Raw genomic sequence first — 48,401 nt, forward strand, 5'->3', positions numbered from 1 at the left:
GGCAGCTGATTCGTCCCGAGCAGCTGGTGCTGTTGCCGCCGGTCGACGTCTGCCGTGCCTTCATGACGGCCCGGGAAGAAACGCGCAAGGTGCGTGCGGATCTGATGATTTCCTATCGGCATCCTCAGGCAAAACGTTCCGCTGACTATAGTCTGCGCGGTCTCGATGGCGTGTGTTGCGGCGATGAGGTCTCGGTATCCGCGCTGATCTTCGGTGACCGCGCCATTCAGGTGACGGTGCGCGTCTACAACGGTGAGGACCGTGTCTATCAGGTCGAACCGGTGCAGAGCTACGACGCGTTCGGCCAGTCATTGAACGCCGCCATTGTCGGCGAGGAATACAGGGCCATGCCGCATACCGCTATTGAGCGCGCGGCGGCTGACATGGACGCTCAGGCCTATCCAGGCATGTCGTCGAAAGAGGCCGAGGCCGCGCGCGCCAGGCGCGTTACGCCATTCGAAGGCCGCCTTGACGCGCATTCGTATCTGGCGGATGTCGAGTTGCCGGCCTACCTGCCGCGTCGTGGGACTGCGCATGAGCTTTCCGCACCCAAGATCGAAGTGGCGGCGCTTTCGCTGATCGAGGCCGCGATACGGATCAAGGCGGCTGTCGAGGCGGCGGGCGGCGAATGGTCATCCGAGCGCTTTCGCTGGCTGCAGCAGCGCTATCCCGATGGCGTTTCGCAAGAGAAACTCGACGCGATCGTCGCCGAACTGACCGGCCCGCGCGCGGATCTTCAGCAGCCGCTGCAGGTCGTGCGCGCAGCGGCGGGAGGTCGATGATGCTGATTCTGAAAAACGTCCTGCAACGCGCCGGCCTTAAACAAGGCGAACTTGCAAAACATCTCAATCTCTCGCATGCGGCGGTCGCTCAGATCGTCAATCACGGTGCGTGGCCGCGCAGCCTCGACAACGTCGCACTGCGGATGCGCATTCTCGATTACTTGCGGCACAAGGGCGTACCGGATGCCGATTCCGGCGTTTTCGATGAAGTCGTGAAGCTGGGTAGTCCGCAAAGAATCCTGGCGGATTCGGCGGACTGCCCGGTCCCCCGGCCGCACGGCCATACCGATCTCAACCAGGAGGAATCCATGTTGCTGCGCAAACAGGTTCTCGCACCTGCCACACGGAAACACTTTGGTCTGTTCCGCGATCCGTTCGCGGACGATATCCACTCGCATGAAGACATGTTCGTCAGCCCGGACATCCGATATGTGCGTGAGGCGATGTTTCAGACCGCGAAACATGGTGGGCTGCTGGCGGTCGTGTCGGAATCGGGCGGTGGAAAAACGACGCTGATGCGCGACCTCGAAGACCGGGTGACGCGCGAGAATCACTCGATCATCGTGATCAAGCCGTATGTGCTGGCGATGGAAGACAACGACAAGAAGGGCAAAACGCTGAAGGCGACGCATATCGCCGAGGCGATCATGGCCGCTGTCGCTCCGCTGGAGAAAATCAGGAGCAGCCCCGAAGCGCGCTTCGCGCAATTGCACAAGGCGCTGAAAGAAAGCCATGCAGCGGGTTATCGCCATTGCCTCGTAATCGATGAGGCTCACGCATTGTCGATTGCTACGCTCAAGCATCTGAAGCGGTTTTTCGAACTGGAAATGGGCTTTAAGAAGCTGCTGTCGATCATCCTGATCGGCCAGCCGGAATTGAAGGTCAAACTCTCCGAGCGCAATCAGGATGTCCGTGAAGTCGTGCAGCGATGCGAAATGGTCGAGCTCGTTCCGTTCGATGGCGCCCGCCTGGACGAATACCTGCGATTCAGGTTCGGCCGCCTCGACAAACCGGTCGGCGACGTGATCGACGCCAGTGGCATCGACGCGCTGCGCGCGCGGCTCACGATGACCGGCACGCGGCGCGATCGTGCCGAAACCGTGTCGCTCCTGTACCCGCTGGCGGTCGGCAATCTCATGACCGCCGCGATGAATCTGGCTGCTGGCCTCGGCGTGCCGGTCGTGACAGCGGATGTCATCAGGGGAGTCTGAGATGAGCGCCATCGTGCAGATGAACCTGTCGGCCCCGCGAAAGCGCCTGTCTGATGGCGCACGGGTATTCGATGCGGAATGCGTGTCGCGCCTCACGTTGCTGAACGCTTGTGCGCGGGCGCTGCGTGGGCTGGGCTACCGGGTGCTGTCCGAAGAAATCGCGCCTCGTGATGGCGGCCGGCCGATGATCCGCATTCGTCCGTACACGGAGAAATCGTCCGACCTGTTGCGACAGCTCGCGGGCGGTGTGTCTATCCTGCGGCGAGGCCATCGTCAGTTTGCCTGCGTCATCTGGATGGGCGTACTGGTGACGTGGGAAGTGGCGACATGATCGACATCGATCCAAATTGTACTCGATACCGCGACGGCGAATGCGTACGCGCGACGTTGGGCAATTTCGCTTGCCGTGAGCGTTTCGCGGTGTTCACCCTACTGAGTGTCGATGAACGCGGAGGACATCAATGCATTCGAAAACTGACCGGGGGCCTCAGTTTCGGCCGAGGCTCATTCGTTTGATTCACGTTGCAAAACGGGATTTAAACATGCACGACGACAGCTACCGTAGCGTGCTGAGGCAGATTGGAGGCAAAGCATCTTCCGCCGATCTTACGGTTACGGAACTGGAGAAGGTTCTGGAGCATCTGAAACGCTGCGGATTTAAGGTTCGTTCCAGTAAAGGGGCGTGTCGTCAGGCCGATGACGCTCAATCGAAGATGATCCGTGGTTTGTGGCTCGAGCTGGCGGCGTGCGGCGCTGTGCAGAATCGGGCTGAGGAAGCATTGGCCGCTTTCGTCAAGCGCATGACTGGTGCCGACGCACTCGACTGGCTCAGTTCCGCGCAGGCATCGCGGGTTATCGAACATTTGAAGCGATGGCGGGATCGCATAAAGGAGGCAGTATGAAGACCAAATCGAAACAGCAGAAAAGAAACCTGGAGTTGCTGACCGATCTTGCACAACAGGTAGCGCACATGCTCGTCGAGCTGGCAACTGTCCGGCAAGACGTGGCCGCCATGATTGGAGAAGAGGTCGCCGAACGCATGGCGTTGCATTGGGGCGGCCAGAATCTCTATTTCCCGATGGGCAAGGCTCTGAAGCTGTCCCGGCGAGATCGCCAGATATACGCCGAGTTCAATGGGGAGAATCACAGCGAACTGGCGCGGAAGTTCGGCCTGTCGCTGCAATGGGTCTATGCGATTGTGAAGGCGGTTCGTCAAGAGGAAATCGAGCGACGCCAGAGCAAACTTTTCGATGCGGGCGATGATGTTTGAGTGACGGCGGTCGTCGGTTTGCGGGGTCGCCGTCGTTTTCAAATGCTGGAACGGATTTTCAACGTCCTTGCCAATTGGTAGCATCTCGTCCTGGTCAGGCCTACGGTTATCGCACTTGTCTCTGGTTGTTTATCTCATCTCTGTTCAAGCGACTGTTGCCACTATTTTTGTAGCGTCGTCGCGTCGAGCAGCAAATTCCGAATAGTAGACATTTCCCATACCGCCATTGTCGTGACCCAGTGAGCGCCGGAATCCACCGTGTGGTCTTCTATCTCAAGGATAGGTTCGGGAAAAGAATAGGGTGCCGACTCGAATTGGACAGGCCGGTATTCGAAGTTGACGCCATTTTGATTTCCAGCCAGATCGATATTGGCAATTTGAGGATAAAGCCTGCGAGGAAGCGTACCCAAACACAGATACCGGATATCGCTTCGAACGATATTCTTCAACGACTGAAAGATAAGCTCGTTCGAGAAATGGATGAAACAGTCACGTATGAAGATCATGTCTGAAGACGGCAGAATATCTGCTGCGATGTCAAGTACAACAAACTGCCGGGAGAGCGAGCCGTAGGCTGTGGTGTTGGCGTCAATCATGTCGGGAACGATGTCACCGCCGATGTAATCGATGCCGGCTAGATCGACGGCTTTCATCCAGTTGAAGTCACCACATGGAAGGTCGAGCAGACGAGATACGCCGAGCTTACGCAAAGCGACGGGGAGTCCTTCGGCCAGCTTCTTTGTGAAACGCTGAGCCGACCCATAACCTGATCGGCTTTCTGCGCTCTTCCAGAGATTTTCCTTGTAGACCCTGGTAAAAAATTCGGATCGGTTATTCGGCATCGCTCATCCGTGGCGTTTGGTGGGGTTTCCTGTTCGGTGCGACGAGCCAGGCGGCTGCACAGACGCGCGCGGTCAAGCAATTCGCAGTATCGCAGGGTATCGTGACGACGGTTTCGGCCGTTGCAGGTTGGGTAGGATTACGCCGCGCGACGGGCGTAGATACCCTCGATATCTGACAGTTTGTGATTGCGGGGGATTTTGCCGATCTCGCGCTGGAAACCAAGGTTCAGGAGGTGTCCCTTCACAGTCGCACGTATATCGCGCGGCGTGAAGCGGCGTATATCGAAGTCGCTGCATGTCCGCATTGAGCGAGTGCTCCGGGCGAGACTGACCGTCGCTCAGGGATGACGGATTCGATCGGTAATCCGCGATGAAAAAAAGCCCGCGAGATGGCGGGCTTGAATCCATATTGAGGTAAAACATGGAGGAGACGAGGTGAAGTATAAACCTTGCGTATCCGGAAGGAATGCGACGGGGCGTCGCGATTAGAAGCGTTAGCTATTCCTCTTTCTCAGGCCGCCGCGATCGGATTTGCATGATGCGCTCTGTTTCGGGTCAGTTGACCTTGTGCGCGTTCTGGTCGCGCGTCTTCCCGTCACAGCGTACTGTCCTTTTCATCCCGTGGATCCACCATTTATCGGACCGGACATCTTTCGCGTAGCAGTTCGTTTCCTGGCGTGCGCTACGCATAAGCGGAGTTAACGAACAGCAGCGCCGCCTGGGTTTTGTCCCGGCGGCGTCTTGCATTTGGGTGCGGAGTGTCGTTTCGGAGATAGGGAAAAATTTCAGGTGCCGAAGCGATGACTCACCAGTTCGGCAACCGCTTTGCCGAGGCGGTGGTGCTGTTCGGCCTCGTAGTGAATGCCGTCGGTATCGCTCACTTTGACGATGTCGCCCGCGTCGAGAAACGCCGAACCGAATTTCACGGCGACACGCTCGTAGAGCGGCGCGAGCAGTCGCGATTTGGCTGCACCGCCTGTGAAGATTTCGCCGAGGAAACCCACTTCGTCAATCGGTGCTGGTGCGATCAACAGGACGTGCGGCGTGGCGCCGCCCGGTCCAGCACGGCAGGCGATGAGTGTTTCGAGCAACAACGAGACTGAATTTGCGATATCGGCTGGTGTGACGGAAAACCGCGTTTTGAGATCGTTGGTGCCGAGCATGAGCACGACTACGTCCACTGGTAACTGACTTTCGAGGCATGGACGCAGGTAAGAGAGTCCGTTCTTGTGCTGGCCCTGAATCGGATCGTCGTGGACGGTGGTACGCGCGGGCAGTCCTTCCTCGATGACGCTCCAGGTGTTGCCAAGCGCCGCCTGGAGTACGCCTGGCCAGCGGTCGGCGGGGCCAAAGCGCTCGAACACGCCAGGTAGCGTCAGGGGTTTGGTGCCGTGCGTATTGGAATCGCCGTAGCAGAGCAGGGTGCGGGACGCCATGAGTTCCTCGCTTGCAAGTGAGTTGCCGATCCGAAATCCCGATAGCACGTGGTGGGTACTGCCGGGTGAGGGAATGCCTCCGCAGACTATATGAGATTATTCGACGACTGGTCCAATTGGTCTGTAACGTGCCGCACCTCACTGCGCTTGTCGCACACGGCAGCCGAATGATTCGTTGGGCGAGGCTGCGCGCGCCGTGTTTGCACGGCCTCGTCCGTCATTTCCGATTCCGATGGGCAACCTGACGTGCTGCCCGCGTGGCGGCAGTGCGGCTACGCGTTGCCGATTGGAAATATCTGAATTTTCAACCTGGCGTGGGTGTCGCGGTTACCGCGGCCTGCGTCTTCCAGGAGAGTAGTGGATGTCCGCATTGTTCGAATCGTTCAAGCTCAAAGATGTGTCTTTGCGCAACCGTATCGCGGTGCCGCCGATGTGTCAGTACTCGTCCGTCGACGGTGTCATCAACGACTGGCATCACGTCCATCTCGCGCAGATTGCGCGCGGCGGCGCGGGCCTTTTGATTGCCGAGGCGACTGCGGTGTCGCCCGAGGGACGTATCACGCCGGGCTGCGCCGGTTTGTGGAATGACGCGCAGGCGCAGGCGTTCGCGCCGACCGTGGCCGCGATCAAGGCGGCTGGCGCCGTGCCGGGCATCCAGATCGCGCACGCGGGCCGCAAGGCGAGCGCGAACCGTCCCTGGGAAGGCGACGACCACATTGCCGACGGAGATGCGCGTGGATGGCAGACGATCGCGCCGTCTGCGATTCCGTTCGGCGCCAATCTGCCGAAGGTGCCGAAGGCGATGACGCTCGACGATATCGCCCGCGTGCGCGAGGATTTCGTTGCGGCGGCAAAGCGGGCGCTGGACGCGGGCTTCGAGTGGCTCGAACTGCACTTCGCCCATGGCTATCTCGGGCAGAGCTTTTTCTCGCCACATTCGAATCAACGCGCCGATGCATACGGCGGCAGCCTCGAAAACCGCAGCCGTTTCCTGCTGGAAACACTGGCTGCCGTGCGCAAGGTCTGGCCTGAGCGCCTGCCCCTGACGGCGCGATTCGGCGTGATCGAATACGATGGCCGCGATGAGGAGACGCTTGCCGAATCGATCGAACTTGCGAAGGGTTTCAAGCGTGAAGGGCTCGACATGTTGAGCGTGAGTGTCGGCTTTTCGACGCCGACCGCGCAGATCCCGTGGGCCCCTGCGTTCCTTGCGCCGATCGCGCAGAAGGTGCGCCGCGCCGTCGGCCTGCCCGTCGCTTCCGCCTGGGGTATCGATACGCCGGCGCTGGCCGAACGCTCGGTGGCGTCCGAACAGCTCGACCTCGTGATGGTGGGCCGCGCCCATCTGGCGAACCCGCATTGGCCGTATCACGCGGCGCGCGAACTCGGTGTTCCGCGTGCGGCGTGGACTTTGCCCGCGCCATACGCGCATTGGCTCGATCGCTACAAGGTTGGCTGATGGTTGCCGATCCGCAAATCTTTTGACGATGAGGAACGAACGATGAGCGTGTACCTTTTTGCGAGTCTGACGCCGAAGCCGGAGCACGTGGCCGAACTCGAAGCGGAACTGCGCGGCATGGTTGCGCCGTCTCGCGCTGAAGCGGGCAACCGGCGTTACGATTTGCTGCGGCGTGCTGACGGCGTGCCGGGCTTTCACCTCTACGAGACTTACGTGGACGAGGCGGCGGTGCAGGCCCATCGCGAGAGTGCGCACTATCTGGCCTATCGTGCCAAAGTGGGCGCATGGCTTGCGGAGCCGCCTGACGTGAAGTCGCTTACGGGCGTCGACGTGGCCGCGTAAGCGCATGTAGTATTGCGCAGCCTTTGCGGGCTGTGGAGCCGGGCGGGTATCCCATGCGGAGCCCGCCCGTTTTCATATCGGCAAAAAACGTCGCAGGCCGCTCAGCCGCCTGCCATGTCGAGCACGACGCGGCCTTCGATCTCGCCGCGCTCCATGCGTGCGAACACGTCGTTGATGTTTTCGATCTTGTCCGTGCTGACCGTCGCCTTGACCTTGCCTTCCTGCGCGAACATCAGCGACTCCTCCAGGTCCAGCCGCGTGCCGACGATCGAGCCGCGCACCGTCACGCCGCTCAGCACCATGTCGAAGATCGGTAGCGGAAAGTCGCCTGGCGGCAGGCCGTTCAGCGATACGGTTCCGCCCCGGCGCACCATGCCGAGCGCCTGCGAAAACGCGATCGGCGAGACAGCGGTGACGAGCACCCCGTGCGCGCCGCCGATTTCCTTCTTGAGATAAGCGGCGGGATCGGTCGTTTTTGCGTTAACCGTTACGGTGGCGCCGAGGCGCTTGGCGAGTTCGAGTTTCGCATCGTCAACGTCGACGGCCGCGACGTTCAGGCCCATCGCACGCGCGTACTGAACGGCCATGTGTCCGAGTCCGCCCACACCCGAGATCACGACCCAGTTGCCGGGCCGCGTATCGGTCACCTTCAGTCCTTTGTATACCGTGACGCCCGCGCAGAGTACCGGCGCCACCTCGATGAAATCAATGTTCGACGGCAGCAGGCCTACATAACTCGCGTTGGCCTTCGTATATTGTGCGAAGCCGCCGTTGACCGAGTAGCCGGTGTTCTGCTGCTGCTCGCACAGCGTTTCCCAGCCGCCGAGACAGTGCTCGCAATGGCCGCATGCCGAATAGAGCCAGGGGACGCCGACGCGGTCGCCTTCCTTCACGCGGGTGACGCCGCTGCCGACCCCCACGACATAGCCCACGCCCTCATGCCCAGGAATGAACGGCGGCTGGGGCTTGATCGGCCAGTCTCCATGCGCGGCGTGCAGATCGGTGTGACAGACACCGCAGGCCTCGATTTTCACGAGCAGCTCGCCCGGACCCGGTTCCGGAACGGCGACCTCCTCGAGAACGAGCGGTTGGCCAAAGGCTCGGACAACGGCGGCTTGCATCGTTTTGCTCATGGTCAGGCTCCAGTGCGGCGGGGCGTCCGGATGCGGCGCGCATCCCGGTTATGCCGCGTACCCGCTTCAAGTTTGAAGGAAAGCCGTTCCGTGCGCGATGAATATGCTCACTCGCTGAAATGGGCGTTGCTGGGTGAATCCGGCGCGGTGCGGTGGCGTTTGCGCGCAACGGCCGGGGCCGCACCGCTGTTAACAATGCGGGTGTGTGCGTAGATGCTTTTTTTTCCGCGAAGATGCGCAGGGACGCAAGCAAGGTGCGCTAGCGCGTCAGGAACTGAGCGACCGAGATGTTATTGGGTCCTGTCACCATAATTACAATAAGACATTCTAAACTTACAACTCGATTACTCGCATCGAGCATGTACAGGAGCTCATCTTCCATGTCCGACATTCCCTTCTTGCAACACATGCGATCCCTGCGCTGGTTTGGGATCGTCCTCTTCTGCACGGTCCTCGCCGCGTGTGGCGGCGAGGAAACGCGTCCGCCGACAGGCCAGCCGACACAACCGGGCGGGCCTGATAAGCCGCAGGAAACCAAACCGGATCTGCACTGCGCACCGTAAGCGCCTTTCTGTCCTCATTCGAACATGCATTCCAACATGAACAGCAGACGCAATTTTCTGAAACTCGCGGGCACTAGTGCTACCGCGACAGCCGTACTCGCCAGCTTTCCGCCGTCGATCCGGCGCGCGCTTGCCATCCCGGCGAACAATGCGACGGGCACGATTCGAGATGTCGAGCACGTCGTGATCCTGATGCAGGAAAATCGTTCATTCGATCACTACTTCGGCACGCTCCCGGGCGTACGCGGCTTCGGCGATCGCTTCCCGATCCCGCTTGCCGGTGGCCTGGACGTTTGGCAGCAGACCTATGCACTCAAAGGCTCTGGCCGCGTGGTGCTGCCGTATCACCTCGACAGTACCGCTGGCAACGCACAGCGCGTGAGTGGCACGCCGCATTCGTATCCGGACGCACAAAAGGCTTGGGATTCCGGCCGGATGAACAAGTGGCCAACCCACAAATACACGCAATCGATGGGTTATTACACAGAACAGGAACTGGAGTTCCAGTTCGCTCTCGCGAATGCGTTCACGCTGTGTGATGCCTACCACTGCTCGTTTCACGGTGGCACCAACTCGAATCGCCTGTTTCTCTGGACGGGTAACAACGATCCAACGGGCGCAAACGGCGGTCCGGCTACCAACAACGACGGCGACAGTCTGGTGCCGCCGAATGGCAATAAACTGCAGAACTATACGTGGACCACGTATCCCGAGCGCCTGGAGAAAAAGGGCGTGTCGTGGAAGGTCTATCAAAATCTGCCGAACAACTACACTGACAATCCGCTCGCCGGTTTCGAGGCATATCGCGACGCAAACAAAGCGCGCGGCAACGAGCCCAGCGGTAAGCCCTATCCTGCATGGACGGTGGCGGACGAAGCGGTAAGCCCACTGCTGAAGGGATTCAGCAACACCATGCCCGATGGCGGTTTCCTGCAGTCGCTAAGAGATGATGTCGCGGCCGGCACACTGCCGCAGGTATCGTGGATCGTTGCGCCTGCCACGTATTCGGAACACCCATCGCCGTCGAGTCCGGTGCAGGGGGCGTGGTACACGCAGGAAGTGTTGAATGCGCTCACCGCGAATCCCGCTATCTGGAGCAAGACGGTGTTTATCGTCAATTTCGACGAAAACGACGGCTTTTTCGACCACGTACCGCCGCCGTGCGCGCCGTCCTACGAGACGGTCAACGGCAACCCCGTGCTTCGCGGCAAGTCGACCATCAATACGGCGGGCGAATACCACACGGACAGTAAGCCGTATGGCCCGGGCCCTCGCGTTCCCATGTACGTTGTCTCGCCGTGGAGCCGCGGCGGTTGGGTGAACTCGGAGGTATTCGATCACACGTCCGTGTTGCGTTTCATCGAGCAGCGCTTCGGGGTCGAGGAACCGAACATCAGTGCATTCCGGCGCGCGGTGTGCGGCGACCTCACGTCCGCGTTCGATTTCGTCACGCCAAACGACCGGACGGCGTCGTTGCCGAACAGCGATCGTGCGACCGCGGACACAATCCGCACGGATCAGGAACAGCTCCCGCAGGTGCCGCTACCGTCGGTAGACGCGCAGCGGGCACCGGCTCAGCGCTCCGGCACGCGCCCATCGCGCGCGCTGCCCTACGAATTGCACGTGAGCGGCCGCGAAGATTTGCCCAATCGCGTCATGCGTTTGCTGTTCCGCAACAGCGGCTCGGCAGCAGCCGTGTTTCACGTCTACGACCGTCGGAATCTCGATCGCGTGCCACGCCGCTATGCGATCGAGCCGGGCAAGGATCTGCATGACAGTTGGGACGTGTTCGCTACCGACGACGGTCAATACGACCTGTGGGTGCTTGGCCCGAATGGCTTTCACCGCGCGTTCCGCGGCGACTTGACAGCGAGCGCCGCCGTGGGTGCGAGTGCGCCGGAGATTCGCGTGTGCTACGACGTCGCGAATGACCAGGTGTATGTGACGCTGATGAACACGGGGGCGTCGGCTTGTACGTTCTCCGTGCAGCCGAATGCGTATCGCTCGGACGGCCCATGGACGTTCGAGATTCCGCCCGAAAAAGCGCTCGACCAGCACTGGCCAATCGGGCGGCAAGGCAACTGGTACGACTTCACGGTATCTGTGACGCAAGGCGATTTCATGCGCCGCTTTGCGGGCCGAATGGAAAACGGCAAGGACGGTATTTCGGACCCGGCGATGGGTAAGTAAAGCCGCCTTTCACCAAACGAAGCTGTAGCAGGCGTTTGGTCGTTGCGATGGCTGCCGCGACGATCAAGCGCCTGCCTTGAAGACGTACTCGAACTCAACCGGCAGCGCCTCGATGCGGCGATCACCGCATACGGCAATGGCACCCCAGCTACGAACACGCGCTTTGCCGCGATTCCCGAACAGATCGGCGCAGCGATGCGGATCAACATCCGGAAGTGCGATTTCAATCACGCGTACGCAACACGGTGAATCTACGCACGAACCCGAATTGCTAACGGGGACGCTGCCCCCGCAACGCCAAACTGGTCGCCAAAAACCAAACAATTATCAATGGCGACATGAAGACGTTTTCCGGTTCCGGAAAAGGTCTTTGGCAATTATGATTCGGGGCCGTGCTATAAACTCCGCGTCTCTCCACGTCACTACGAGCAGGCATCGTCCAGGCATAAAAACGTGCGGGAATTGATTTTTTGCCGCATCGTGCGCGAGCCTGCGCGCCGGACTGCGCGCACGCATGGGGCGCTCGCCGCTGATTGACGGCGCGTTGTTCGCGCGTGGCGTCGAGTCGGCCTACGAAGACCTGTGGCAGGCGGCAGCAGATCGCGCCGCGCCGTAAACTAACGGTCCCGCCAGCGGCCCTAGCCGGACGGCTAACCCGTTCGGCCGGCTTGCGGACGCCACGCCCCGCTTCGGGTGGGCGCTCCCGGGCCGCGCCCCCGGCGGGCTGTATAAATGTACAGTAGAATCTGAATCTGTCAGTGTGGAGCACGCCCGGCGACGTCCGGCTGCGCCACGCTCCGAGTTGCCGGGCCGCGCCGCCGCGCGCCGACCGGTTCCTGCCGTGTGATTAGCCGGAATGCCAGCGCAAGTGAGCGAAAACCGAACCATCAGAATCCGTGGTGCTCGTCAGCACAATCTCAAGAACCTCGATCTCGATTTGCACACCGGCGAAATGACGGTCGTGACCGGTCCGTCCGGATCGGGCAAATCGAGCCTCGTCTTCGATACGCTTTACGCCGAAGGCCAGCGACGCTACGTCGAAACGTTCAGTGCCTACGCGCGCCAGTTTCTCGATCGCATGGATCGCCCGCAGGTCGACCGCGTCGACGGCGTGCCGCCCGCCATCGCCATCGACCAGACCAACCCGGTGCGCAGTTCGCGTTCGACGGTTGGAACGATGACCGAGCTGAACGACCATCTGAAGCTGCTCTACGCGCGCGCTGCCGACCTGTTCGATCGCGTCACGGCTCAGCCTGTGCGTCACGACACGCCTGAAACGATCTACTCGGAACTGCGGGCGCGCACTGCGGTGGGCGATCCGCGTCTGGTGGTGACATTCCCGGTCGAACTGCCCGACACGACCACCGACGAAGAAGTCACGCAGTGGCTCTCGGCGAGCGGCTACACGCGGGTGCAGGCGCAGCGCGAAGTGAAGTCGGGCGAGGGCACGCGCAAGGTGCTCGATGTGGTCGCCGACCGCTTCCGTTTGCAGAACGCGGAAAAGAGCCGCGTCGTCGAGGCAATCGAGGCGTCACTCAAGCGTGGTGGCGGACGCGTGAATGTCTACGTGCTCCCGGGCGACGATGCTCAGGCTCAGGCCGAAGCGCAAATCTGGCGTTTTTCAACCGGCCTGCATTGCCCGGACAGCGACATACGCTACGCCGATCCGCAGCCGGCGCTGTTCTCGTTCAACTCGGCCTATGGTGCTTGCGACGCGTGCCGCGGCTTTGGCCGCGTGATCGGCGTGGACTGGGGGCTCGTGATTCCCGATGCGCGCAAGACGCTGCGCGGCGGCGCGATCAAGCCGCTGCAAACGCCTGCGTGGAAGGAGTGCCAGGACGATCTGATGCGCTATGCCGCGAAGGCCGATATTCCGCGCGATACGCCGTGGTCCGAGCTGACGCAGCCGCAGCGCGACTGGGTGCTCAACGGCGCGCCGGACTGGCGTGGCAACTGGCAGACCCAGTGGTACGGCGTCAAGCGCTTCTTCCAGTATCTGGAATCGAAGGCGTACAAGATGCACATTCGTGTGCTGCTTTCGAAGTACCGCAGCTATACGCCATGCGAAACCTGCGGCGGCGCGCGCCTGAAAACGGAGGCGCTGCAGTGGCGCCTCGGTACGCAAGCCAACGCGGACGCAGTGCTTGCACCCGCCGCACGCTTCATGCCGCATGGCGTCGAATGGATGCGCGCGCAACTTGAAGCGTTGCCGGGTCTCACACTGCACGATGTGATGCTGATGCCGATCGAGCGGATACGGCGTTTCTTCGACAATCTCTCGCTTTCTTCCGCATTGCTCGACGATGCGCTGAAGCTGCTGCTGGCCGAAGTCCGCACGCGGCTGAAGTATCTCTGCGACGTGGGGCTCGGCTATCTGACGCTCGACCGCCAAAGCCGCACGCTTTCCGGCGGCGAAGTGCAGCGCATCAACCTGACCACGGCGCTCGGCACGTCGCTCACGAAGACGCTGTTCGTGCTCGACGAACCGAGCATCGGTCTGCATCCGCGCGACCTGAACCGTATCGTCGAGGCCATGCATCGGCTGCGCGACGCAGGCAACACGCTGGTTGTGGTCGAACACGATCCTTCGGTGATGCTGGCTGCCGACCGTCTGATCGACATGGGCCCGGGGCCGGGCGAACGCGGCGGCTCGATCGTCTACGACGGCACGCCCGACGATATCCGTTCGTCCGACACGCTGACCGGCATGTACCTGGGCGGCCATCGCACGGTCGCCGACGCCTCGCACTGGGCGCGTCGCGCCGTCGATGCCGCGACGCGGAGTTTGCTGCTCGAAGGCGCCAGCGAGCACAATCTGCGTGACGTGACGGTGCAGATTCCGCTGCAACGCCTCGTTGTGGTGACCGGCGTTTCGGGTTCCGGCAAATCCACGCTCGTGCAGGACGTGCTCTACCCGGCGCTCGCGCGGCATCTCGGCAAGGCCACCGAATCGCCCGGTGTCTATCGCGCGCTGAGCGGCGCGGAACAGATCAGCGATGCCGTCTTCGTCGACCAGTCGCCGATCGGCAAGACGGCGCGCTCGAATCCGGCGAGCTACGTGGGCGCGTTCGACGAAATCCGCAAGCTGTTCGCCAAGGCGCCGCTCGCGAAACAGCGCGCCTATACGGCGGGCATGTTCAGTTTCAACTCGGGCGAGGGCCGCTGCCCGACATGCGGCGGCTCGGGTTTCGAACACATCGAAATGCAGTTCTTGAGTGACGTGTATCTGCGTTGCCCCGACTGCGACGGCAGCCGCTATCGCGCGGAAGTGCTCGAAGTGAAAATCGAGCGTGCGGGCCGCACGCTTTCGATTGCGGACGTGCTGGATCTCACCGTGAGCGAAGCGGTGCAGTGTTTCAGCGAGGATGCCGAAGTATTGCGTGTGATGCAGCCGATCGTCGACGTCGGCCTTGAATACGTGAAACTCGGGCAGCCGGTGCCGACGCTTTCGGGCGGCGAGGCGCAGCGTCTGAAACTGGCGGGCTATCTGGCCGAGACCGCGCAGTCGCGCGGCAAGGATGCGGCAGTGGGCGGGCGTCTCTTCATGTTCGACGAGCCGACTACCGGCCTGCACTTCGACGACATCGCGAAGCTGATGCGCGCGTTCGGCAAGCTGCTGGCGGGCGGTCATTCGTTGCTCGTCATCGAGCACAACCTCGACGTGATCCGCGCCGCCGACTGGCTGATCGACCTCGGGCCGGAAGGCGGCGACGCTGGCGGCGAAGTGGTGTGCGTCGGCACGCCCGATGACGTCATCGCATGTCCGCAGTCGCACACCGGCGCCGCGCTGGAACGCTACGAGGCGGCGCTCGGCACGGCGGCGAGTGCACTCATTGCGGAAGAGGAAGGCGTTGCACTGCAGTCGGCGCTGCGCGCAGCGGCGGCACGCCGCGAAGTGCAGGGCGAGGACGTGGTGCGCATCGTCAATGCACGCGAACACAACCTCAAGGCGCTCGACGTCGACATTCCGCACGGACGCTTCAATGTCATTACGGGTGTGTCCGGTTCCGGCAAGTCCACGCTCGCATTCGACATCCTTTTCCACGAGGGGCAGCGCCGCTACCTCGAATCGCTCAACGCCTACGCGCGTTCGATCGTGCAGCCTGCAGGGCGCCCCGAAGTGGACGCCGTGTACGGCATTCCGCCGACTGTCGCAATCGAGCAGCGCCTCTCGCGCGGCGGACGCAAGAGCACGGTCGCGACGACCTCCGAAGTGTGGCACTTCCTGCGCCTGCTCTACGTGAAGCTTGGCGTGCAGCACTGCATTCATGACGGCACGCCGGTCACGTCGCAGAGCGTGGATGCGATCGTCGCGCAATTGTTGCGCGAGCATCGAGGTCAGCACGTCGGCTTGCTCGCGCCGCTCGTCGTGAACCGCAAGGGCGTATATACCGATCTCGCGAAATGGGCGAAGGCGCGCGGCAACACGCATCTGCGCGTGGACGGCGAGTTCGTTCCGGTCGCGCCGTGGCCGAAACTGGATCGCTTTCGCGAGCACACCATCGAACTGCCGGTGGGCGATCTTGTGATCGAGCCGGAAAACGAGGTGCAATTGCGCCGCTTGCTCGATGCGACGATCGAGGCAGGCAAGGGCATCGTCCATCTGCTTGCACCGCTCGACGGGCTCGACCAGGTGCTCGGCAACGGTGGCTCGACGTCGCGTGTGGGCACGATCAAGGTTTTGTCGACGCGGCGCGCGTGCCCGGAGTGCGGCACGAGCTATCCCGAACTCGATCCGCGCATGTTCTCGTACAACAGCAAACATGGCTGGTGTACGACCTGCGTGGGAACGGGTCTTGCGCTGACGCGCGAGCAGCGCGCGGCGTACGACGACACGATTGTTGGCGAGGACGGGCGCGGCCGCGAGCAGACGCTGCCGTCTGACGAGCAGGAGCCCGAAGGCGTCGGCGATACGCCGTGCCCCGATTGCAGCGGCACGCGCCTGAATCCGGTTGCGCGTGCCGTGACGTTCGACGCGCATCCGATTGTCGACGTCGCGCAGTGGACAGTGGCCGATACGCGCCGCTGGATCGATACGCTGCAGCTCAATGGGCGCGATGCGCAAATTGCGCGCGACGTCGTGAGCGAGATTCGCAGCCGCCTGCAGTTCCTCGAAGAAGTGGGCCTCGGTTATTTGAGCCTCGACCGCGCCGCACCGAGTCTTTCGGGCGGCGAAGCGCAACGTATCCGCCTCGCGGCGCAACTCGGCAGCAATCTGCAGGGCGTGTGTTATGTGCTCGATGAACCGACTATCGGCCTGCATCCGCGCGATAACCAGATTCTTCTCGACGCGCTGCGCAGTCTCGGCGAAAAGGGCAATACGCTGGTGGTGGTGGAGCACGACGAGGACACGATTCGCCGCGCGGACCATATCATCGATATCGGCCCCGGTGCGGGCAAACGCGGCGGACGCGTAGTGGCGCAGGGCAATGTCGCCGATCTCGCGGCACAGCCTGATTCGCTGACCGGGCGCTATCTCGCACAGCCGATCGTACATCCGATCCAGGCGCGCCGCGAAGTCATTGCAGCGCGCGCGGGACGCGACTCGGTTCCCGCGCAATGGCTCACCGTGCACGGCGGAAAACTGCATAACCTGCGCGACGTCACGGCGCAGATTCCGCTGGGCCGTCTGGTGGCGATCACGGGTGTGAGCGGCTCGGGCAAGTCGACGCTCGCGCGCGATGTGCTGCTCGCGAATCTGCTCGATGCCGTGGGGCGCTCGACGCTCTCGTCGCCCGCCGAGCGGCGTGCACGCAAGGCCGCGCAAACGGGTGCGCCCACGGCGGCCGCGAAGCGCGCCAGCGTGCTCGCGCGCAGTGCGGTGAAGCCGAAGATCGACGTTGCGCACGCGTGGCAAGGATGCGATTCGATCACGGGCTGGGAGAGCATCGATCGCGTGCTGGAAGTCGATCAGACGCCGATTGGCAAGACACCGCGTTCGTGTCCAGCGACCTATATCGGCGTGTGGGATGCGATTCGACGCCTGTTTGCCGATACGCTCGAAGCGCGCGCACGCGGCTATAGCGCATCGCGCTTCTCGTTTAATACGGGCGACGGCCGTTGTCCGGCATGCGAGGGGCAGGGCGTGCGCACGATCGGCATGAGCTTTTTGCCGGACGTGAAAGTGCCGTGCGATGTGTGCCACGGGCAGCGTTTCAATTCGGAAACACTGGCGGTCACGTGGCGTGGCCGCAATATCGGCGAAGTGCTGACGATGGAGATCGACGAGGCTGTCGAATTCTTCGCGCCGATCACGAACATTGCGCACCCGTTGCAGTTGATGAAGGACGTGGGGCTGGGTTACCTGACGCTCGGCCAGCCATCGCCCACGCTTTCGGGCGGCGAGGCGCAGCGTATCAAGCTCGTGACGGAACTGAGCAAGGTGCGCGACGACATCACGCGGCGTGGCCAGAAAGCACCGCATACGCTGTACGTGCTCGACGAACCGACGGTCGGGCTGCACATGGCCGACGTTGCACGGCTGATTCGCGTGCTGCACAGGCTCGCCGATGGCGGCCATAGCGTCGTCGTCATCGAGCATGACCTCGACGTGATTGCCGAAGCCGACTGGATTATCGACCTCGGTCCGGAGGGCGGAGTGGGCGGCGGGACGATCGTGGCTGCGGCAGACCCCGAAGCACTTGTGAAAGTGACGGCGAGCCATACTGGCGCAGCGCTTGCGCCAGTGCTTGCACGGGAACGCCGCGAAGGAGGCGACCCTGACGATGAGGGGCAGTCGCAGGAGCGGCGCGCGGCGGCTTCACGCTGATAGGTGGCACGGGCCACGCCACCGTGGCCCGCGCCACCCTGAAACTGCTTGATCTGTGCGGTAAGCGCACTGTATGATTGCCTCCGCTTGCAGCAAATGGCCGCTCGTTCGCGGTGGCCGATTCTGGCGAGCGGAGCAGTGGAAAACATTTCCCCTCCGATCCGGTCGTGGATTCGATTTCCGGACCACCTCATCAGTGCAGCAAGGCTTCGCAGTTTCGCGAAGCCTTTGTCTTTTCAGGGCAGACGATTCGAATTAAATCGGCGGCTCGTCCCTGACGAAGCGAGAGGAATTACTCAATGTTCGACCTCGATGGAGAGGCGCGCGAACGGCTCATCGTGTGGATTAGACACCGCATGGACGAGTACGGCATTACGCTCGAAGAGCTTGAAACGGCGCTTGCGGAAAGCGCAAGACAACCGAAGTATTGCGATGCCTATGGCAATACCTGGAATGGCCAGGGGGAAATGCCGGCATGGCTCCTGCGTGCCATTCACGCCGGGCAAAATATCGAGCATTTCCGCTGCTGACAGCGCCGTCGCACGGTGCGCCAGCGGGGGCCCGTCATGTGCACGTGGTTACACTGCGTTATGCGTCGTTATGCTGCCTCAGAGGCGAATATCGCCTGTCTTCCGTTTGATATTTTCGTCGGCAAAATCTTAAAATACCTTCGCGCACGATAGAGGCAGATTATTTGCGTGCTGCGCAATTGTGCCTTGCGCGCCGTGCCGATAAAGCGTTGCATGGGCGCCGCCTTCCTGAACGCAACGACTGGCCGTGCCACTGAGCGGCGCGCTAATGCCTGACATTCCGATTCTGCACAAAGCAAGGAGGCTGTAATGGCGGTGCTGGTATTGGGGCTGATTCTCTTCATCGGTGTGCATTCCGTTCGCATGGTTGCGAGACCGTGGCGTGCCGCGCAAATCGAACGATTCGGCACGCACGGCTGGCGCAGCGCGTTTGCTGTGCTCTCGATCGCGGGTATCGCGGTGACCGTCTATGGCTACGGACTTGCGCGCCACAACCCCGTGCTGGTGTGGGCACCGCCTTTCCGGATGGCTCACGTCACCGCGCTCCTCATGGCGATTGCGTTCATCCTGCTCGTTGCCCCCTTTGTGCGCGGCAATCATTTCAAGTCTGTGCTCGGCCACCCATTCCTATGCGGCGTCGCGCTTTGGGCATTCGCGCATTTACTGGCGAACGGGACGCTCAACGACATCGTGCTGTTCGGTGTGTTTCTCGTGTGGGCGCTGCTCGATTTACGCAGCGAACGGCGCCATGATCGCGATGCCGGTGTGGTGTATCCGCAGGGCGTTGTGTCGCGTGACGTGCTGGTCGTCGTGATAGGCCTCGTGGGGTGGGCCGTATTTGCCTTCTGGCTGCATGGACTGCTGATCGGCGTGCGCCCGCTCGGCTGAGTCCTGATAACCAGGAACGCATGCGGTAGGGGGCGACGGCGCGTCCGGCAGCTCGTGCAGATCGCGCCTACGCGGCAGTTTTTTTCGCTTTCGATTTCGTCGAATTCGTTGAATTCGTCGATTTAGCGCGCGTGCGCTTCGTTTCTGGCGGCGCTTCCTGTGCAACGCCGGGTGCTGCCGCGCTCGTGGCCATCCACAAGACTTCCGCGTCTTCCTTACTCGTGGAAATGGCCGCGTGTCCTGTGCGGCTGTCGAAATAGAGGCTGTCGCCAGCATCAAGGTGTGTGGGAGCGTAAAGCTCCGAATGGAGGCACACGCTGCCGCTGATCACGTAGAGAAACTCTTCGCCGTCGTGCCGCCCCCAGTCGTCGAATGCGTCGAGCGAGTGCGCAGTGATGCGAATCCGGAACGGCAGCATCGCCTTGTGAGCCAGATCCGTGGCGAGCAATTCCATCTGATAGCCGCGATAAGCGTGCCGCTGGCCGGCGCCGCGCCGCGTGAGCGCGCGCCGGCCTCCGGCATTGTGCTTCGGTACCGGGCCGAACAGCTCGCCCAGATCGATCTTCAGGCCGACAACGATCTTCTGCAGAACGTCGAAGGTGGGCGACATGAGGCCATTTTCGATTTTCGACAGCGTGGAGCGTGACACGCCGCACAGGCGGCTTGCGCTATCGAGCGTCAAGTCGTGCGCGACTCGCGCGGCGCGAACGCGGCGCCCAAGGTCGATAGTCGGCGAACCGGCGGGTTGGTTGAGCAGGGTGTCCATGACGGGAGCAACGGAAATGCGTGATGGGGACGGTGTTTCCGATCATATCAAACCGCCGACTTTCGGAAACCTCGGCCGTTCGGCTAACGTTTTTTGCCGCAGGGGGATGACCGGGGGACTGGAGTTTGAATGCGAGTGATTTTTTATACTCCTTAGCAAATTCACGACGACACTATCCAGATGTCTATCTGGATCCTGAATTGAACGTTGATGCGTTGCGGTAAGGCTAATTTTGGGGTGGATTCTCGATGCGTCTGAATGTCACGCGATGAATGGGGATAACCGACACGCGATCTATGTCGAATGATAAGGATCACTGCGGGACGTCAATGTACGACGAACGCCTCGAATTGCTTTTGGCCATCTCGCGCAAGACGCTCGGAATCGAAAGCTTCGAGTCGACGGGCAAGGATGCACTCGACGTTCGAATGATGACGGCGGAGGATGTCGGGCGCGCGCTGGAATCGGCCTACGATGCTGGATTGATCGTAGGTTACCGGGTTGCGCGTTCCGAGTGTAGGGAGGGAGCCTGATGTCTGCACGCGCGTCCTTGATCATTGGGGCAAGCGCGGCCTTTCTGTTCGCAAGGGCTGCGCGAAAACGCACGATAAGAGACCTTGGCGCTACATAGGTCATACAAGGAAAAATCTGGCTCTTCGCCGATCTGCGAGATAAGTGCGAGCACGTTCCATCTCGCAGATCGGCAAAGTTTATGGAACCGGTATCGAGCAACTTTTCCCTCAAGCCGTTCGACGTGCCTCTAAATACTGGCTCGGCGTTTCCCCGAGCACTCGGCGAAATGCGGATGAAAATGCGCTAGGACTTGCATAGCCAAGATCCAATGCAACCCGAGTCACCGGTTGGCCCTCGCTCAAACGTTCAATAGCTGCGAGTAAGCAAACCTGTTGACGCCACTCTGCGAAACTCACGCCAGTTTGCTCCCGGAAAAGCCGGGTAAATGTTCGCCGACTCATTCCAACTTCGGTAGCCATTGCGTCAAGCCCGACAGCAATCGATGGCGTATCAAACAGCCGCTGGCACGCGTGTGCGAGACGGGAATCTCGTGGCAGCGGTGCATGGAGGGAGAGGCGCGGCATTGACGCTATCTCCGCGACAAGCAGGTTCATCAGCTTGCCTGCGCGCCCATCGATGTCATACATGGCCGGCAAATCGATGGCATCTTCCAGCAATTGCCTGAGAAGCGCCGAAACGCCGTAAACACCGCAATGAGCTGGTAGTTGCTCGGCCTGAGCTTCTTCCTGTGACACGAAAGCGTTGAGCATCGTAACTGGGCCGCGCATCGTCATTTCGTGGGTCACGCCAGCGGGAACCCAACAGGCTCGCTGCGGTGGCACAAGCCATCGGCCTTCCCGCGTGGTCACGCTGATCGTCCCGCGTGAGGCGAATGCGAACTGTCCCCGTCGATGGGCGTGCACTGGAAACGATAAACCGGGCGTGTAATTGTTCGCCGTCACGACCACGCTACGCGGGATGTCTTCGAAGGGATCTACCAGGGTATCTCGCATGGCCCGATCTCCACAGCAAATGACCCATTGTAGAAAGCGGGCCTCAATCGATCAACTTACGCTGTGCCACATCCGACGTGTGGCGCGGCAATGCAGTCGGCGGCCAGGTACGCGTCACGTCGGATGAAGACCACATCTCACTCACATTGGAGTCGATATGCCCAATACGTTTCATCGTGTGGGGAATGGATCTCATCCCGTTCTCGTTCTACACGGCTGGTTTGGAGATGCGCACTCGTTCGAACCGGTTGAACCCTGGCTGTCTGGTCACGCATTCAGTTACGTGTTCATGGATTATCGCGGTTACGGCGGAATGCGAGAAACGCACGGCGCGTACACGATCGACGAGATTGCTTCAGATGCACTGACGCTTGCTGATGTTCTCGGATTTGATTCGTTCAGCTTGATCGGTCATTCGATGGGTGGCATGGCCATCGAGCGAATTGCAGCACGTGTTCCCGAGCGCGTACGAGCACTCGTTGCTATTGCACCCGTTCCTTGCGGTGGCATTTCCTGCGATTCCACGACGCGGCGTCTACTCGAGGAAGCCGCGGAGCGCCTGGATAACCGGAAAATCATCATCGACCGAAGCACTGGTGGACGGTTGCCGCCGTCCTGGGTCAATTGGAAAGCGACGTACTCGGCAACGCACTCCTCCAAAGAAGCGTTCGCAGCATACTTCCACGCATGGGCCGATACCGATTTCAGCGATGAGATTGCTGGACAGCACCTGGTGAAGGTGTTGGTGGGAGAGCACGATCCAACGTTCAACTTTGGGTTGATGGCCAGGACGTATCTACGACGGTATCCCCGAGCCACGGTTGACGTCTTGCACAACGCTGGCCACTATCCAATGAACGAGACACCGCTTGCTCTTGCCGCAGCTATTGAATCGTTCCTCGTCGACGCTGCCACCGTTTCTGGCTTTTCCTCAAGATCCGCGTAGCTTTTCCCTTAAATCGGTGAAAAACCAAAAACTTGCCGTGGGCGGGTGCGGCGACGGCTATATTTGCCGCCGTGCCGCCGTGCCGCCGTGCCGCCGTGCCGCCGTGCCGCCGTGCTGGCCAGCGGGCGCATGACGGCGCGCTGGTGACGCGTGCCACGGACGACTGTGGGCAGCAGTGTGTGTCCACAATACGCCCGCCGGGCAGGGCGCCCACGGCGTGAGACTATTCCGCTCTGGTGTTCCCGGTAATCAAACATATGCGCAAATTTCTGAAAGGAAACTCGCCAAAACACGGCCTCTGACCGGCCGCCCTTCGGAGACCGCGCGCACGTTTCAGACCGGCCGCCCCGTGTAGCGTGGTCGGGCCTTTCCCGGCTTGCCGCCTGTCGGGGCCGCGTGTATAGTCGGCGAACCTGTGGAAGTTTCTTATCGGAAATAAAGGGCTCGCTATGGATACATCACGCATTCTTGCCGACCTCGGCATCCTTGAACTGGCCAGTGCGGGCGACGTTGAGATTCGGTCGCCGATTTCGGGTGAGGTTATCGGCCGTGTGTCGAACCAGTCGCCCGCCGATGTCGATGCCGTCATGGCACGTTCGCACGCGGCGTTTCTCAAGTGGCGCAACGTTCCCGCGCCGCGACGCGGGGAACTCGTCCGGCTCCTTGGCGAGCAGTTGCGGGAGCATAAGCAGGCGCTCGGTAGTCTTGTGTCGCTCGAGGCCGGAAAGATCCTCCAGGAAGGGCTGGGCGAAGTCCAGGAAATGATCGATATCTGCGACTTCGCGGTCGGTTTGTCGAGGCAACTGTATGGCCTCACGATTGCATCCGAGCGTCCCGGCCATCGCATGTCGGAAAGCTGGCACGCGATGGGTGTTTGCGCCGTCATCTCCGCGTTCAATTTTCCGGTGGCCGTATGGTCCTGGAATGCGGCGCTTGCCCTTGTCTGTGGCGACGCCGTTGTCTGGAAGCCGTCCGAGAAGACGCCGTTGACGGCGCTTGCCGTCGATCGCCTCATGGCCGATGCGCTCGAAGCATTCGGCGACGCACCCGAGGGCCTTGCGTCGCTCGTCGTGGGTGGCCGCGATGTCGGCGCGAAGCTGGTCGCCGATCCGCGTGCAGCGATTGTCAGCGCGACGGGCAGCACCGAGATGGGCCGCGCGGTTGGCGTGGCCGTGGCGCAGCGCTTCGGCCGCGCGATTCTTGAACTCGGCGGCAACAATGGCGGCATCGTGACCCCGAGTGCCGATCGCGAACTCGCTCTGCGCGCAATCCTGTTTTCAGCCGTTGGTACGGCGGGACAGCGCTGCACGTCGCTGCGGCGGCTTTTTGTGCACGAGAGCGTGTACGACGATACGGTAAGCCGCCTCAAGCAGCTTTACGGCAAGGTTCCGATCGGAAACCCGCTCGAGCCGCGTACGCTGATGGGTCCGCTCATCGACGCGCAAGCCTTCGAGCACATGCAGTCCGCGCTGCAGCAGGCACAGGCGGCGGGCGGCAAGGTGACAGGTGGCCGTAGAGTCAACGTCGATGGCCTGCCGAACGGCTATTACGTGGAGCCCGCCCTGGTCGAAATGCCAGAGCAAAGCGAGATTGTCCTGAAGGAAACGTTCGCGCCGATCCTCTATGTCATGAAGTATCGCGATTTCGATGAGGCCGTCGCCGAGCACAACCGTGCGTCGCACGGTTTGTCCTCGTGCGTGTTCACCACCGATCTGCGCGAAGCCGAACGTTTCGTATCGGCATCGGGCAGCGATTGCGGCATTGCGAACGTGAACATCGGGCCGAGCGGTGCGGAAATCGGCGGGGCCTTCGGAGGCGAAAAGGAGACCGGCGGTGGCCGGGAGTCGGGATCGGACGCCTGGAAGGGTTACATGCGTCGCGCCACCAACACCGTCAACTATTCGACGGCGCTGCCGTTGGCACAGGGGATCGACTTCAGACTCGACTGAGCGGCATGGTTTTCCAATAACGGCGTCGCTGTCTCAGGCGACGCCCGAAGGCCACGCCCAACCCGCGATCTGGTTGTGGCGTGTGCTCGTCCTGTGCGAATTATTTTCCCGCGTGACCGACCGATGGTGCGCGCTCCCGAGCGTGCCGATGCCAACGGACGCCTGGGCAGTGCAATGCTGCCGTTGCGCAGGCATCGATCCACAGAATTCTGGCGCGACGCGTCACGAGATCAAACGCCGCAACGGGGCAAGCGGCCAGTCATGCGGCATTCCATGTACGGCGAAGAACCACGCAGCCACCCAGGAAGCGGCCACGACAATGAGATCGCAGCGCCCGCTTTTCCACCAGTTCAGCGAATGCCGCTGGATGATCCACGGCACGCCGAGCGGATTAGGCCAGTCCGCGAACAGATGCATGACGCCGCCGCAGGCGAAGCCGAACGTCAGCGCGGCTATCGGCAGATGCCCGAGCCGGTGATACGACCAGGCGAGTAGAGCGATCCAGCCGATTCCCCAATGCGTCAACGTGCGATGGGTGATCCACAACCGTCGCTTCTTGCTCCACCAGGCCACTTCGAGCCAGTCGGGCGCCGATCCGCCCGCCACGCCCCCGATGAACGTCAGGGCGACATAGAGATGCCATGGGCCGTCCGCATGCAGGTGCGTGACGATGGCCGCGGCGATGACGCCGGCAGCCCAGCCGGTCGCGTGATGTGCGGTGCCTGATGCCATGAGGCGGTGTGCGCGAAGTCGAAAGGGCGCAATCTTCGCAGATGTGGCGGCGTCGTGATAGAGCGAACCGGCGATCCGTGCAGCGACGGCAGTTGGCGCAGTGCTCCGCCGTGCTAATCGAACCCGCCGGATACGCGCGTTGCGTGCGCGAACTTCAGATTGCGCAACGCGCCACGTCGAATCGCAGTTCCGGTTCGGGCGGATCGTCGGAGCGCGAACTTCCATGTATTACGCGGATAGTCGATCCATGGCCGGAAGGCGTTAGTGTGACGTGATACGACTCGTTCGAGCGCGAGCCGACGCTCAGCTCGGTCGCGCTGCCATCCCTCGATTCATGGATTTGCGGCAGCCGTCCTTTAAGGCAGCTCGCGATGGATGAGGGCGAATGTGCCGACGAAACATAGATCATCGGCTCGCCGTTTGCAGCGGCGCCGGGTGGAGGCGTCGTGCTGCAGGCGGCGGCGAGGGCGAGAGGCGATGCGGCGAGGATGCGTCGAGCGAGCGGGTTCATGAGCGGAGCGTTATCGAAATTGGAGCGGTGAATACCACAAAGTATAGGCACTCTTATGGCCCCGCAGGCGTAAGAAGATGCAACGGCGCTACGTTCGCGATGCCGCGCCTGGAGGAAACAAACGCACCGGAAAGGAAACACGCGAAAAAAAACGCACATGCGGTTGTGCCGCATGTGCGTGTCGAGACGGTCAGGCAGCCGGGTAGATCACACCCGCTGCACGACGATCGTCCAGTGGCTTAGAAGCGGTGACGCAGACCGACCGTTGCGGCGATCTGGTTGTTGGTCGACGACGGCGACAGCGTGTTGATTGCCGCGACGTTCGCGATACCGCTGCCGTTCGGGTTTTCGCCGAGCGAGCCCGAAGCGTGCTGGTACACGCCGGTCAGGTACACGTCGGTGCGCTTGCTGAGCAGGTAGTCGGTGCCCACCATGACGGTGTGCCACTTCGGCGAGTTGTTGCCGCTGCCGTTGCCGGTCATGGTGCCGTCGGTGAACGTGTACGAACCGACGAACGAGAGTGCCGGGCTCAGGTGGTACGCGCCGTTGATTTCGTAGTTGTCGAGGTGCAGGTTCAGACCATTGAGGCCCGGCAGCGACATGCCGCCGCTCGCGAGGCTCGAAAGACCGTCGATCTGCGAGTGCGTCCACACGAAGCCGACATTCGCCGGGCCATAGGTGTAGTTCGCGCCAACGCCGTAGGTGCGCTGCAGGCGCGCCGAGATGTTCTGGTCAGCCGATGCCGCGCTGCTTGCCGAGCTGAGGCCGCCCGAGTTGTTCGTCTGCAGGTAGGCGGCTGCGACGTTCAGCGGGCCATTGCCGTACGAAGCACCGACGCTCCATGCGCGGCCGTTCGAGAAGCCGTTTGCGTCGTTGCTGAAGCCGTACAGGCCGCCGAATTTGAGGCCCGCGTAATTCGCGCTTGCGTACTTGACCGAGTTCTTGATCGAGAACGATTCTGAGAGATTGTCGTTGTCGAACGGGTGGCCGGCGAGGTTGTTGCCGAAGCCCGAGCCCGTTGCGGACAGCGGCGACAGGTAGTCGACGACGGAGTCGTATTGACGGCCGAGGGTCAGCGTGCCGTACTTGTCGCTTTGCAGGCCGACGTAGGACTGACGATTGAAGCCGGTGTCGCCGTTATGGTAGCGGCCGCTGTTCAGATCGAAGCCGCTTTCCAACGTGAAAAGCGCCTTCAGGCCACCGCCGAGGTCTTCAGCGCCGCGCAGGCCGAAGTAGTTGTAGCTCATTGCGCCGCTGCCTTGTTGCCACAGGCTGTGGCCGCCAGCGTTGTTCGCGTAGAGGATGCCGGCGTCGAGCGAGCCGTACAGGGTCACGCTGCTTTGCGCTTGTGCGCTGATGGCGAATGCGCTGAGAACGCTGGCGAGAATCAGGGTTTTTTTCATGTTTTCTAACTCCGGATAGTACTGGGAATCTCACGAACGCCAGTACAGCTGGCGATTTCGTAGTCTGACGATTCGAGGCCAAGTGTATTCGGGCTATCCGGAGAGATTGCGAGGCATGCTGTAATAATAATTTCTTGAAACTGTGATAAACCCGCATGCCTCACGTAAGTGGCCGCATACAAAGCAATTTTTCTGTTATGAGGTATTGCTGAAATCGTCTGTCAATGGTTATTTTGTTGTGCAGGTGCGACGCTTACGGGTGCTTGCAGGTGCTTGTCCCGCGAACGGACGTTGTGAATACACCGGTTTTCGCCTTTGATTTACCCCGGTTGATGAAAGGTATTCTTCCAGTTTGCGGGCTCGGTGGCTTCACGCTGTGGCGCTACAATTTGCTTGCCCCTCGACCAAGGGTGGTCTATTTTCATCTGTCTTTGCGCGGCCTTCGGGCCGCTTTTTTTTTTGCGGATTTCATTTAAATCGCCGGGGCACCGCAGCGTTGCAAACGATGAAATCCGGCTGATTCTCTCCCGGGCATTCGCACTACATTGATCAGCCATGGATTGCGTGGATGCGGGCGTTCGTATGCGGCTCGCTCGCGCGTGCGGGTAAAATCCTGCGCCTGCCCTCCCTCGACGGGCAGGCCCTGCAGAACCAGACCGAACCCGCCATGACCGATTCTTTGCCTGCCATGCTCCCCGACTCCGGGGCCAATGAACCCGAAGCAATTCAGGATGCGCGCCTGTGGCGCAAGGACGGCTGGACGGCACGCGTCATCAAGAATGAAGACGACGATGGCTGGGCCGTCGAAATGATCAAGGATGGCGAGCCGGAGCCCGCGCTGGTTGGCCCGTGGACCATGGGGCGCGACAAGAAGAATCCCAAGCCGCTCGACACGGGTGCATTCAATACGCTCGTGAAGACGGCGTCGGAGGTGCTGCGCCGTCACGAGCAGCAACTGCATGCATTGCTGCACAAGCGCGTGAGTGTGCGCCATGAAGCGGGCGATATCGATGTGACCCTCGACATCGTCCCCGACGAATACGAACCCTATGCCATGCTGACCGCGCTGGACGCCTATGGCGAACAACTGGGCCAGCAGCGCGTTGCGCCGACGTTCAAGCTAACCAAGGCGTGCGCCGAAGCATGGGCCGAGGGGGGCTTCGGCCGGATCGGCTAGGGCTCGGGCGTCAATCCTGCTGGCAGAAGATCGCGGTCAGCATTGGCCCTGCATGATGGACGATCGCGTTATTGCCGACTTCGGTGAGGGCAGCCTGGACCTTGCTCTGGCTGCCGAACACGACGGCGCCGTACGCCGATCGCGCAATCGGCTTGCCGCTGCCGGTCTTGAAGAGCGGATCGTCCTGCTGGAAGGCGACGATCGCGAATACGCTGAAATCGTAGGCCGTCATGTGCCCGCCATGCGAGGGCCAGAAGACGTTGATCGAATTGGTTTCGACCCTCGAAGGCGCCGAATCGATCAGTTTCTGGCCGATCAGGACGGAGACGAAATCGTGCGCGGATTTCTTGCAGGTCAGCAGTTCATCAAGGGCGGCTGCGTGGCCAGCGAGCGGCAACACCGCAAGCAAAAGGGCTAAGAGGTACGAACGTTTCATTGAAATTCTGGCGAGTGGCCTGCGCTGGCGCAGGCAGCGCCCGGCGGCGCAGGGCGCGTCGCTGGGCGAAGGGTGCACTTTACGCGTGTTCATGCATTTTCGCTCGCGGCACTTTGCCATTCGTGCACCTCAGTAGCCGTTCCGCTTCCACACGATGCCTGCGTTGACCGTCCGGCTCGACACATTCGATTAGGTCAATTAATGAAAGCGTTATGAAAGAAATGCATATTCCGCCGTCATGGCGGCGCTTCGCGGTTTTAGCATTTTATCGGCGGCTCCAATTGTTGCGGTCACAAGCGCTCGTCACAACACGATGACATAATGACAACCCGTCGCACTCAGCCGTGTTGATTGTCGTTTCCGCCCATGCCTCTTGCTCTCGGCACCTTTATCGTCCCGCTCATCGTCGCCTGTGCGATGTTCATGGAGAACGTGGACGGGACGGTCATCGTCACATCGCTTCCGGCGTTGGCCCGCGATCTCGGCCACGATCCCATCACGCTCAAGCTCGCGGTCACGAGCTACGTGATCGGCCTCGGCGTGTTCATTCCAATCTGTGGCTGGGTGGCCGATCGCTTCGGCTCGCGCAACGTGTTTCGCTCCGCCATCGGCATTTTTATGGCCGGCTCGTTGTTGTGCGCCGCATCGAGGTCGCTCGAGATGTTTGTCGCAGCGCGCTTCGTGCAGGGCATTGGCGGGGCGATGATGGTGCCGGTGGGACGCATCATCATCTTCCGTTCGCTTCCGAAGTCGGACTTTATTCGCGCCGTCAACTATCTCACCGTGCCTGCGCTGCTCGGACCTGTGGTTGGACCGCCGCTCGGCGGGTTTATCACGACATATCTGCACTGGCGGCTGATTTTCTTCATCAACATTCCGATTGGCGTGTTCGGCATCTGGCTCGCGCAGCGCCACATCGCGAACATACGTGAAGCGCATCCCGGCCGGCTCGACTGGCCGGGATTCATCCTTTCCGCGGGTGGTGCGTCGCTGTTCATGCTCGGACTGTCGCTAGTCGGCAGCGCGCTCGCTTCATTCGCCACCGCGGTGACAATGTGCATCGTCGGCGCCGTGCTGCTGGCGCTCTACTGGTTTTACGCGCAACGCATCGAGCGGCCCGTGCTCGATCTGCGCTTTCTGCGCATTCCAAGTTTCAATGCGAGCGTCCTGGGTGGCTCGCTCTTTCGCATCGGCCTCGGCGCCGTGCCGTTTCTCTTGCCGCTCACGCTGCAGGAAGGGCTTGGCATGACCGCGTTCGTTGCGGGCTCAATTACCTGTGTTTCCGCGTTCGGTTCGATATTCATGAAGACGGCCGTCTCGCGCGTGCTGAGACAGTTCGGCTTTCGACGCACGCTCATCGTCAACGCAGTGCTCGCGGGTGCGTCCATCGCTGTATGCGGATTTTTCTTTCCGGGGATGCCGCACTGGCTCATCTGGCTGATCGTACTGCTCGGCGGTCTCTTTCCGTCGCTGCAGTTCACGGGCCTCAATTCGCTCGCGTACGCCGATATTCCGACGCAGGATATCGGTCGCGCCACCAGCGTCGCGAGCGTGATTCAGCAGCTGTCGCTCGGTCTCGGCGTGACTATTGCAGGTATCGTGCTGCAGATCTCTCACACGTTGCAGGGCCATCCGACCATCGTCTGGTCCGACTTCTGGCCCGCGTTCCTCGTCGTGGGGCTGTTCTCCGTGGCCTCGATTCCGGTGACGATGCGCATGCCTGCCAACGCGGGCGACGAAATTGCGCGTGGACGGCGCCGGGAAGCCTGAGCGCGAAGCGCGCAGCTGCAAGGTGGTGAAGGTGATAAAGGTGGCAAGGGTGGTGAACGGCCGGATCGCGAACGTTTTATCGACGTGTTATAAGGCCAGGACAGGTCGTTGATTGTTTAACCGAATCATGGAGGAGACTCAATGAAATTGGTCGACAGAACGAAAATAACTGCCGCTGTTGTCGCGCTGGCTTCGCTAAGCGCGCTTTCGGCGAGCTTCCTCGAAATCTCGCCCGCCTTTGCCAAGGAACCGCCGCCGCAGCCGGTCGTGCTGAACGCTTCGGCGGTGGCCGTCGCGGACAAGTACGCGGCCGACGCCGCCGAGCATATCTTCAGGGAAGGGGGCAATGCCGTCGATGCGGCGGTGGCGATTGCGTTCGCGCTCGCCGTGACTTATCCCGAAGCGGGCAATATCGGTGGCGGCGGTTTCATGACCCTGTACGTTCATGGCAAGCCCTACTTCCTCGACTATCGCGAGCGCGCACCGCTTGCGGCTACGCGCACGATGTACCTCGACGACAAGGGCAATGTGATCGCAGGGAAGAGCCTCTACGGCCTTGACGCCGTGGGCGTGCCGGGAACTGTCGAAGGCATGTGGGAGGCACAGCACCGCTTCGGCAAGCTCAAATGGAAGCAGGTGCTCGCACCCGCCATCGCATACGCGCGCGATGGTTTCGTCGTCGACGAGCAGCTCGCCCGGCGCCGCGAAGATGCCTCGAAAGAATTCGGCGGCAGGACCAACTTCGATAACTATTTCAGCAGTATGAAAGACGGCGTTACGTTCAAGCAACCCGCGCTTGCGGCCGTGCTCACGCGTATATCCGTCGACGGTGCGAAGGATTTTTACCAGGGCAAGACTGCCGATCTGATCGTCGCCGCGATGCAAGCGGGCCACGGTCCTATTACGAAGCGCGATCTGCTCGAATACAAGGCGGTATGGCGTCAGCCGATCGAGGCGAAATGGAACGGTTATCAGGTGATTACCGCGCCGCCGCCGAGTTCGGGCGGCATCGGCCTCGTGCAGCTACTGAAGATGAAGGCGATTCTCGCACCGCAGTTCAAGGACGTGCCGCACAATTCCGCGCAGTACGTGCATCTGATCGCGGAGATTTCGAAGCGTGTCTTTGCCGATCGCGCGCAATATCTCGGCGATCCGGATTTTTACAAGGTGCCGGTCGCGCAGTTGATCGACGATGCGTATCTCGCGAAGCGAGCCGCCGAGGTCGATCCCGAGAAGCCTTCCGACACGAAGAGCGTGCAGCCCGGGCTCGGTACGTCGCTGCCGGAAAAGGCGGAGACGACTCACTTCTCGGTGGTCGACAAGTGGGGTAATGCGGTGTCGAACACGTACACGATCAACGGCTATTTCGGTTCGGGTGTCGTTGTTCCGGATGCGGGCATCGTGCTGAACGACGAGATGGACGACTTCGCGGCGAAGCCGGGCGTGCCGAACATGTTCGGCGTGGTGGGTAGCGATGCCAACGCGATTGCGCCGAGGAAGCGCCCGCTTTCGTCGATGACGCCGACTATTCTCACGCGGGATGGCAAGGTTGCGCTCGTGATCGGTACGCCGGGCGGTTCGCGCATCTTCACGTCGATCTTCCAGGTCATCACCAACATTTACGACTTCAAGATGCCGCTGAAAGAAGCGGTGGCCGCGATGCGGTTCCACCATCAGCTGTTGCCGCCGAACACGATTTTCTGGGAACCCTATAAGCCGATCGAAGGCGATCTCGCGAAGCAGATCGAAGCGAAGGGTTATGTCCTGAAAGGGCAGGATTTCAGCGGCGATATCCAGGCAATCCGTATCGATGGCGACACGCCGGAGGCCGTAGCCGATCCGCGAGGCCGTGGCGTGACACGCGTCGTTCAGTGACACAGTGATAATCGGGGCGGCCGGGGCGAGGCCGCCCCGATTATCTGTACTGGCATCAGGAAGGTTTTGCGGAGCGCAATCCGTCGCCGGTGTGATGCGGCGCGGGCCTCACGGCGTACCGCGGCAGCCTGGCGTCACACGCTGCCGCGCCTAGCGCGTATTCGCCGATTGCAGGATCTGCGATGCGCCGAGGTGGATCGCAAGCGCGAAGAAATCGCGCTCGGCGAGGTTGGCCGCCTTGGCGATGGAAAGCGCGCGATGATGGTCGTGCGGATGCAGCAGCAGCGTCACTTCAATCTTGTTTTGCGGGTTCGGCGAGCCTTCCATACAGGGTTCCTTTCGGTCATCGAGTCGTTGCCCTCGCGGGGCGGAGCCCATTGCCGATCGCCGGCGCGCAACGGCGCGCGAGTCGTCCGCCGCGGTGCAAAGTGCGGCTAATAAGACGACCAGGACGAGGAGTGGGCCTGGTACATGTGCATTCGCCGACGTAACGGCGATGACGGGCCTTGCGTGCCGCGAACGGGTGTTTCGCGGGTGCACGCACTACTGCGACGGTGTTGCAGATGAAGCTCGGGTGAGGCAAGGAGTACGGCATGGCCGCGCACGACATCGGCGGCTAACCCCCGGTTTATTTTTATGCTGCGACGCGGGGAGGTCGCATTTGGTACGGGGCGCAGTATAGACGCGTTTAGTGTCAGGGTAAACACCTATTCGCTAAATGATTGTTGCAAAACGGGATATGGCTGACGCCGATGGGGGGCGTGCAGCAATCGAAATGGCGGTTTTCGAGAGCGAATGTGGCGCCGCGCAGGATGCCGCGGCGCCATGCGTATCGTGTAAGGAAGCGGCCTCAGCCTGCTGCGCGCTTGCGCAGCAACCGCGCGCGTGCCTCGCCGAGCGTCTGGAAGTGCCCGAGTGATTCGTCGAAGACCGAAACCTTGCCGTGCCCGATGTCGTACACCCAGCCTTGCAGCGCGAGGCGCCCCTGTGCCACGCGTGCGGCCACGGCCGGATGCGTGCGCAAGTGTGTCAGTTGCAGACGCACGTTTTCCTCGACCAGTGCCGGCACGATCTGATCCTCGCTCAGCCCGCGCGTTTGCACGACGCTGCGCGCCGCCTCGGCATTGCGCAGCCACGCCTGCACGGTCGGCATGTCGGCGGTGGCTTGCGCGCCGGAAGCAAGGCCTTTCATCGCGCCACAATCGGTGTGGCCGCACACGACGATCTGGCGCACGTCGAGTGCGATCACGGCAAACTCCACCACAGCGGAAACGCCGCCCAGCATTTCCCCATACGCCGGTACGAGGTTGCCGATGTTGCGGCACACGAACAACTCTCCCGGGCGTGCCTGCGTGATCATTTCGGGCGATACGCGCGAATCGGCACAGGTGATGAAAAGCGTATGCGGCGCCTGGTTATTGGCGAGACCGCGGAAGAGTTCCTTGCTGCCCGGAAATACGCGATGTGTGAACGTGTCTACGCCGTCAAGCAGGTGCAGCAGATCGCAGCCGCACGAGTCGGAGTGGTCGTCGTGCGAGTGGGGTTGTTCCGGGAGGGAGGTTGCTCTCTTAATCATGAATCGACGCAATCGAATGGCAATAGAGGAAGTTTACGCTTTCGTGACCGCTTCGCGGATTCAATCGGTTCAATTTTTGCCTTGAATTATCTGGATATCTAAATTGCGCGGAAAACGATTCAAACGCGACGATGTTCACCATTACTGAAGCAGGATAGAGCTGATTGTCCGTTTGAGATGGCAACCAGCGCGCAACTTCACGACGACAACGACGCGGTCATCACGGCGATTGTCTGAAGTGCTGACGTAACGCTTGTGCCAAGGTGAGCTGCTGTCATTCGGGTAAAACCCGAGGCATCCCGTGTCAACGTAGTTTGAAGACGCTCGTTACGCATGAATGGCCATGTGTGTATCGCCACGACAACAGCGTCGTGAGGAGCGTGTGGCAAGCCGGAGGCGGAGGCGGCAGTATAGGCCGATGCATGTCATTTTCGCTCGACGAGATCGAATTCGATCCTGGGTTGCCTGATTTTGATTCATCTGTTGATTGGACTCGTACACGCGGTGATGCGAAAAGGGGGATGTGGCACGTTTCGCTTCACAGTTCGGACAATTGGAGTATCGTTGTTCCGCAATGCGGTGATGGCGACCCGAAATCGCGGGTAAAGCCGTCGCTCCACTAGAAAGGCGTTCGAGTGTGACTGGCACGATAGCGGGGCATACTCGCTGTCGCGCACGATTTTCCGGCAGTGGTGGGTGTAGTGAAGCGGCCCATTCCTGGGCCATCAAGTCGAGAAGATTGTGACAACAGGAGAAACGGCATGAAGTCAATACAGGCGTTTAAACTGGCTGCCGGCACGTTGCTGGTCGCTGCCTCGCTCCAGGTTTACGCTCAGGATGCATCGGCTCCGGCCGCTGCCGCAGAGGCCGCAAGCGGTCCGACTACGCAAGCCCGGCAGCAGGTCCAGGAGTCGAAGGCGCAGTTAAAGGCGGCGCGGGCGGCCAACCGTGCACTTGGCCGCAAGGTCCGCGCCGCACTTGCGCGAGACAGGGGCATCGCCGTCGCCAACATCACGGTGCGCGCGAAGGACGGCGCAGTTATCCTGCAAGGTACTGTGCCGGCGCAACCGCAGATCGACCGCGCAACAGAGGTTGCCAAGGGCGTCGCAGGTGTGACTTCAGTGAAGAACGCGCTGACAATCCGTCCGGTCGGAACCTGATCGGCGATTCGCCCGCATGCGCCGGCTGCGCTTTGCAGCCGGTTCGTGCCGGATACAAAGATGCGTTTCGATGCATCTTCCAGACCGCACATGCAAGCGGTGCGCCGCACCGCACAACATGTGCGGTTTTTTCATGTCCGGCGTTTATCTGCTGCTTTTCGGCTTAGGGTTCGACGTAGCGCATTTGCGTCGATTCCCCCATCAGCAGCGGACCGTTCGCATCGGCCGCGGCACGCAGGTAATCCCACAGCGATGTGACCCGCCGCAGTTTGCGCAGTTCTTCGCGGCTGCATAGCCAGAACCGTCGCGTCACCATGATCTCGTCGGGCAGGATGGGCACGAGCCGCGCGTCGGGTTCGGCCATGAAGCACGGCAGGATCGCAAGCGCAGTGCCTTGCACGGCTGCGTGATATTGCGCAATTACGCTCGTGCTGCACAAATTCGCCGTGACGTTCGGCGCAGTGCGTTCGAGATAAAGCAGTTCGCCGCTGAACGCGAGATCGGCGACATAGTTGATGAATGCGTGATGCCGCAGATCTGCAGCCGAGCGGATGGGCGCGTTCTGTTCCACGTATTCGGGCGTGCCATAGAGCCGGAGCCGGTAATCGCAAAGTTTCGTATAGACGTACTGTCCGCGTTCGGGGCGCTCCAGCATGATCGCGAGATCGGCTTCACGCTTGGAGAGGCTGACGAAATGCGGCACCGGCAGCAAATCGATCGACATGTCCGGGTGCTTGCCCGTGAATCGCGCCAGTTGCGGCGCGAGAAAAAAACAACCGAATCCTTCCGTCGAACCTACCCGTACATGGCCCGAAAGCGACTGCGCACCGAGCGCAAACTGCTCGCTCGCCGATTGCACCGTGGTCTCCACCGCGTCCGCGTAGGCCAGAAGCCGCTGCCCTTCGGCGGTGAGTACGAAGCCGCCTGCGCGCGACTTGTCGAACAGCACGGTGCCGAGCGCCGCTTCCAGCTCACGCACGCGGCGCGCGACCGTCGTGTGATCCACGTCCAGTCTCTTCGCTGCGGCGCTGGCACGCTGCGTGCGCGCTACTTCGAGGAAGTAGCGCAGATCATCCCAGTTCAGTGTCTCCGGTTTGTGCGTTGTGTTTTTTTGCATATCGGATGGGTTTTTTCGTCTCTATACTGTGGATATTCGAATAAATATACTCGTTTGTAGACAGGTCGGCAGCTAATCCGCGACCGGTCCACAAACTATAAGGATGGAGACAAACGATGTACGTGCAGTCGACCCTCGGCGGGGCGGCAGTGGCCGGTCTCGTTCGTGAGAACGATCGCGGTGCGCGACGATCCGTTCGCAGGCGGACACGCGTGGCCGGCGCGATCATCGCGGGGTACGACTGCTTCCTCAGCGGCACGGTTGCCGTTCCCGTCTTCAACAAGATTTTCTTTCCCGGCATCGATCCGATTCCCGGCGCAATTGTGCTGGTTCGCACGCGGCCGATGCGCGCGCTTCACGATCGAATGTTGAATCGTATTTCCGATTATCCGGCTGCGTCCGGTACTTACTAACTTGTTAAAGAGGGTTCAAGATGAACGCAATCACCCAGACGTCGAATGCCCGCGTCTCGACGGTCAAGCTGCTGATCGACGGCGAGTTCGTCGAATCGAAGACGAGCGAATGGCGTGACATCGTCAATCCCGCCACGCAGGAAGTGCTCGCGCGTGTGCCGTTTGCGACCGTCGAGGAAGTCGACGCAGCCGTTCGCAGCGCGCAGGCTGCCTTCGCGACGTGGAAAAACACGCCCATTGGTGCGCGCGTGCGCATCATGCTGAAATTCCAGGCGCTGATTCGCGAGAACATGTCGCGCATCGCGAAGACGCTCACGGCCGAGCAGGGCAAGACGCTGCCCGACGCCGAAGGCGACATCTTCCGCGGTCTCGAAGTGGTCGAGCATGCCTGCTCGATCGGCTCGCTGCAGCAAGGCCTTTTCGCGGAGAACGTGGCGGGAGGTGTCGATACTTATACGCTGCAGCAGCCGCTCGGCGTGTGCGCGGGTATTACGCCGTTCAACTTTCCCGCCATGATTCCGTTGTGGATGTTCCCGATGGCGATCGTGTGCGGCAATACGTTCGTGCTGAAGCCCTCGGAGCAGGATCCGCTCTCGACGATGCAGCTCGTCGAACTCGCGCTCGAAGCCGGCATTCCCAAGGGCGTGCTCAACGTCGTGCACGGCGGCAAGGAAGTGGTCGATGCGATCTGCACGCATGAACTCGTGAAGGCGATTTCGTTCGTCGGATCGACGGCCGTAGGCACGCATGTCTATCGCCTCGGCAGCGAGCACGGCAAGCGCGTGCAGGCGATGATGGGCGCGAAGAATCACGCCGTCGTGCTGCCCGACGCGAACCGCGAGCAGGCGCTCAATGCGCTCGTCGGCGCCGGGTTCGGCGCGGCGGGACAACGTTGCATGGCGACGTCGGTGATCGTGCTGGTGGGCGCCGCGCAGCAGTGGGTGCCCGAACTCGTTGAGAAGGCGAAGAAGCTGAAGGTCAATGCTGGCCACGAATCCGGCACCGATGTCGGCCCGGTCGTGTCGCGCGCAGCGAAAGCGCGCATTCTTGGGCTCATCGAATCGGGCGTGAAGCAGGGTGCAACGCTTGCGCTCGACGGCCGCGACGTGAACGTGAAGGGCTACGAGGAAGGCAACTTCGTCGGGCCGACGGTGTTCACGAATGTGAAGACCGACATGGATATCTACACGCATGAAATCTTCGGGCCGGTTCTCGTGGTGCTGACCGCGGCGACGCTCGACGAGGCCATCGCGATCGTCAACGCCAATCCGTTCGGCAATGGCGTGGGCCTTTTCACGCAGAGCGGCGCGGCTGCACGCAAGTTCCAGAGCGAGATCGACATCGGCCAGGTGGGGATCAACATTCCGATTCCGGTGCCGGTGCCGTATTTCAGTTTCACGGGTTCGCGCGGTTCGAAACTCGGCGATCTCGGTCCGTACGGCAAGCAGGTCGTGCAGTTCTACACGCAGACGAAGACCGTCACGGCGCGCTGGTTCGATGACGCGACCGTGAGCGACGGCGTGAACACGACGATCAGCCTGCGCTGAAACGCTCGCCCCCGCCACCACGCAAGGATAAAAAGGGAGACACGCTCATGAAAATCGGTTTTGTCGGGTTGGGTCACATGGGTGCGCCGATGGCGCTGAATCTGCTCAAGGCCGGACACACGCTGTCTGTGTTCGATTTGAGCGAGCCCGCGATGCAGTCGCTCGCCGACGCCGGTGCGCAACGCGCCGCGTCGCCGAAGGCTGCCGCGAGCGGTGCGCAGTGGGTGGTGACGATGCTGCCCGCTGCCGCGCACGTACGCAGTGTGCTCACGGCGGAGGATGGTGTATTGGCCGGCATTGCGCAGGGTGTGACGATTATCGATTCGAGTACGATCGATCCTGCAAGCGCGCGCGAGTTCGCGGCGCGCGCGGCGGCGCAGGGCAATACGTTTGTGGACGCACCGGTTTCCGGCGGCACGGGCGGCGCGGCGGCGGGCACGCTGACCTTCATGGTCGGCGGCAGCGCGGCGGCCTACGAGAGCGTGAAGCCTGTCCTCTTGGGGATGGGCAAGAACATCGTCCACTGTGGTGACATCGGCACAGGGCAGGTTGCGAAAATCTGCAACAACCTCGTACTCGGCATCACGATGGCAGGCGTTGCGGAGGCGATGGCGCTGGGCGAATCGCTCGGTATCGACCCGAAGGTGCTGGGCGGCATCATGAACACGTCGACGGGGCGCTGCTGGAGTTCGGACACGTACAACCCGTTCCCGGGCGTGATCGAAACGGCGCCTTCGTCGCGCGGCTATACCGGCGGCTTCGGCACGGATCTGATGCTGAAGGATCTGGGTCTCGCGACCGATGCCGCAAAGGGCGTGCGCCAACCGGCCTACATGGGTGCGCTTGCGCAGCAGTTGTATCAGGCGATGAGCAGCCGTGGAGACGGCAAGCTCGATTTCTCGGCGATTATCAAGCTCTATCGCGCCGGGCAGAATTAAGCGCGAGCGGGGCGGCGCAGCGCGCCGCCCCTTTTTTTCGTCTTACGTTTTGATCCGTGCCTCGATGCGCGAGATGAGCCGCCCGAACCACAGGCCGAGCAGTGCATTGGACGGCGCAAGGAGTGTCGAATACGCGAGAATGCGATAGACGTCGTTGCGTTTGAGCTTTGACGCCTTCGCGGGATCGAGCCAGTCTTGATTCGCAACGAGCAGTTCGAGCGTTTCGAGTCCGATCAGAATTGGCCACAGGCACGCGAGCCGCAGCCGCACCGAAAGACGCGGTAGCGCGAACGTATAGTCGATGGCTGCACGGAAATGGTCCAATGCGATGCGCACGAGTTCGAACATGATGGCTTGCGCGCGCAACGATGTGCCAGGCTGCAACAAATCCTCCGCGGTCAGGCCCGCTGGTGCGAGCATCGAGGCCGGCAGATAGCAACGGCCGATGCGCAGATCCTTGCCGCAATCGCGCAGCACGTTCACTAACTGCAGTGCCTTGCCGAAGCGCACGCCGCGCTGCGACATCGTTTCGCGCAACGCGGAATCGAGCGCGCCCGGCAGGTGCAGATACGTCATCGTCGTCCAGAACTCGCCGACGCAGCCTGCGACGAGATACGTGTAGCGATCGAGGTCTTCCAGGGTGTCGAGCGCCGCGATGCGTCCTGAACGTTCATCGGGGAACCTGCGCAAATCGAATTCCATGCCTTGCGTCAGCGTCGTGACGATATCGCGCACGGCAGCCCGATCGGTTTCGCCGAGCTGGGCGAGCACGTCGAGCGCGTCATCCAGCGATTCGAGCAGCCGCTTTTCATCCGATTGCGTCTGCTGGCCCGCCACTTCACCGGCGATGCGCTGGAGCCCGGCATCGTCTCCCGTTGCGCCGTTTATGCGGTCGCGCAGCGAAAGCAGCAGCGCGAGGCGTTGGTCGGGCGGGATCAGCGATGTGTCGGCGATCGTGTCCGCGGCGCGCGCGAGCAAATATGCCTCGCCGACCGGATCGCGCATGCCGGCGGGCAGCACGCGCATCGTGAGATAGAACGAACGGGACACGGCTTTTAGCAACGGACCGAGCAGGAAGGCCCGGTTGGAGTTCGAGATATCGTGCACGAGGCGGCAAGGGGCAGATCAAAGAAGAGCCGCATTGTATCGTGGACGAAGGCGATGAGCCGTGGATGCGTCTCGATCAGACTTTCGTTGAGGGCCACGCCCGGTTCTCCCGACGCGCTGTGCGCATGACTGGCCAGGTCGTTGCCCGATAACAACGCAATACGTGTTTTTTTCGGCTGTGCAGTTAGTGTTTACGCGAGCTTTGCGCCTGGCTTCGTAGAATTGGCTGCATGTTCAACCAAATGCATGCACTGTCCCGAGTCGCAGTGTGCAATCCCCGCAGATGCAAACGCTCCAGAGGTATGAGGTCGCCACGCCTGTTGCAAAGGCATTTCCACACGCGCCCCGCTGTGCTGCGCCACGCGTGATTACCGTGCAGATGATCGTACGCGTGGCGACATCCGAAGCCGAATCCGCGCGCCGGGCGCTGCACCGCATGCTCGGCAGTGCGCTTGGCGTGCATACCATCGATATCGATCGACGTCACGATCTCGCGTGCCTGCATGTCGAACTCGACCGCGCTCGCGTGGGCGAAGCGATGGCGCTCGTGATTCGCACGGTGTCGCGTGCCGAGTTCGGCACAATCCGGCGGCTCGAACGGATGTAGCGGTTCGGGTGGAATGCTGGCAGCGTCAGGCTGACGGCTCCCGCATAAGCAGCGCGCCAGCGATCTGCCAGCGCTGCAAATGCGAGTATGTCCGGGGGAGAAACGCTGCGCCTCCATCAACTGATGAAGAAGGATTCGTAGACTTTTATTCGGGCCAGTTTAATGGCCCGAATGGGTGCGATTGAACGGAGTAACTGCTTAATCGGCAGGGCGGCGGTCGGCCAGCGCGTGTTCACAGTCCTTGAGCACCTGCAGCACGAGCTTGGCCTGATAGTTGAGGTCGTCGGTGTCCAGAATCTCTTCGACAGCGTCGCGCGCCCAGGCAGCATCGACAAACCACGCGTGCTGTTGTGCAATCTCCTGCGCAATGGCCGTGAGTCTTGCAACCGCGAGCCAGTCGGCTTCGCGGCTGTGGCGGTCGAGCCACTTGTGCGCGGCCTGCACGTGAAAGGCCGCATTCGGCCAGCTTTCGTTCAGGTAGTACGCCCCGAGGCTCCCGCAGGTGAGCCAGCAGAGCAATTCCACGCGGTCGCGCGGACTCAGGCGGTGGCGTACATCACTCATGGCGACGCTCGCGAAAATAACAGCATTCGGTTGACGGGTGCGCTCAGGCGTTCGACTCCGTTAGCAAAAAGATAACACGTACCAGGCGAACGCGCCTGACCGCAATCGGGACCGCGTGCAGAGGTGGTTGCGTCAATGTTGCCTGGATGGCGGTAGTGTGCGAATCAGTACTGACACCAGGGTGGAATGGCGCTGCAATGCGGGGTTTCAGTCGATCGAGCGGCGATTAAGCGTCGCTTCAAGCGATTGGATTGCTCGTTCGAAACGAATTGCCAGGGATGCCGAATAAAGAACAATCTGGCAGCGGACAGGTCATTGTGCTGACGACGGCGCCAATGCGATGTCCGTGCGCAGCACCGACACGTGCGAATTGCAGTATTTTTTGTATGTATTGAGGGCGTGATGATTCGTTGAGGTTGTGCGAGCGTGCTTTGCGCTAGCGTATTGAACATGCGTGCATTGGCGTGTCGCCAACCGGAGCGGACCCGGTACCAGGCTTGAACGGCACGCAATCCAGTGTGGCTCGGAGGCATGCCCTCATGCAGACGAATCAGGAAACGGCAAGCGCGGACGCCGGTGCGCCGTGCGTCGAGCGAAGCGGTGACGCATTTACTTTCGGCAACAACGTCGTGGCGCTTGCGTGGCGCGTTGCGCAGGCGCGCGTGGGCGATTTTGTGCTGATCGACCGGATGCATGGACGCACACTGCCGCTGGCGGAACCATTCGCGTTGACGATGGCGGATGGCGTCGTGTTCGGTGTCGCGAATTCCGATCTGCTCGACGTTTTCCAAACGGAAACACTGGTGGCCGATCCCCATTCCGGCTGCCGCGAAGGGCGAAAGGCGGGGTTGCGCGTGAACGCGGTTTTTTCCGATCGGAATCGCCGCTTGCATGTGACGTGGCGCGTGGGGATGCGTGCGGGTGACGCCTGGCTGCGTATGAGCCTCGAAATTGCGGCACTAGACCGCGGCGAGCCCATTGCGGCGATTTCCATGCTGCGTGTGCTGGCGGCTCATGCCCATGTCTGTGGCGACTATCCCGGTGTGCCGGGCGTTGTCGACGACATCTATCTAGGCATCGAAAATCCGCTCGCATGCGTGGAGACGGACAGCACGGGGCTGCGCTTCGCACTGCGCCGCAGTTTGCCGCTCGAACGCGGCAAGCGCATCGTCGTTTCGGCGGTGGCGGGCGTGGCGCGCGCAGGCGAGTTGCGGCGAGACTTCGCCCGTTATCTCGAAGCGAGCCGCGCACGGCCGTACGCGCCTTTCCTGCACTACAACTCATGGTACGACATCGGCTATCTCACGCCTTATACACAAGCCGATGCGCTCGATCGCATCGGCGCTATCGGCCGGGAACTGCATGAGCGACGCGGAGCGCAGATCGACTCGTTCGTATTCGACGACGGCTGGGACGACCTCGGCGGCGACTGGCGTTTCAGCGCCGCATTTCCACATGGTTTCGCGCCGCTGCACGAAGCGGCCGCGCGCTACGGCGCGGCGCCAGGCATATGGTTGTCGCCTTGGGGCGGTTACTGTGCACCGCGCGAGACGCGCGTCGCACGCGGACGCGAGCGCGGCTATGAAATCGTCGACGGCGGTTTTGCGCTCTCCGGCCCGCACTATTACCGTCGTTTTCGTGAAGTGGTCATGGACCTGCTGCACCGGCACGGCGTGAATCATTTCAAGTTCGATGGGACCGGCAACGCCGATTGCGTCGTGCCGGACAGCCAGTTCGACAGCGACTGGGATGCGGCAATGCATTTGATCGGTGAGATTCGCGCAGCGCGTCCCGCGGTCTTCGTGAATCTCTCCACGGGCACCTTGCCGTCACCGTTCTGGCTGCGCCATGTCGATTCGATCTGGCGTGGCGGCTCGGACGATGGCGAGGCCGGTACCGGCAACCCGCGCGAACGCTGGATCACGTATCGCGATGCGCAGACCTGGCGCAATATCGTTTGCCGCAGCCCGCTCTTTCCACTGAACTCGCTGATGCTTCACGGCATCATCTTCGCGCAGATGCATGCGCGGCTGAATGAACGCCATGGCGCGGCATTCCGGCATGAAGTGCAGTCGTATTTCGCAAGCGGCACGCAACTGCAGGAACTCTACGTGACGCCAGCACTTTTACGGAGCGGCGATTGGGACTTGCTGGCCGAGGCCGCGCGCTGGGCGCGCACACGGGCCGACGTGCTGCGCGACAGTCACTGGATCGGCGGCGCACCCGATGCACTTGAAGTCTATGGATGGGCTGCCTGGTCGGCGCCGTCCGGTATCGTCGCGCTGCGCAATCCGGGTGACCGGACGCAGACGTTCGTACTCGATCTGCGGCGCGACCTCGAATTGCCCACGCTTGACCGTGGTCGATTTGCCGTGCGCGATGTTTGGCGCGGTGATGCTGCACATTTGCCCGTGTCGCTCGACGTTGCCCATCCACAGCCGTTACGGCTCGCCCCATTCGAAGTGCGCGTGCTGGAACTGCACGCGCTTGCGCAATCCGCTTGAATCGCGCTCAGGCAATCGCTCACGTGAGCGTGGTTTCCAATGCGACCGGCATCGCCTCGCACTGGTGTAGATCGAATATCGTGATCGTGTTTTCGCCTGGCTTCAGCCATGGCGCCGGGCAGAAGAGCCGCTGCTGCGGACCGATCTGCCAATAGCGCCCCAGTGCGTGTCCGTTGACCCACACGAGCCCCTTGATCCAGTGCCGCATGTCGAGGTAAGTGTCGCCGATGGCATCCAGTTCCAGTGTCGCCCGGTAGAACCATCCTGCCTTTTCCGCTGTTTCAACCGTTTCAACCGTTTCAGCGAGCGAGCTTGCAGGCTTTAGCCGTCCAATATAGTCCGTATCCATCGGCAAAAGCGTGACTTCCCATCCCGTGAGCGTATGCGGTTGCGCGGCGAGATCCTGTAGCGTCACCGATCCGATGATGCCTTTGCGGTCCTCCAGATGCGGCCCATAGTTCACGCGGCCCATGCCTTCGACGAGAATCTCCAGCAGGACGGCTCCGTTCTGATCCGGCACGGCGGGCGGTAATTCCAGCGCCGTGTGCCCGGCGAGCCGCACGGACTGCGCGTACGACGGCGGAACGCGCGTACGCGAGATGCTGCCCGCGTACTGTCCTCCGACGAAAACGGTCGCGTAATCGTGAACCGCATCGATCGTTAAGCGCCCGCCGTCGTAGCCATTCAGCCGTTTGCGATAAAGGGCGAGTCCATACGACTGACCATAGTGTTCGAACGGCATCGGTTCGACGGTCTGGTCGACCGGCAGCGGCGCGGGCAGGTTGCTCCACAACGATGCCCAGCGCACCGGCTGCAGTGCATGGCGGCCCGAGCGGCGCACGGTCGGCAGCTGATCGGGAATCTCGCACAGCGGCGATTCGGGCGGCAGATACGAGCCGATGATGCGACGGTACGCGTGAAATTTCGGCGTCGCCACGCCCTGTTCGGTGATGGGCGCCGAATAGTCGTAGCTCGTAATGTCGGGCTGATAGTCGAGTGTGAGCGGATCCACGTTCGCCCCCGCGTAAAACCCGAAGCTCGTGCCGCCATGAATCACATAAAGGTTGAACGAGAGCCTTTCGCGCATGAACGCTTGCAGCGTCGAGGAAAGATCGTACGCGGTGCCCTGCATCTCCAGGTCGCCCCAATGCGTGAGCCAGCCCGGATAGACTTCACCGGCCATCACGGGGACGCCGGGATACGCCTCGCGCGCGAGGTGTATCTGACGCGCGTCGCCATTGCTCAGTGCAATGGCCCCACCCGGCACATTCGAATGATTTTTCTGCAACTGATCGAGACCGTCTTCCGTGTAGAAGGGCGCGTCGATACCGTGGCGGCGCCATAAAGCGCAGAGTTCGTCGAGATAGGCCGGATTGTGGCCATACGAACCGAATTCGTTTTCGATCTGGATCATCAGCACCGGCCCGCCGTTGGCCGCGAGCAGCGGTGCGACGCGCGGCGCGAGCGCGGCGACGTAGCGCGCGACGGCTGCAATGTAGCGAGGGTCCGTCTTCGAATCCGTGCGCAACCGGATATCCGGCTCAGCCAGAAGCCAGGGCGGGAGCCCGCCCAGATCCCATTCCGCGCAGACGTACGGCCCGGGACGCAAAAGCACCCACATCTGCTCGTCGCGACAGAGGCGGATGAACGCTTCGATGTCGCGATTCTCGCTGTGAAAGTCGAATTCTCCAGGGCGTGCTTCGTGATAGTTCCACATCACGTAGAGGGCGATGGTGTTCATGCCCATTGCTTTCGTCATGCGAATACGGTGCTGCCAGTAGGGCCTTGGAATGCGTGCGGGATGCAGTTCGCCGCTGCGGATCTGGAATGGCTGACCGTGCAGGAGAAAATCTTTACCGTCGCTCGAGAAATCGAACACGGCCGGGCGATGACCATCTGGCGCGCCATGGCCGTTTTCTCCGCTCGCACTCGGTCCTTGATGCAGCGGTGCAATGCCCGCGAGCCGGGCCAACGCTCGTCGATTTGCGATTCGAATATGTTTCATAACGTTCACGATGACTCGAAACGCATTCATCCGACCAACAACATAGCAGGCACGTGCATTGCCCGCATTGCACGGCGCGGGCGACAAGAAGTCTGAAACCGCGTGATCCGCTGTCTACAATTCAACGACATGGAGTGCGCTCTTGAGCGCCCATGTATCTACAACTCTTATGGAGGCTGGCGATGACAATTCGACTAGGAGAAGACGCACCGGATTTCACAGCGGAGACCACCGAAGGCACGATTCACTTTCACGACTGGATTGGCGATCACTGGGCCATTCTGTTCTCGCACCCGAAGGATTTCACGCCCGTCTGCACCACGGAACTCGGCTATATGGCGCGGCTAAAGCCGGAGTTCGACCGCCGCAATACGCGCATTATCGGCCTCAGTGTCGACCCCGTGAGCGATCACCGGAAGTGGGTCAAGGACATCGAGGAAACGCAGGGCGCCGCGGTTAATTACCCGATGATTGGCGACGACGATCTGAAGGTCGCGAAGCTTTACGACATGATTCATCCGAACGCGAGCGGCGGTACGCGCACGGCGGTGGACAACGCCACGGTGCGTTCGGTGTTCATCGTCGGGCCCGACAAGAAGGTCAAGGCCATGCTCGTCTATCCGATGAGCGCGGGACGCAATTTCGACGAGGTGCTGCGTTTGCTCGATGCGCTCCAGCTTAATGCGAAGCACTCTGTCGCGACGCCCGTGAACTGGAAGCAGGGCGAAGACGTAATTATCCCGACGTCGGTTTCGGACGATGCCGCGAAGCAGAAATACCCGCAAGGATTCAGGACGTTGAAGCCGTATCTGCGTTACGTCGAACAGCCGAAGTAAAAGAAAAGAGCGGCGCACGAAAGTGCGCCGTGCTCGTTTTAATCGAGCGACGCGGTTTCAGGTTTTTACAGCACGGTTTGCTGCATGAAGGGCATGGGGGGCATGAAGGGCGGTTGCGCGTTGCGTGATGGCGTGGCGCAACCGGGTGAGCGCGGGGTGATGTGTTACGCATGCGTCAAGGCAACGCTGCCGGGCGACGGTAAAATGAGGGCCGGCCGCACATGGTCGGCCGTTCACCCGTTCATACCCAGCTCGAACCCATGCAAAATAATTCGGCACGTGGCGCGACCTTGCCCGCCTACGAACAAATCAAGCGCTACGTCCTCGAACAGATCGAAAAAGGCGTTCTGGGCCCGGGCGACGTCGTGCCCTCGGAGACGGAACTGGTCAAGGAATTCGGCGTCGCGCGCATGACGGTTTCGCGGGCACTGCGCGAACTGATGGCTGAAGGCGTGCTGAACCGTGTGCGAGGATCGGGGACGTACGTCGCGCCGCGCCAATACGAGTCGACGGTGCTGCAAATCCGCAATATCGCCGATGAAATCGCCGCGCGCGGCCATCGCCATACGGCACGCGTGCTGTCGCTGGCGACGAGCGACGACCCGTCCGCCATCGCGGCGCTCGAACTCGAATCCGGGCCCGCGTTTCATTCGCGCATCGTCCACAACGAGGAGGGCGAGCCGATCCAGTACGAAGACCGCTATGTGAATCCGCAGGTCTTTCCGGATTATCTGGCGCAGGACTTCACGCTGGAAACGCCCAATCACTACATGGTCCGGCTCGCGCCGGTGCAGCGCGCCGAATTCCGTATCTATGCGCAAAAGCCTGATGCGCACGTGCGCCAGTATCTGAAGATGGAAATCGGCGAACCGTGCCTGCTGCTGATTCGGCGCACCTGGGTCGGGCGCCATGTGGCGACGTCCGTGCGGCTGTGGCATCCGTCGTCCCGGTTTCATCTCGCCGGGACTGTTTGAGGCGCTTCGCGCTTCCATTCGGCGCACCCGGCCCACCCGGCACCGGCGCAATCGCGCTCCTTCCGTCCCGCCTGCTCGCACGCCGTCGCCCCGGCGTGCGGCCTTGCGCCAATTCGCTGCGCATTTTTAATTGCTGCTGTACCCATCATGTTGTCTAGCCATGAAGGATGCTGCATTGCCTGCCCATCGGGCCGTAGGTGCTTGATTTTCGCTGTTTTCCAGGGTAATTCCCTACGCTTAAATTACTGAAACGAGTTGTATATACAACTTGGCGGCGGTAGACTTGGCCTAAGTTTCAGCGCCATGCGGGCGCCCACAAAAGGGCGTGCGACTGCGCTGCCCTCAGGACACTCTCTTTTCCGACACGCACGGACGCCATGAACCATCCGAGTTATACCGATCCCCGCCTCGATCCGACCCGCACGATCCGCGCGCCGCGCGGTGCGGAGAAGGTCTGCAAGACCTGGCTTGCGGAAGCCGCCTATCGCATGATCCAGAATAATCTGGACCCGGAAGTCGCCGAGCATCCGCACGCGCTTGTCGTGTA

43 protein-coding genes (1 of these 43 cut by a window edge) are annotated in these 48,401 nt (G+C 61.4%); 28 read left to right on the forward strand and 15 right to left on the reverse strand.

What is annotated here, in order from left to right:
• From ACFPTO_RS23665 to ACFPTO_RS23685, 5 genes are all read left to right on the forward strand, one after another.
• A protein-coding gene (locus ACFPTO_RS23665) for an integrase (RefSeq protein WP_377715259.1) crosses the window boundary here: on the forward strand, positions 1 to 782 show its 3' portion. The gene continues 1,024 nt to the left of window position 1, outside the view; the window shows 782 of its 1,806 coding nt (coding positions 1,025-1,806); its start codon lies beyond the left edge, outside the window; the stop codon is at positions 780 to 782.
• Entirely contained in the window at positions 779 to 1,993 is a 1,215-nt protein-coding gene (locus ACFPTO_RS23670) for an ExeA family protein (RefSeq protein WP_377715261.1), read from the forward strand. Before ACFPTO_RS23665 ends, ACFPTO_RS23670 begins: the two co-directional genes overlap by 4 nt.
• Before the next feature lies 1 nt (position 1,994).
• Positions 1,995 to 2,324, forward strand: a complete 330-nt coding sequence (locus ACFPTO_RS23675) for a hypothetical protein (RefSeq protein ID WP_377715263.1) — start codon at positions 1,995 to 1,997, stop codon at positions 2,322 to 2,324.
• Positions 2,325 to 2,535: 211 nt separating this feature from the next.
• Complete coding sequence (locus ACFPTO_RS23680; RefSeq protein ID WP_377715265.1) at positions 2,536 to 2,895, forward strand: regulatory protein GemA; 360 nt, start codon at positions 2,536 to 2,538, stop codon at positions 2,893 to 2,895.
• Positions 2,892 to 3,263 (forward strand): Mor transcription activator family protein, encoded by a 372-nt coding sequence (locus ACFPTO_RS23685; protein ID WP_377715267.1) that lies wholly within the window; start codon positions 2,892 to 2,894, stop codon positions 3,261 to 3,263. The genes ACFPTO_RS23680 and ACFPTO_RS23685 overlap by 4 nt, the downstream gene beginning before the upstream one ends.
• A gap of 161 nt (positions 3,264 to 3,424) precedes the next feature.
• On the opposite strand, the gene ACFPTO_RS23690 is transcribed toward ACFPTO_RS23685, so the two are convergent.
• Both ACFPTO_RS23690 and ACFPTO_RS23695 read right to left on the reverse strand, forming a co-directional pair.
• Positions 3,425 to 4,105, reverse strand: coding sequence for a class I SAM-dependent methyltransferase (locus tag ACFPTO_RS23690; RefSeq protein ID WP_377715269.1), 681 nt, complete (start codon positions 4,103 to 4,105; stop codon positions 3,425 to 3,427).
• 785 nt (positions 4,106 to 4,890) lie between these two features.
• Positions 4,891 to 5,541 carry an SGNH/GDSL hydrolase family protein gene (locus tag ACFPTO_RS23695; protein WP_377715271.1) on the reverse strand — a complete coding sequence of 217 codons (651 nt, stop codon included), beginning with the start codon at positions 5,539 to 5,541 and terminating at the stop codon, positions 4,891 to 4,893.
• A gap of 361 nt (positions 5,542 to 5,902) precedes the next feature.
• Here ACFPTO_RS23695 and ACFPTO_RS23700 point away from each other — a divergent pair, with 361 nt between their 5' ends.
• Both ACFPTO_RS23700 and ACFPTO_RS23705 read left to right on the forward strand, forming a co-directional pair.
• A complete protein-coding gene (locus ACFPTO_RS23700; RefSeq protein ID WP_377715273.1) occupies positions 5,903 to 7,000 on the forward strand; it encodes an NADH:flavin oxidoreductase/NADH oxidase in 1,098 nt (365 codons plus the stop codon).
• A 42-nt stretch (positions 7,001 to 7,042) separates the two neighbouring features.
• Entirely contained in the window at positions 7,043 to 7,342 is a 300-nt protein-coding gene (locus ACFPTO_RS23705) for a putative quinol monooxygenase (RefSeq protein WP_377715275.1), read from the forward strand.
• Between the two features lie 101 nt (positions 7,343 to 7,443).
• On the opposite strand, the gene adhP is transcribed toward ACFPTO_RS23705, so the two are convergent.
• Complete coding sequence (adhP, locus tag ACFPTO_RS23710; RefSeq protein WP_377715277.1) at positions 7,444 to 8,475, reverse strand: alcohol dehydrogenase AdhP; 1,032 nt, start codon at positions 8,473 to 8,475, stop codon at positions 7,444 to 7,446.
• Positions 8,476 to 8,855: 380 nt separating this feature from the next.
• Here adhP and ACFPTO_RS23715 point away from each other — a divergent pair, with 380 nt between their 5' ends.
• Both ACFPTO_RS23715 and ACFPTO_RS23720 read left to right on the forward strand, forming a co-directional pair.
• Positions 8,856 to 9,038: a hypothetical protein gene (locus tag ACFPTO_RS23715; protein ID WP_377715279.1), complete on the forward strand. Its 183-nt coding sequence runs from the start codon at positions 8,856 to 8,858 to the stop codon at positions 9,036 to 9,038.
• 36 nt (positions 9,039 to 9,074) lie between these two features.
• Entirely contained in the window at positions 9,075 to 11,228 is a 2,154-nt protein-coding gene (locus tag ACFPTO_RS23720) for a phosphocholine-specific phospholipase C (protein ID WP_377715281.1), read from the forward strand.
• A 63-nt stretch (positions 11,229 to 11,291) separates the two neighbouring features.
• On the opposite strand, the gene ACFPTO_RS23725 is transcribed toward ACFPTO_RS23720, so the two are convergent.
• Positions 11,292 to 11,459, reverse strand: coding sequence for a hypothetical protein (locus tag ACFPTO_RS23725; RefSeq protein WP_377715283.1), 168 nt, complete (start codon positions 11,457 to 11,459; stop codon positions 11,292 to 11,294).
• A gap of 637 nt (positions 11,460 to 12,096) precedes the next feature.
• On the opposite strand from ACFPTO_RS23725, the gene uvrA reads away from it, so the two are divergent.
• The 3 genes from uvrA (at position 12,097) to ACFPTO_RS23740 (ending at position 19,415) form a co-directional block, all read left to right on the forward strand.
• On the forward strand, positions 12,097 to 17,997 hold the full coding sequence (gene uvrA, locus ACFPTO_RS23730) for an excinuclease ABC subunit UvrA (RefSeq protein ID WP_377715285.1): 5,901 nt from the start codon (positions 12,097 to 12,099) through the stop codon (positions 17,995 to 17,997).
• A 299-nt stretch (positions 17,998 to 18,296) separates the two neighbouring features.
• Complete coding sequence (locus tag ACFPTO_RS23735) at positions 18,297 to 18,527, forward strand: H-NS histone family protein (protein ID WP_377715287.1); 231 nt, start codon at positions 18,297 to 18,299, stop codon at positions 18,525 to 18,527.
• A gap of 309 nt (positions 18,528 to 18,836) precedes the next feature.
• Positions 18,837 to 19,415, forward strand: coding sequence for an NnrU family protein (locus tag ACFPTO_RS23740; RefSeq protein ID WP_377715289.1), 579 nt, complete (start codon positions 18,837 to 18,839; stop codon positions 19,413 to 19,415).
• Positions 19,416 to 19,482: 67 nt separating this feature from the next.
• On the opposite strand, the gene ACFPTO_RS23745 is transcribed toward ACFPTO_RS23740, so the two are convergent.
• Complete coding sequence (locus ACFPTO_RS23745) at positions 19,483 to 20,181, reverse strand: helix-turn-helix domain-containing protein (protein ID WP_377715291.1); 699 nt, start codon at positions 20,179 to 20,181, stop codon at positions 19,483 to 19,485.
• 329 nt (positions 20,182 to 20,510) lie between these two features.
• On the opposite strand from ACFPTO_RS23745, the gene ACFPTO_RS23750 reads away from it, so the two are divergent.
• Positions 20,511 to 20,714 (forward strand): DUF6900 domain-containing protein, encoded by a 204-nt coding sequence (locus ACFPTO_RS23750; protein ID WP_377715293.1) that lies wholly within the window; start codon positions 20,511 to 20,513, stop codon positions 20,712 to 20,714.
• Positions 20,715 to 20,921: 207 nt separating this feature from the next.
• Here the strand turns inward: ACFPTO_RS23750 and ACFPTO_RS23755 are convergent, their stop codons facing one another.
• The gene (locus ACFPTO_RS23755; RefSeq protein WP_377715295.1) at positions 20,922 to 21,707 is read right to left on the reverse strand and encodes an AraC family transcriptional regulator; all 786 of its coding nucleotides are present in this window, start codon (positions 21,705 to 21,707) and stop codon (positions 20,922 to 20,924) included.
• Between the two features lie 157 nt (positions 21,708 to 21,864).
• Between ACFPTO_RS23755 and ACFPTO_RS23760 the strand changes: the two genes are divergently transcribed.
• Together ACFPTO_RS23760 and amaB are read left to right on the forward strand one after the other, a co-directional pair.
• Positions 21,865 to 22,653: an alpha/beta fold hydrolase gene (locus ACFPTO_RS23760; protein WP_377715297.1), complete on the forward strand. Its 789-nt coding sequence runs from the start codon at positions 21,865 to 21,867 to the stop codon at positions 22,651 to 22,653.
• A 449-nt stretch (positions 22,654 to 23,102) separates the two neighbouring features.
• Entirely contained in the window at positions 23,103 to 24,602 is a 1,500-nt protein-coding gene (amaB, locus tag ACFPTO_RS23765; protein ID WP_377715299.1) for an L-piperidine-6-carboxylate dehydrogenase, read from the forward strand.
• Between the two features lie 222 nt (positions 24,603 to 24,824).
• Here amaB and ACFPTO_RS23770 read toward each other — a convergent pair whose 3' ends face one another.
• Both ACFPTO_RS23770 and ACFPTO_RS23775 read right to left on the reverse strand, forming a co-directional pair.
• Positions 24,825 to 25,334: a metal-dependent hydrolase gene (locus ACFPTO_RS23770; RefSeq protein ID WP_377715301.1), complete on the reverse strand. Its 510-nt coding sequence runs from the start codon at positions 25,332 to 25,334 to the stop codon at positions 24,825 to 24,827.
• 750 nt (positions 25,335 to 26,084) lie between these two features.
• On the reverse strand, positions 26,085 to 27,248 hold the full coding sequence (locus ACFPTO_RS23775; RefSeq protein WP_377715303.1) for a porin: 1,164 nt from the start codon (positions 27,246 to 27,248) through the stop codon (positions 26,085 to 26,087).
• Between the two features lie 667 nt (positions 27,249 to 27,915).
• Between ACFPTO_RS23775 and ACFPTO_RS23780 the strand changes: the two genes are divergently transcribed.
• Entirely contained in the window at positions 27,916 to 28,425 is a 510-nt protein-coding gene (locus tag ACFPTO_RS23780) for a hypothetical protein (RefSeq protein ID WP_377715355.1), read from the forward strand.
• 10 nt (positions 28,426 to 28,435) lie between these two features.
• Here ACFPTO_RS23780 and ACFPTO_RS23785 read toward each other — a convergent pair whose 3' ends face one another.
• Entirely contained in the window at positions 28,436 to 28,861 is a 426-nt protein-coding gene (locus ACFPTO_RS23785) for a hypothetical protein (RefSeq protein WP_377715305.1), read from the reverse strand.
• Positions 28,862 to 29,227: 366 nt separating this feature from the next.
• On the opposite strand from ACFPTO_RS23785, the gene ACFPTO_RS23790 reads away from it, so the two are divergent.
• Positions 29,228 to 30,631: an MFS transporter gene (locus tag ACFPTO_RS23790; protein ID WP_377715307.1), complete on the forward strand. Its 1,404-nt coding sequence runs from the start codon at positions 29,228 to 29,230 to the stop codon at positions 30,629 to 30,631.
• Positions 30,632 to 30,772: 141 nt separating this feature from the next.
• A complete protein-coding gene (gene ggt / locus ACFPTO_RS23795) occupies positions 30,773 to 32,506 on the forward strand; it encodes a gamma-glutamyltransferase (protein ID WP_377715309.1) in 1,734 nt (577 codons plus the stop codon).
• A 150-nt stretch (positions 32,507 to 32,656) separates the two neighbouring features.
• Here the strand turns inward: ggt and ACFPTO_RS23800 are convergent, their stop codons facing one another.
• Together ACFPTO_RS23800 and ACFPTO_RS23805 are read right to left on the reverse strand one after the other, a co-directional pair.
• On the reverse strand, positions 32,657 to 32,833 hold the full coding sequence (locus ACFPTO_RS23800; protein ID WP_377715311.1) for a hypothetical protein: 177 nt from the start codon (positions 32,831 to 32,833) through the stop codon (positions 32,657 to 32,659).
• Positions 32,834 to 33,356: 523 nt separating this feature from the next.
• The gene (locus ACFPTO_RS23805) at positions 33,357 to 34,082 is read right to left on the reverse strand and encodes a carbonic anhydrase (protein ID WP_377715313.1); all 726 of its coding nucleotides are present in this window, start codon (positions 34,080 to 34,082) and stop codon (positions 33,357 to 33,359) included.
• A 761-nt stretch (positions 34,083 to 34,843) separates the two neighbouring features.
• On the opposite strand from ACFPTO_RS23805, the gene ACFPTO_RS23810 reads away from it, so the two are divergent.
• Entirely contained in the window at positions 34,844 to 35,242 is a 399-nt protein-coding gene (locus ACFPTO_RS23810) for a BON domain-containing protein (protein WP_377715315.1), read from the forward strand.
• 163 nt (positions 35,243 to 35,405) lie between these two features.
• Here the strand turns inward: ACFPTO_RS23810 and ACFPTO_RS23815 are convergent, their stop codons facing one another.
• The gene (locus tag ACFPTO_RS23815; protein WP_377715317.1) at positions 35,406 to 36,359 is read right to left on the reverse strand and encodes a LysR family transcriptional regulator; all 954 of its coding nucleotides are present in this window, start codon (positions 36,357 to 36,359) and stop codon (positions 35,406 to 35,408) included.
• Positions 36,360 to 36,475: 116 nt separating this feature from the next.
• On the opposite strand from ACFPTO_RS23815, the gene ACFPTO_RS23820 reads away from it, so the two are divergent.
• The 3 genes from ACFPTO_RS23820 to mmsB are packed head-to-tail and all read left to right on the forward strand — an operon-like array spanning position 36,476 to position 39,257.
• Positions 36,476 to 36,772, forward strand: a complete 297-nt coding sequence (locus ACFPTO_RS23820; protein WP_377715319.1) for a hypothetical protein — start codon at positions 36,476 to 36,478, stop codon at positions 36,770 to 36,772.
• Between the two features lie 20 nt (positions 36,773 to 36,792).
• A complete protein-coding gene (locus ACFPTO_RS23825; RefSeq protein ID WP_377715321.1) occupies positions 36,793 to 38,319 on the forward strand; it encodes a CoA-acylating methylmalonate-semialdehyde dehydrogenase in 1,527 nt (508 codons plus the stop codon).
• A gap of 47 nt (positions 38,320 to 38,366) precedes the next feature.
• Complete coding sequence (mmsB, locus tag ACFPTO_RS23830) at positions 38,367 to 39,257, forward strand: 3-hydroxyisobutyrate dehydrogenase (protein WP_377715323.1); 891 nt, start codon at positions 38,367 to 38,369, stop codon at positions 39,255 to 39,257.
• Between the two features lie 42 nt (positions 39,258 to 39,299).
• Here mmsB and ACFPTO_RS23835 read toward each other — a convergent pair whose 3' ends face one another.
• Positions 39,300 to 40,355 (reverse strand): phytoene/squalene synthase family protein, encoded by a 1,056-nt coding sequence (locus ACFPTO_RS23835; protein ID WP_377715357.1) that lies wholly within the window; start codon positions 40,353 to 40,355, stop codon positions 39,300 to 39,302.
• Positions 40,356 to 40,737: 382 nt separating this feature from the next.
• On the opposite strand from ACFPTO_RS23835, the gene ACFPTO_RS23840 reads away from it, so the two are divergent.
• Positions 40,738 to 40,971 carry a hypothetical protein gene (locus tag ACFPTO_RS23840; protein ID WP_377715325.1) on the forward strand — a complete coding sequence of 78 codons (234 nt, stop codon included), beginning with the start codon at positions 40,738 to 40,740 and terminating at the stop codon, positions 40,969 to 40,971.
• A 198-nt stretch (positions 40,972 to 41,169) separates the two neighbouring features.
• On the opposite strand, the gene ACFPTO_RS23845 is transcribed toward ACFPTO_RS23840, so the two are convergent.
• A complete protein-coding gene (locus ACFPTO_RS23845) occupies positions 41,170 to 41,535 on the reverse strand; it encodes a hypothetical protein (protein ID WP_296663383.1) in 366 nt (121 codons plus the stop codon).
• Positions 41,536 to 42,074: 539 nt separating this feature from the next.
• Here ACFPTO_RS23845 and ACFPTO_RS23850 point away from each other — a divergent pair.
• Positions 42,075 to 44,039 (forward strand): alpha-amylase family protein, encoded by a 1,965-nt coding sequence (locus ACFPTO_RS23850; RefSeq protein ID WP_377715327.1) that lies wholly within the window; start codon positions 42,075 to 42,077, stop codon positions 44,037 to 44,039.
• A 19-nt stretch (positions 44,040 to 44,058) separates the two neighbouring features.
• Here ACFPTO_RS23850 and ACFPTO_RS23855 read toward each other — a convergent pair whose 3' ends face one another.
• Positions 44,059 to 45,918, reverse strand: a complete 1,860-nt coding sequence (locus ACFPTO_RS23855; RefSeq protein ID WP_377715359.1) for a beta-galactosidase — start codon at positions 45,916 to 45,918, stop codon at positions 44,059 to 44,061.
• Between ACFPTO_RS23855 and ACFPTO_RS23860 the strand changes: the two genes are divergently transcribed.
• The 4 genes from ACFPTO_RS23860 to ACFPTO_RS23875 form a co-directional block, all read left to right on the forward strand.
• Complete coding sequence (locus ACFPTO_RS23860; protein ID WP_377715362.1) at positions 45,841 to 46,140, forward strand: hypothetical protein; 300 nt, start codon at positions 45,841 to 45,843, stop codon at positions 46,138 to 46,140. The two genes, ACFPTO_RS23855 and ACFPTO_RS23860, sit on opposite strands and share 78 nt — an antisense overlap.
• Before the next feature lie 86 nt (positions 46,141 to 46,226).
• Positions 46,227 to 46,880 (forward strand): peroxiredoxin, encoded by a 654-nt coding sequence (locus ACFPTO_RS23865; RefSeq protein WP_377715329.1) that lies wholly within the window; start codon positions 46,227 to 46,229, stop codon positions 46,878 to 46,880.
• Between the two features lie 260 nt (positions 46,881 to 47,140).
• Complete coding sequence (gene hutC / locus ACFPTO_RS23870; protein WP_296663375.1) at positions 47,141 to 47,854, forward strand: histidine utilization repressor; 714 nt, start codon at positions 47,141 to 47,143, stop codon at positions 47,852 to 47,854.
• Between the two features lie 377 nt (positions 47,855 to 48,231).
• Positions 48,232 to 48,401, forward strand: a 170-nt coding sequence (locus tag ACFPTO_RS23875; RefSeq protein ID WP_377715360.1) for a hypothetical protein, incomplete at its 3' end; no start/stop codon positions are given.

This window comes from Paraburkholderia denitrificans (assembly GCF_042655705.1).
GTDB classification, from domain to species: Bacteria; Pseudomonadota; Gammaproteobacteria; order Burkholderiales; family Burkholderiaceae; genus Paraburkholderia; species Paraburkholderia denitrificans.

Excerpts from the sequence above, each read along its gene's own strand:
- ACFPTO_RS23670 (WP_377715261.1), top strand. The coding sequence starts at position 779 with ATGATGCTGATTCTGAAAAACGTCCTGCAACGCGCCGGCCTTAAACAA.
- ACFPTO_RS23675 (WP_377715263.1), top strand. The coding sequence starts at position 1,995 with ATGAGCGCCATCGTGCAGATGAACCTGTCGGCCCCGCGAAAGCGCCTG.
- ACFPTO_RS23680 (WP_377715265.1), top strand. The coding sequence starts at position 2,536 with ATGCACGACGACAGCTACCGTAGCGTGCTGAGGCAGATTGGAGGCAAA.
- ACFPTO_RS23685 (WP_377715267.1), top strand. The coding sequence starts at position 2,892 with ATGAAGACCAAATCGAAACAGCAGAAAAGAAACCTGGAGTTGCTGACC.
- ACFPTO_RS23690 (WP_377715269.1), bottom strand. The coding sequence starts at position 4,105 with ATGCCGAATAACCGATCCGAATTTTTTACCAGGGTCTACAAGGAAAAT.
- ACFPTO_RS23695 (WP_377715271.1), bottom strand. The coding sequence starts at position 5,541 with ATGGCGTCCCGCACCCTGCTCTGCTACGGCGATTCCAATACGCACGGC.
- ACFPTO_RS23700 (WP_377715273.1), top strand. The coding sequence starts at position 5,903 with ATGTCCGCATTGTTCGAATCGTTCAAGCTCAAAGATGTGTCTTTGCGC.
- ACFPTO_RS23705 (WP_377715275.1), top strand. The coding sequence starts at position 7,043 with ATGAGCGTGTACCTTTTTGCGAGTCTGACGCCGAAGCCGGAGCACGTG.
- adhP (WP_377715277.1), bottom strand. The coding sequence starts at position 8,475 with ATGAGCAAAACGATGCAAGCCGCCGTTGTCCGAGCCTTTGGCCAACCG.
- ACFPTO_RS23715 (WP_377715279.1), top strand. The coding sequence starts at position 8,856 with ATGTCCGACATTCCCTTCTTGCAACACATGCGATCCCTGCGCTGGTTT.
- ACFPTO_RS23720 (WP_377715281.1), top strand. The coding sequence starts at position 9,075 with ATGAACAGCAGACGCAATTTTCTGAAACTCGCGGGCACTAGTGCTACC.
- ACFPTO_RS23735 (WP_377715287.1), top strand. The coding sequence starts at position 18,297 with ATGTTCGACCTCGATGGAGAGGCGCGCGAACGGCTCATCGTGTGGATT.
- ACFPTO_RS23740 (WP_377715289.1), top strand. The coding sequence starts at position 18,837 with ATGGCGGTGCTGGTATTGGGGCTGATTCTCTTCATCGGTGTGCATTCC.
- ACFPTO_RS23745 (WP_377715291.1), bottom strand. The coding sequence starts at position 20,181 with ATGGACACCCTGCTCAACCAACCCGCCGGTTCGCCGACTATCGACCTT.
- ACFPTO_RS23750 (WP_377715293.1), top strand. The coding sequence starts at position 20,511 with ATGTACGACGAACGCCTCGAATTGCTTTTGGCCATCTCGCGCAAGACG.
- ACFPTO_RS23755 (WP_377715295.1), bottom strand. The coding sequence starts at position 21,707 with ATGCGAGATACCCTGGTAGATCCCTTCGAAGACATCCCGCGTAGCGTG.
- ACFPTO_RS23760 (WP_377715297.1), top strand. The coding sequence starts at position 21,865 with ATGCCCAATACGTTTCATCGTGTGGGGAATGGATCTCATCCCGTTCTC.
- amaB (WP_377715299.1), top strand. The coding sequence starts at position 23,103 with ATGGATACATCACGCATTCTTGCCGACCTCGGCATCCTTGAACTGGCC.
- ACFPTO_RS23770 (WP_377715301.1), bottom strand. The coding sequence starts at position 25,334 with ATGGCATCAGGCACCGCACATCACGCGACCGGCTGGGCTGCCGGCGTC.
- ACFPTO_RS23775 (WP_377715303.1), bottom strand. The coding sequence starts at position 27,248 with ATGAAAAAAACCCTGATTCTCGCCAGCGTTCTCAGCGCATTCGCCATC.
- ACFPTO_RS23780 (WP_377715355.1), top strand. The coding sequence starts at position 27,916 with ATGACCGATTCTTTGCCTGCCATGCTCCCCGACTCCGGGGCCAATGAA.
- ACFPTO_RS23785 (WP_377715305.1), bottom strand. The coding sequence starts at position 28,861 with ATGAAACGTTCGTACCTCTTAGCCCTTTTGCTTGCGGTGTTGCCGCTC.
- ACFPTO_RS23790 (WP_377715307.1), top strand. The coding sequence starts at position 29,228 with ATGCCTCTTGCTCTCGGCACCTTTATCGTCCCGCTCATCGTCGCCTGT.
- ggt (WP_377715309.1), top strand. The coding sequence starts at position 30,773 with ATGAAATTGGTCGACAGAACGAAAATAACTGCCGCTGTTGTCGCGCTG.
- ACFPTO_RS23800 (WP_377715311.1), bottom strand. The coding sequence starts at position 32,833 with ATGGAAGGCTCGCCGAACCCGCAAAACAAGATTGAAGTGACGCTGCTG.
- ACFPTO_RS23805 (WP_377715313.1), bottom strand. The coding sequence starts at position 34,082 with ATGATTAAGAGAGCAACCTCCCTCCCGGAACAACCCCACTCGCACGAC.
- ACFPTO_RS23810 (WP_377715315.1), top strand. The coding sequence starts at position 34,844 with ATGAAGTCAATACAGGCGTTTAAACTGGCTGCCGGCACGTTGCTGGTC.
- ACFPTO_RS23815 (WP_377715317.1), bottom strand. The coding sequence starts at position 36,359 with ATGCAAAAAAACACAACGCACAAACCGGAGACACTGAACTGGGATGAT.
- ACFPTO_RS23820 (WP_377715319.1), top strand. The coding sequence starts at position 36,476 with ATGTACGTGCAGTCGACCCTCGGCGGGGCGGCAGTGGCCGGTCTCGTT.
- ACFPTO_RS23825 (WP_377715321.1), top strand. The coding sequence starts at position 36,793 with ATGAACGCAATCACCCAGACGTCGAATGCCCGCGTCTCGACGGTCAAG.
- mmsB (WP_377715323.1), top strand. The coding sequence starts at position 38,367 with ATGAAAATCGGTTTTGTCGGGTTGGGTCACATGGGTGCGCCGATGGCG.
- ACFPTO_RS23845 (WP_296663383.1), bottom strand. The coding sequence starts at position 41,535 with ATGAGTGATGTACGCCACCGCCTGAGTCCGCGCGACCGCGTGGAATTG.
- ACFPTO_RS23850 (WP_377715327.1), top strand. The coding sequence starts at position 42,075 with ATGCAGACGAATCAGGAAACGGCAAGCGCGGACGCCGGTGCGCCGTGC.
- ACFPTO_RS23860 (WP_377715362.1), top strand. The coding sequence starts at position 45,841 with ATGCAGTTCGCCGCTGCGGATCTGGAATGGCTGACCGTGCAGGAGAAA.
- ACFPTO_RS23865 (WP_377715329.1), top strand. The coding sequence starts at position 46,227 with ATGACAATTCGACTAGGAGAAGACGCACCGGATTTCACAGCGGAGACC.
- hutC (WP_296663375.1), top strand. The coding sequence starts at position 47,141 with ATGCAAAATAATTCGGCACGTGGCGCGACCTTGCCCGCCTACGAACAA.